This window comes from Novosphingobium sp. Fuku2-ISO-50 (genome assembly GCF_001519055.1).
Lineage (GTDB): Bacteria > Pseudomonadota > Alphaproteobacteria > Sphingomonadales > Sphingomonadaceae > Novosphingobium.
Window position 1 is genome coordinate 55,588 of sequence record NZ_KQ954297.1, and the last position, 54,188, is coordinate 109,775.

Genomic DNA, 54,188 nt, shown 5'->3' on the forward strand with positions numbered 1-54,188 from the left:
CTTGCGATCGGGCTTGTCATCGGCATCCTGCTGTCGGCAATCGCGGTGACCGTGCGGCACCAACTGGATGACGCGATCCATATCCCTGAAGACATCAACGGAAAGCTGGGTATCCCGCTGCTCGGTGTCATCCCGTCGCTTCCGCAGGAAGATCTGGTCGAGGCGCTCAAGGATCCCAAGTCGCATGTCAGCGAAGGGTACAGCTCGCTGCGCAGTTCGCTGCTGTTCTCGTCGCAGCACGGATTGCCCAAATCAATTGCGGTTACCAGTTCGCAGCCGGCCGAAGGCAAATCGACGACCGCATTGGCACTCGCCCAGAGCATCACACGCCTTGGACGGAGCGTGGTGCTGGTCGACGTTGATCTCCGGCGGCCGTCGCAACACGCGATGCTGAACGCGGACAACAAGCTTGGCTTGTCCACTGTCTTGACCCAGCAGGCCGGGCTCGATGATGTCATCGGCCATGATCCGGTAACGAACCTGAGCTACATCACATCGGGCCCGGTTCCGCCCAGCCCCAGCGATCTGATCAGTTCGGATCGCATGGTCCGATTGATCCGCGAACTTGAACAACGCTTCGACGTGGTCGTGCTCGACTGCCCGCCGGTCATGGGCTTTGCCGACGCGCCGCAATTGGCCAACATGGTCCAGGGTACGGTATTTGTCATTCAGGCCGATCGCGGTCGTCGCGGCTCCCTGCGGTCGAGCATGAACCGCTTGCGCGGGGTCCGTGCCAACATCTTGGGCGGCGTGCTGACAATGTTCGATCCGACCAAGGCGGCCAACCGCTACACCGATTACTACGGCTATGATTATTACAGGTATTCCTACTACACTGACGATAAGTGATACAGGGGCGAACGTGGGCAATGTCGTCCTCAGATTGGCAGCCACTCTTGCGCTAGGGGCGTATGCCGGAGTGGCATTGTTCAGCGGGCTGGACCGGCTTGCGGGCGATGTCCCGTCGGTTCCTGCGCCCCAAAACTGGCCCTATGCGCGCAATGCCACCTACAACGCCGCGCAACAGGCCGCCGACCGGCGGCAATGGGGCACTGCCGAATCGCTGATGGCCCGCACTCTGCTGACCGATCCGGTCAACGAACGGGTCATCGGCGGTCTGGGCCGGATTCGCCTTTCTGCGGGCGATCCGGCAGGGGCAGAAGCCGCGTTTAAAGTCAGCGCGCAGCGTGGCTGGCGCGATCCCGCCACTCACGTCTACTGGATGGCCAAGAGCATCGAGCTTGGCGATCTTGGCGCAGCAGCCATCCAGGCCGACGCGTTGCTGCGTGGACCGGTCGAAAACAGTGGCCGCGACAGGATTATCGACCCCTTGCTCGAATATGACGAGGGCCGTGACGCGCTCGCCGAGCGACTGCGCCAATCCCCCCCGTGGGCCGATGTCTTCGCCTATGGCCTCGATCGCGAATCGATCGACGAACTCGCGGCGAGAGCCGATGTGATCGGTCGCGCCGGACGGGGCATCTGGTCATGCCTGGGGACAAGTGGGCTGATCGACCGCCTTCTCGGTGGCGGACAGGTGGACGCAGCACAGCGCGTGCACGATGCGAGTTGCTCGCAAAGCCATGGGCCCGAAAGCCTGGTCAACGATGGCCATTTCATCCGATATATCGCCGACGGCAAAGCCAGTGCGCTGGATTGGGTCGCACCGGAAAGCGGCGATGTCGCAATCAACCCGGACAAGGATCAGGCGGGCCACCCGTTCCTGCGCCTGCGCGTGACCATGCCGGCCACGACGCTCGTCCTGGCCCAACGCGTGATCACAAAGCCGGGCACCTATCGCGTGTCCTGGCGCATGCCCGATACCGATCCGCACGATGCACACGCATTGTCGGTAACGCTGGATTGCGACGCCGATCTTGCCAAGAGCGTGACCGGTGCGCCGCTATCCGGGCGCATCGCAACTTATGCAGCCGACATTCGGTTTGCGGGTGATTGCCCGACCGCCGTGGTCGGATTTTGGGCGGCGCCATCCACGAACGTGACGATCGCCGACGTCGCCCTGTTACGGTTGAAAGAATGACCCCAATGCGCCAGTCACTTTCGTCGCCCACGCCAAGGTCGCCTTCATCAAGGCAGGCCCGGCACCTACCGCGCCATGCGGCGATCTACGTGCTGTGCATTGGTGTCATATCCTTGTTCCAGATCGCGCTCGGCGCCAATCTGCTGGTCTTGCTCGCAATCGACGCGGTCTGCATGGCCGCTGTGTGGCCGATGACGCGTACAAATTTCGATCCGACCGACCTGCTCTATCTGTCACTATGCCTGTATTACGGCACATTTTCTTTAATTCTCAAGACACTGGTTCTCCAACCGGTGCAGATGAACCTTGCCGTTCCCTATCTGACTTCGGCCTATTTGGTGGGCGGGTTCGGCATGATCACCCTGGCCTACCGGACCGTTGGGCGGGTGATGACGCGGCATTATCCGGGCACCCGCCTGCGGACCTGGACATGGCTGGAGCGGTCTTATGCCGATCCGGCATTCCTGGCCCAGTATACCATGCCCATGTCCGTGATCGGGCTGGTATTCACGATTGTGGTATCTCTGACATCTCATACGCCGCAGGAAATCGCCAACGGCTTGGCGGAATCCAATGGTCTTGCATCACTGGGCGCTTTCTCGCCATTGATTCAGCTTGCTCTCGCCATGCAGTTGGCATTGCTGAAACAACGCAACAGCTTTTCGGACCGGGTGCTCATAATTGTCACTCTGACCATCACGCTCGTTCTGACTGTGCTGAACAATCAGAAGGCACTAGCGTTTCTTATGTCGATGACCGGCGTGGTCTTTATCATCGCCTATCGAATCCGGATACAACCACGCTTTATTGTGATGGCAATTACCGCGGCTGCAATCGCATTTCTGTATGTGATCCCGCTGGTCCACATTGTTCGCGGTCTGAATGTCGATAAATCCGAACGCCTGGCCGAAACGGTAAAGATTCTTGACGAGGCCAATTTCAATCCGATCGAGTTGCAGGAAATCGAGGGTAAATTGCCCGGTGCGGATGCCAGTAGCTCTTTGGCCAAACAGATGGACTACCTGTACCCCTATCTTCTCGGCACCGACCGCTTTACCCAGTTGATGCCGATCGACCAGACGGCACGGGCAGACGGTCGTGCTCCGCTGGGCGTGAACGAATACCTGGCAAATACGGCCGAGAACATTCTGCCGAAAAACATTGTCGGTGAACATAAACTTTTCGCGCTCGACGATGAAATCGCTTGGCGCTACTCCATTCGCGAAGACAATACCGTCTCTCGTCCGGCGCTCGGAATGCTGGGCACGGGATATGGCGTGGCGGGACAGTGGGGTCTGCTCCTGCTGGCACCATTTGTCACATTCATTTCTTTTGCGCTTGTCAAATTGGTCTGCAACGGCAGCATTTGGCAAAATCCTTGGGCAATATTTATCGCCTCGTATATCTTTTTCGACGGCGAAGCCGACGTGACCTTGATTACCAGCCTTGCGCGGGGATTCATTCCGCTCGCGATCATTGCCTGGGGCTTTGCCATGCTTCACAAGGTCATGCGAAAGAGCGGCAGTGTTTCGCAAAAGGCCAGACTGGCGCCATGAATACTTTGCCGATCTTAAAGAGCTGTAATTTCGGGCGATTGCACTACCTGCTTACGCCCTGGCAGTCCATTTTGAGGAAAGAACGTGGTTCGCAGATCGCTTGAACTCGATGGCCTCAGGATTGTTGCGGCCTTTCTCGTCCTGCTGTCACATCTCGCTGAAGGACCGGAAAACGGCATTCCGCATTACGTGGGCGTGTTCTTTGACGGCGATATCGCGGTCCTGATCTTTTTCGTGCTCAGCGGCTATGTGATCACCAATCTTTTGGCGCGCGAATTGGACCGCACCGGGACGATCGCGATGGGCCAGTTCTATTTGCGTCGGGCCCTGCGCATATGGCCCGCGTCTTATGCCTATATCGTCGTGGCAACGATTTGCGTCGCCCTGCATTTTGCCACCGCGCAACCCGCACAGATCGTTGTGGCAGCGACCCACTTGTGGAACTATTGCATGACGATCCTGCACGAGGATCAGTCAAGCCAGGGGCATACCATATTCGGCCATTTCTGGTCACTGGCCCTTGAAGAACAGTTCTACTGGACCTGGCCTTTGGCACTCACCCTGCTGCGCGGACGGGCCAGCCGGGTGCTGATATTCATTATCTTGGCCATGCCGTTGATACGCATGACATCCTACGTTCTGTTTCCTGTTTCGCGGGGCCAACTTAACGCCATGTTCCACACCGCGATCGACCCGATCGCGCTCGGCGCCTGGCTTTCCCTCAACGAAGAGCGGGTCAAAGGCTGGCTAGTAAAATTGTCGCCTCGGGCGTTCTACGGAAACATCGTTTTCCTGGTAGTGGCCTGCCCGTTGCTTGCACTGGAATTCCGCGGGCTTTGGGGAATCACCTATGGACGCACGCTAGAAGCTGCGTCGGCTGGCTTTCTGATCATGGCGCTGGCGCATGGTCCTGAGACCGCGCTGGCGCGGTTCCTGCGGACACGGCCCATGCAGTTTGGCGGCCGAATTTCCTACAGCCTGTACGTTTGGCAACAATTGTACAGCTTGCCGGGTTCGATCTTTCCCCAGAATGGCGCCGCCGCGATTGCGCTGTCCCTGGTCACGGCAACAGCCAGCTATGCGTTGATCGAGCGACCATTCCTGATCCTGAAGGACCGCGTGGCGCTGCGCACACGCTCCCAAAAGGTGCTAGGCTGATCATCTCTCCAAACGCCGAATTCGTATCTAAGTTCTTAGCTTCACGATAATATTCACTGGACGCGTCAGGATGATATATGGATGAGGCTCGGACGAAGCTAAGCCCGCGCATCAGTGCCGGTCTCGATGTGGCGCGCGCACTCGCCGCCTCGTACGTTGTGCTACATCATGTCGCCAATGCCAGAGGCTGGTCACATGGCTTGGGCTTGCTCTTTCGTTTTGGGCAAGAAGCTGTTCTGGTTTTTTTCCTCCTTAGCGGCTTTGTTATCTTTGCCAATGAACGAAGCCGCGCGCTAAGCCCGAAAGGTTATTATATCCGCCGTATTCGGCGCATTTATCCTGGCGTCATTATTGTGATAATAATTTCTACAGCCATTGCGATAGACAATGGAGACTTCCTCAAACGTTTCAACTGGTGGGATCTTTTCGCAACACTGGCTTCGCTGCAGGATATCAGTTCTCTCAAGCCAGGCGTGATCGCGGATCCATTCCTTGGCAACGATCCACTCTGGTCGTTGTCATATGAAATGGCGTTCTATCTGGCCTTCCCATTCGTGTTGCGGGCATGGTCACAAAACCCGGGCCAAACCGGGATGATCGTAGGTGTAGTGTGCTGCACCGCTTATGCATTGTTTGTCGCATGGCCCAATCACGCCTGCCTTGTCGTTGCCTATTTTCTCGTCTGGTGGTCCGGGGCGATGGCGGCGGATGCCTATCTTCGAGGCGCTCGGGACTTCCGGGCATTTCTGCCGACGCTGGGTTGGTTGGCGCTGCAGTGCGCAATTTCTGCGGTAGTCGTCAAACTGGTCGGTTACAAAGGGCTGGGATTCTATCCGTTCCTGCCGTTCCGGCACTTCGCGGCAGGACTTGCGATGTTGATCGTGTTTTCGTCCCCTGTGGGGAAAGTGGCCGCGAACTGGTGCCTGCCGATCGCTCGGCCAGCCGCATACTGCGCATCGATCTCGTATGGCCTGTACGTTTTACACTATCCGATCCTGGTGGATTGGGACCGCGCAAAATCGCCAGCTGGCCTTGCGATGGCCGCAGTCCTGCTGATCGTCAGCGCCTATCTCGCCGATCGACAACTCAATATCTATCTTCCGCGCGCGCCGCGCAATTGAAATGCCACAAGACACATCCTCCACTCTGCCCTCAAAGCGACGTCGGCGAATGCGCGCGGCGATGGCGATCATGGCCATCACGGCTGCGCTGCTTGGCGCCGCGGAATGGCTCGCGCGATGCGAGGGCTTTGGCAACCCGCCGCTCTATCGCGCTGCCGCTTCCGGCTATGAGCTTGTTCCGGGCCAACATCTGGTGCGACTGGGGCATCCCGTGGCGATCAATTCGCTTGGCATGCGGGGGTCAGAAGTCTCACCAAACCCGCAGCCCGGCCTATGGCGGGTCATGGTACTCGGCGACTCGGTCGCCAACGGCGGGGTCCAGCTTGACGACGTCCAAACCTTTCCGGCCGTCACGTCGCGCCTGTTGACCAACGAAGGCTGCCGGAACGAAATGCTCAATGCATCGGCTGGCGGCTGGTCGCTGTTCGACGAAATCGCATGGATTCATCAGCACGGCCTGTTCGGCGCCCGGACGCTGGTCTGGGTGATCAACTTCATGGACCTTGATCAGCCCCCCAGTCCATCCACCATTCTTGACCATAACGCTTCGTTTCCCACCCATCCGCCAGACACCGCGCTGGGCGAAATCCTGTTTCGTTATGCCCTGCCCAGACTTGGCCTGCGCCCCAGTGCCGCCGATAACGGGTCAATCATGGGCACTCAATTCAGCCGGAAAGACTTTGACTCGGCGCGCGCGCTCGTGACCGCGACGAAGCGGGAAATGGATCGACGCGGCGTGCGCATGATAGTCCTCTATCACAACGGCAGTGCGCCGATGCCTGAAACCCGCAAACAGGCCGAAGCACTATTTCTGGCGCAGCTTCATGCCGAGGGAATACCCGTCGCAAAGACTGAACTGAGCCAAAGCCCGAATGCCGCGTCTCTCTATCTCGACGGCATACACCCCAATGCGCGCGGCGCCGCATTGATCGGCACGCAGTTGGCGAGCACTCTTTTCAGGGAATGTCCGCAACGACCGTCAGGCCATGGATCCTGAACCGCATGATACCTGCCCATCATTCTTCAGACGACTCCGGCATATAGCTTCAGATACTTTGCCGCCGCATCATCCCAGGTAAACTCCGCTGCGCGCTGGCGCCCCAACACCACGCATTGCGCCCTCGCCCCCTCGTCATCGATCAGGCGCATCATGGCGGCGGCCCAATCCTGCGGATCATCCGCATCGCAATACAGTGCCGCTGCGCCGCCAATTTCGGGCAGGCATGTCAACGGACTCGACACCACCGGACAACCATGCAGCATGGCCTCCAACAGCGGCATGCCGAACCCTTCGAAGCGTGAGGGGTAGAGCAGCGCGACAGCGGATTCGTAAAGCCCGGCAAGTTCATCGTCATTCGCACGCCGCTGGACGATCGCCCCCGCCAGATTGGCGCCGGCGATCAAGGCCTGTTCGGCCTCGTTGAAGGCTCCGCCGCCAACGCAGACCAGTTTGACATCGCCAAAGCGATCGCACGCCCGGAATGCCTCGATCAGGATCGCAAAATTCTTCCGCTCTTCCCGCGCACCGACATAGAGAAAATAGGGATGATCATAAGGCGCGGGCACCGGGTAGGCGGATATGCTGCGCACACCGTGCTTGATGACAACGGCTTTGCCCGCCAGTTTTGGCCAGTGTTCGCGCAGATCGTTAAACGTATTGTCCGAAACGCAGACGATCGCATCGCTGCCTTCCATCGCGCGACGCTTGAACCCACTCCGAAACGCTCCAAGCGCACGCACATCAGGACGCTCTGTCCACATGTCATGTAACGTCACGACTTTGGGAAAGCCTGAAGGAATCATGTCGATGACCGGATATTGGGTGCGATGGACCACCGCACGCCCACGCGACCGCAGATACTGGCGAAATTTCCATTCGTTCTCGCTTGCGCTGACCAGGCGCCCCGGCAGTTTCCCTTCGAAATCCCCGATCACACGCTCTTCCGCGCCGAGTTCCGCCGCGATTTGCGGCAATTGCTCACAGCCATGACGCCCGGCCCAAACCGTCCAATCCGCGCCGCAGCCATGAAGTGCGCGAACCAGTTCTATCATGACCCGAGCCACCCCCCCGTAATTCTGGATCGAGAAAAGCTCGGGTGAAAATACAACAGGGGCAACGGTCACAAGCATACTCGCATACAGTTTAACGGAACACGCCGGATTTGCTGCCATGGCCCAAACCGATCCGCGCCATTGCCTACCAAAATTTGGGTAAATTGCATAGCCTGTCGATGAATTACGCGCGCGGATGCCATCATCGCTCGCCATGCCGACACAAATCGGATACCATCGTATCAGCTTTCTTGTGCGCGGCACCATGACTTGAAATTCAGGCGTGCGGCACCCTCCTCCTGATCTATCAGGGGGCAAACGCGGCGATGGCGCGCTTCCCATCGCACCGGAAAGTCGCTATAAAGACGCACAGACAATCAGGATGAGTTTGTAAAGATGGCTGAACAGCGCATTGATAGCCGAACCCTTCTGATCAACGCCTTGCGCAAAAGCCCCACCATCCTCAATCTAATTTGGCGCACCAGAGTCAATTACCACAAGACTCGGCGACAGATATTATTGCGAAAGCCAGTAATTGAGTCATCCGATTCATTGCGTAAGGCGATAGAGGAAGGCTTGCCATTTGCCGCAGGCAAGATGGGTTCTGTCGAATGCCGGGCGGGCGCGACATTCCTGAAGCGGCGTAGCGCGAAGCTGGCGGGCAAGGCTCCCCCCCCCTACCCCCAGCACCAGGCGACAAGCCTGCACCTCAATGCCGGTGTCTTCCCGCAGAACGACGCAACTTTTGACGCTTTTTTCGAGATCTATCTCGATGCCGTCGAAAATTGCAGCATGTTGATTTCCTGGAATGTCGAAGGCGAGCTCGAAATCCTGCGCAGTCTCAAAAGCGTTCCGACGCTTGTTACCATGCCGACGCTGGATCCGTTTGAAAGCGACACGCCGTGGACGGCATCGCTTGCCGGAAAGCGCGTGCTGGTCGTGACGCCCTTTACCGATTCCGTTGAACGGCAATATGCCAAGCGCACGCTGATCTGGAAAAACCCGGACATGCTCCCTGAATTCACTTTGACGACGGTCCGGGCTCCCTTGAGCGCGGGCCTGGGCGTTGCGCGCGATCCGGACTGGTTCAGCGCCGTTTCACGCCTGAAGGCAGAAATGGACGCCAAACCTTATGACGTTGCACTGATCGGCGCGGGCGCCTTTTCGCTGCCACTGGGCGCGCACGCCAAAAAGCAGGGCAAGGTCGGGGTTCATCTGGGCGGCAGTACGCAAGTGATGTTTGGCGTGTACGGCGACCGCTGGGTCAAACAGGACAGCTTTCGCAACCGGATCAACGAACATTGGTGCCGCCCGGGCGAATCGGAAACGCCCGGTAACGCAACCGCAATCGAGGGCGGATGCTATTGGTGACCCGGCCAATGTGACGGGATGTGCTGAACGGATCGCCGATGGGGCACGTCAGGGCAGAGCCCGCGGCAGACCGATGGCTTCGCGGATACCTTCGTGTGTTTCGCGCAGGCCCCACCGGGCAATCCGGTCGCGGCTGGCCTGCGCCATGCTTCGCCGCAAGTCCGGCTTCGCGATCAATTCGCGCATGACGTCGGTCAATCCGTCAAGATCACCATCGCCGACCAGATACCCGTTGACGCCCGGCTCCACCAGTTCGGGCGCACAACCGCACTTTTCGCCCACCACCACCGGCAGTCCGGCGGCCATCGCCTCGTTGACGATCAATCCCCATGGCTCACCCGTGGACGGAAACAGGAAAACATCCGAACCGCCGAGCAGCGCGGGCATTTCCGCCTGGTTGACGAAACCGGTGAAATGCACGGCCAGTTCGGGATGAGCCGCGGCGAGCTGCCGCAATTCGGCATCCATCTCGCCCGAACCCGCCATGACGAGATGCAATTTGCGCCCTTCGCCGGCCAGCCGCGCAGCAGCCATGATCGTCAGGTGCGGTTGTTTGCGCTCCATGAATTTCGACGCATAGACGAATACCGGGCACGCATCATCGGTGCATCCCCATGTGCTGCGCAGCGCCCGGCGCGCCTCCGGCGTCAGGTGGCTATCATCGCGAAAGCGCTCGTTGTCGACGGTAAACGGGGTATCGACCAGCTTGCGATCGGGCACGCCCCACTTTTTGTAGAACGCGCCGTTGCGTTGCCCGGATACCAACATCCGATCGCAGGCCGCAAAGAACGTCTTGACGTAGATGCGCTTGGCCAGACTGTCCCGTTTGGCGTGCATCAGTTCGACATTCGAATCCGAACGGGTCAGAACCCGCGCGCCGGTCAGCTTTGCGGCTGCGACCGCCAGCACATTGCCCGCCAAGGCATACCCGTTGACGATGACGGCATCGAAGCGTCCGCGCAAAATCTTCCAGAATATTTCCGGTACAAACGTCGCCTTATAGCGCGAAGGTTCGATCGTACCGAAATTCTTCCCGACGAATTCGGATTTATAACCCGATAACAAGTCGATGTTCCACCGCACGCTCGTTCCGAATCCGGGATCAAAGGCCGCACGGATGGATTGATCGCTGAAGTAATACACTTGCAGATCGATATCCGGATCGGTGGCCAGATGCCGGTAAAGCGGAACGAAATATTGTATCGGATGGCTGATCACAATCGCAACCCGGCGCTGTTTGCGAATCTCAGTCATGGTTGTCCATTTCCTTTGGGAATGCCGTCAGCGCGTGTTGAGAGAGATCAAGGACGGACATGGGGCGATGTCTGGCGCATACGGATCAACCGCGCCGGATTTCCGCCCTGCACCGTCCACGCATCGACATCGCGCACCGCGACAGCCCGCGCGCCCAGAACGGCGCCATCGTTGATCGAGACGCCCGGCCCGACAAAGGCATCGGCCGCCACCCACACATGATCACCGATCACGATCGGCTTCAGGATCAATCGGAAATCGGGGTCATCATAATCATGGCTGCTGGCGCATAAATGGGCGCCCTGGCTGATCACCGAATTGGCCCCGATCGTGATCGCTCCCTGATTGTACACCCTGACGCGGGGGCCGATGACCGACCCGGACCCAAGGGTCAGGTTTGCGGGATGCCACACGATCGCGGATCCGTAAATTTTCGCACCGGGCGCGATTTTTGCGCCGAAACCACGCAGCAGCAAGGCCCGCCAGCGGTGCAGCGGCGGCGGGGTCCATGCGCCCAGGCATTGCCACACGACCATCCAGAGCGTGCGTTCGACGCGGTTACGCAACGAAAAACTGGGCCCGCTCAGGCGGACGCCGGAGCGCGCCGAATTGAGCGGACCGTTACCGTCGGTCATCGCCAAACTCCTCCAATCCGGAAAATCCGCGTCTCACAACCCATCAGCCCCATCAGCGACGTTTGGAAATCAAACGCAACAGCGGCTTTTCCACCGCCACATGGAACGCGATTCCCGCGATCACCCCCGCCGCCACGATCGCCAGCCACCAGACAACGCCCGGCAACGGCACATGCCGGGCAATCACCACAGCGACTTTGGTCAGTGCAGAAACCACCACCAAATGGACGAGGTATATCGAATAGGATGCGTCGCCCAAGGCCGTCAACGCAGGCGGCACGACCAGTGCGCCACGGCGCTCGAGCGAGATCAACCCGAGCGAAAGTGCTGATGCACCAAGACCATAGCACCACAGCGCGAGAGGCAATGCATGGTCGGCCGGGTAAATGTCGGACCAGGTCCAAGCGAGTGCAAACAGTCCGGCGCCCGTTGCCACGAAGATCCGGTCACCGCGAATTTCGGAGGTACGCTGAACTTGCCAGGCGACAACCATACCCATGGCGAACAACAGGTGGACCGGATCGAACACGAACGATGCAGGATAGGGCATGGCAACCAATGCGGCTGCTACACACAGCACCAGCCAACCCGCAATGACCGCCATACCAAAGCGCCAGCGCCACAGCATCACCGCAAACAACACATAGAACAGCATTTCACGCCGCAGCGTCCATTCAACCGAAAGCAGGGGCTCCTTTATGGTCGGATCGACCGGGCCAGCGGCAAAGGCGTTGATCGTCTCGACCGCGCTTGGGCGCACCCCGGCCGCAAGGTTCGGGAAAGCCGCCAGGATAACCAGAACGATACACAGCATGGCCCACAGCGGCGGATAAATCCGGCGAAACCGCTTCCACGCGAACGAACGCACCGCCCCATCTCGTCCCAGGTCGCCACGATGGGCCAGCACCATGACCAGGCCGCTGAGCACAAAAAAGAATTCGACCCCGCTGCCACCGGCACGAAAGAATATCGCGGGCTCATGTCCGAAATATTTTGGCAATGCGCAAACCATGTTGGCATGAAACGCGACAACTGACAAAGCCGCCAAGCCCCGGCCCGCCTGAAGAACGCGATAGTTGTGACGAACCTCGCCCATACATTGCCCCCTGCTGGCATTTTGCCGCCGTCCGATTATCAGCCAATGCCATCTTCGGCCACCGATCGATGGATGTCGCCGGGCGGGGCATACACGCTTCCCATGCTGCGGCGCAAGATAGACCTGAAACGGCATGATGCCGGGCGTGGTCAATTGAATCGCTTGGATTGCGGCAATTTTCACGGTTATAGCCGTACCCGGCACGTCGATCCATGTTTTCGAACTCATGGCTCTTCTCGCAAGAGCGTAAATCGCAGCAAACGGCACGTTTGAACAAGAGGGGCTTTCCGGGGTGACCAACACTGCGCAGCAATTCATACGGCGTCCGCTACCGGCGTTGACCGGAGTGCGCTTCTTTGCTGCGGCGGCGGTTCTGCTGTTCCATTATGGCGCGGGCTTTTCCGACCGGATTCACGCTCCATCGCCCATTCGCCATGTGCTGCATAATGGTTACCTTGGGGTCAGCCTGTTTTTCGTCCTGTCGGGATTCATCATCGCCTATTCGCATTTCACCGAATCAATGTCCGCGCCGGTCGTCGGTCGATTTTTGTGGGCACGCATCGCGCGAATTTATCCGGTCTATCTGCTCGCACTGATCCTTGCCCTGCCCGTACTTGAAAAGCCGCTGACGCCCGGTGACGCGCTGTCGGTGCTGACCATGACGCAGGCCTGGACCGTCCCATCCAGCGGCCATGGCTTTGCCTGGGTGATGCAGGCATGGACCTTGTCGATCGAGGCGGCATTCTATTTGTTGTTCCCACTGTTCTGGCCGCTTGTCCGGCGACTGGGCCGGAACGGCACCATCGCTCTGGCGATTGCCGCAGCCGCCCTGATCATCGCATTCGGCACCCCCTCGATCAGTCCGGGCGTGCATGTCGTGCCGTTTCTGGGGACCGACACGCAAATACCCATGCCACTGTTCCGAATGGCTGAATTTGCCTATGGCATGGCGCTGTGCCAGATGTTCGTGCGTTGGCCGCCAACGCTGTCACCGCGCACGGCCGGCATCGCGGAACTGGGATTGGTCGCTGCAATGCTGATCACGCTCGCCTCGGCCGAAGCGATGCAGACAAAGGCCATCTTTACAGTATTGGCCGGAATATTCATCCTGATCAGCGCACAAGGTGTAGGAGCAGTTACATGCATACTATCAACCCGTGCATTGCTGTTACTGGGCGGCGCCAGCTATGCCATCTACATCCTGCAACAGCCATTGCATTCACTATGTTCGTTGCTGGTCCGCAGTCCGTTTGATCAGGTGATCAGTCCGATCGTGACGATCGTCGGCGCAATCCTTGCATTTCAATGGATTGAACAGCCCGCGCGGCGATTTTTGATCAATCTGGTGCGCAAATCCGGTTAACGCCTCTTGAAATTGCAAAAAGTTAATGTTCATTATGGACCACCTCTACAAACAATGATAGGAAACCTAGAAGCTAATGGTCCCGCTCTTGCCAAGGCGGTGAACCATAAGCATTTTCGAAGAGTAACCGGATTGAATTTTTCGGAAAAAATAGTTCGGGTACTGAGGGACGTCTACGTGTCGAGCGTCCCCGAACCCATTGTCGGGCGGATTCGGGGCGCGCGTAAAAACGGCGTGTTTCGGCAGGCCGGCGTGGTGTTCGTGCATGTTCCACGCTCAGCCGGGACCAGCTTTTGCCAGGCACTCTATGGCGGGTTCCTGGGGCATTTGACCATCAACAACGTTCTAAAAAGCGCCTCGCCCGATGTGCTGGCGCTGCCGCGCTTTGCCATCGTGCGCAATCCGTGGGACCGGGCGGTTTCGGCCTATCACTATGCGCTGGGCGGCGGCGGCATCGAAGGCATCGTCCGGATCCGGCATCCCGCCACATACCGAAAGCCGGAATTCGAGAGCTTTGAAAGGTTCGTCACCGACTGGCTTGCACACAAGAATCTGGTGAAACTTGACGTGGTATTCCAGCCGCAAAGTTTTTATGTCCGCGCCGCCGATGGCTCCATGCCGTTCGATCACATCGGTCGGTTTGAAGACATCAACCAGACCGTAACCTGGCTGCAGGGCGCGTTGCCGGGCTTTTCCGGGGTGCAGCATACAAACAGCAGCCGGCGTTCAGAATATGCCGGCTACTACACCCCGAAAACGCGGGATCTGATCGCCAGGCTCTATGCCGAAGACATCAAACTGTTCGGATATACGTTCGAAGAGTGAAACCTGTGGCGAAGAGTGAAACCTGTGGCGAAGAGTGAAACCTGTGGCGAAGAGTGAAACCTGTGGCGAAGAGTGAAACCTGTGGCGAAGAGTGAAACCTGTGGCGAAGAGTGAAACCTGTGGCGAAGGGTGAAACGTGTGGCACGGCGGGAAATCCCGCCGCGCCAGTTCGCCATGTACGTTACCTGTCACCACGAATGATTGGTGCATCGACGTTGTTGCCGGAAATGTTCACGCCAGCCGACCGTTCAACGACGACGGCGTTGCCATCGACCACCGGCATTCCAAACGCATGCTTCCCCACATTGGTCACCTGATTGTCGGCGACGACGACATCTTGTGCCTGAGAGACGAGAATGCCCGCGCCGGGCACCGAATCGATCGCATTGTTGGTGATCATCACATGCCGCGCGAACACATTCCCGTCGGCTGCTTCGGAATAGCTGGCGAATCCGGAACGTGACGCCAGATAGACCGCAATCGCCGCCGGGGCAGCGACCGAACGATACGTCGAATCAAACCATTCGTCGTTGACATCGTGGATCGTGTTCCCGGCGATCAACAGATTTTCGATGGGCGGACCTTCGGCATTGCCGGTCTGGTTATCGTATAGCGCCTGAACCGCGCTTTCTGCGGTTCGGTCGAATCGGTTCTGGATCACGGCGATATCGCTGCCGTGCGCGATGACACCGCGTTCGCTGCTGTCATGGAACCAGTTGTTGCGCACAAGAATGCGTGTGCTGTCAAAATCCCGGACCCGCAGCTGATACGAGGCCCCTGCCACAAGCGGTGCCGAGCCCGACGGCAAAGTGACGGTGACCTGCTGTCCGGGTGCAGGCGGCGTAACGACCGCCGCGATCGGGACACCTTTTGCCAAAAGGTTACCGCCCTTGTCATCATAGACATCAACCAATCCGCCGACGCGCCAATAATTAAGCAGGCCGATATTGGCGGTGCGCACGGTGTGCGGATCGATCGCTTGCGCCCGCCGCAGCGCCGCATTGACGTTCAGGCCATCGTCGCCCTGATTTGCGATTTCACTGTCCTCAAGCGCGATGTCGCCAGCGGTCGTCAGGAAATTGAGCCCATCGGCAACCGTCGACAGATAGCGCGGCTGTTCGCCAGGCGCCAGCAGCGCATCGGGTTTGCGCACGATGCGCAACTTCTTGATATGAATGGCCGGCCCGGTGCCAATCAGGGTAATCCCCGTTCCCGGCGAATTGTAGATCGTGACCCCCGAAATCGTGACGAACGACGAATAGCCGTCGCCCAGGATCGCCGCGAACAGGTTGTCGCGCACCGTGCCAAGGAACGTGTTGGCATGCGGCGGCACCGGATGAAAATGCTCGTTAGGACCGAACGCGTAAATCTGCCCCGAAACATGGCGAAAGCACGTCGATGTCGCCGTAAGGCTGGACGAGCCGCAGCCATAGGGCAACGAACCGTGCGGACTGCGCTCTGCCTGCCACGCGGCCAGATCGGCCGGGGCCATGTCACGCGCCAGCAGAAAACGACGCTGCGCGACGTTGAACGGAATGAACGAAGAGATCGGCATCGGCATGGCCGGGTTGATCGGAAACGCCGAATTGACCGTAAGGGACTGCGGCGATCCCGGCTGACCGGTCCCGCTGATGGCAACCGGTACCGCCAGCGCTTCATCCCAATCCATCGTCAGATTCGTCAGCGCGATATGATCGCTGCGGTTGATGTGGATTCCCGCGCGCGAATGGATCGCGGTCAGCGGGGCATCCGGCTTGCCCAGATATGCGAACAGCAGCGTCGAACCGTTGCCTTCGATCGTGACGTGCGACAGATTGACGAGGTTGATCAGCCCTTGGCCGTTGTTGAAACTAGCCGGCGGGTAGATGTGATACGTGCCGTGCGGGATGTCGAGTTTGTCGGCTTTCTTCTCGCGCACCGTGTTGATCGCCGAAATGAACCGGAAATAGTCGTAATACAGCCCGTCATGCCCGGCCCTGTCGGATGCGGCGCGGGCAGCAGCGACGACATCGGGATCGTTCAGGCTGACCACCGACTGAAACGTCGTGGGCGGGGTGTTTTCGTCCGACAGCGCCCGGTTGGCCGCGATCATCGCCGCTGCGCGCGCGGCAGCGACGCTGCTCAGCGGTCGTCCCATGGGCTGATCCGTGACGGGCTGGGCCAGGGCCGGCTGGACGATCATCGTCGCCGCCGCTGCCAGCAGCGCGCCGACCGCGCCCGCATGACGAAAGCTGACACCGCGATTGTCCGCAAAAAAGTTGGGTCCAGTCATAAGACAAAATCCCCGAAACAAGACATCGTGATCCCCAGGAAAGCTTATGGGGTAAGCGCGTTTGATTGCCAACGCGAAATGCGCCGGATGGACCATGAACCGGATGCCCGGCGTGATGCTCAGGCAGGCATATCGCTCAACACGGCGCGCATGGTCGCCACGGCGCTGTCATCGGGCGATCCCACAATCGTCCAGTCGATCGCCTTGACGCCCGCCACGAGGCGCTGCGGACTGGTCGTCGAGACCAGTAGAATGGCGGCGCGATGCGTGGCCAATGCCAGCGTCTGGGCCACACCGGCCCAACATTGCGGATCGGACGGCTCTCGCCCCAGCGCACGCAATCCGTCGATCTGGCTGGCGGAAAAACGATCGGGCTGCGGAAACTGGCGCAAGGCGCCGTGCAAAATCACATCGCCGGCGGGACAGTCCGTCACCTCGGGTTGCCACCGGTACTGGCTGATCGTGCCAAAGGGGACAAGACCATCGAGCCCCGCTCCGGTGCCACTGCCCAATGCCAGTGTCCGGCCAAGATCGCGCTGTTCGTGCATGGCCCGAGCGACATCCGGCGTCAGCGATTGCGCGTCGATTTCATGGAGCAGCGTCGCCGTAACGCATGAACGCCGCAACCGGGTCAGGCTATCCGCGAGCGAAGCCTCGGTAGCGCCTGGCGAATACGATGGCGCGCCGCCCGGGGCGGTCGCCTTGGCCAGCCTCGCCCGCAGCGCCGGAGCCCGCGTCAGCAAGGGGCGCAGTGCCTGACGCGCAAACGCCTTGAGCCCGGGGGCAGAGGGGCGCGCCTGCCCCACTTTGGTAACGACCGTCACATCGCCTTCGCCCTCCAGCACCGCCCCCAGCACATCTTCGGAACTGCCAAGACCATAGGAAGGTGCGGTGTCAAAGTGACGAATGCCAAGATTCAGCGCGGTTTCAACCAGTAGACGGCTCTGCTTCATGGCCGCGCCGCCCACCAGCCGGCCACAGCCAAAACCGATGCGCGAGGTGGAAACGCCCGCGAGGACCGTATCAAGCATAGTGGCCCCGCGCGAGTTTATCGGCCAGCCGCGCGGCCAGCGCCATCCCGGTAAACGTGGGATTGGCAAAACTGGAACTGGGGAACACCACCGCCCCGGCCACATACAGGTTGTCCGTTCCAAAGACTTTCAGATCGCGATCGACCACGCCTTCGTCACTGCTGGTCGCCATGCGCAGACCGCCGCAGTGATGGTTTGTATCAAGCGCAGCGGCAAGCGCGGCGGGATCGCGCGCAACGATACCGGGATCGATAGTGACATGCGCCAGGCCGCGCGCCTCCATTTCGACCGCGACCTTTTCACAGAATACCGCCAGCGTTTCGATTTCCGAACCGTCGACCCGCCAGTCGAGTTTTGTCCGGAACTGACCGAATGCGTCGCGATTTCCGAAATCGAGTGAAATGCGGCTGCTGTCGACTGGCTTCTGCTCACAATGGATGCGCAGGCTGATGCCTTTGTCGGCAGGGTTGAACATGCGATTGTCGCGGACATAGCGCCTGATCAGCGGCCACCAGATCCTTGCCAGTGCCGCAAAATGCGCCGGCAGCGCGCGCGCATTGGGCGGAATCACCCCCGAACGGAGCGAGCGCAAGAAGATTTTGACGTTGTTCAGATTTTCCGAAAGTGAGCTCTCGAACGTCATCACGGCTGCGATATTGGTAATGCCATGTTGTTCTTGCAGCCTGGAAGACAACGCTATTTTAGGATTGAATTTATAGCCCTTGAGAAAAATGTTGTCGAAAGCGTCATGGAATGCCTGTTGGTCGATGGGCTTGACCGATCCCGCGCGAAGGTCGAGATGGTCCTGAAAACCGACGCCGACCCAACGGTTATCGGCCCAGGGCAGCGCTGGATTGGTATTGGCCGCGGCCAGCATCAGCCGGCAGGCTTCGATCGTACCACAGGCCAGCACAACTTGCGGCGCACGGATCACCAACGATTGGCCGCCCGGGCTTTGCACATTGACTCCGGTGATTTTTGCACCGTCGTTTTCAAAGCCTACCACATTGGCGTGCAGAAAAACGCTCAGATTGGGATTTTTAGCCAGATCGTCACTGAAAAGCCGGGCGAGATTGGGCTCTTTTAGCCATTTCGTAACGATGACCGGCAGATCCGGACCCAGATCCGGTTTGACAATACCCAGCCGCGACCAGATGACGTCTTCGCTGTCTTCCTTGATCGGCAGGTTGAGCATCGTGCTGACCGCGACGAAATACGGCGCGACATCGGCCCGATCGATCGGCCAGCTTTGCAGATCAAGCCACGGCCGTTCCGCAAAATCGATCTCGCGAAAAGGTATCAACTGGCCACCCCACAGCGTCGAGGTGCCACCCAGGATGCGCGCGCGTCCCTCAGTTACACCACCATGGGGCCGCCCCACCACCGTTGCCGCATTCAGATCCTGGGCGCGCTGTTCGACCGTCCGGCCGCCGCATTCCAAAATCAGCACGCGCTTGCCGGCACGGGCCATTGCGACCGCCGCGACGATGCCAACCGGGCCGGAACCGATGACGATGATGTCCGGTTCGAATGCGCTCGCGCCTTTTTCGTCGATATCAACGATCACATCTGCTTCCTCGCTACGACTTTCCTGCTCAGCGCAAGGAAGTGTCCGCCTGCTTTGGGGGCTGCTGCCAGAATTTCATGTCGACGGGCGAGATGCGTCTCGGTCAACCGAAAGATCAGCATCAGCATCAAACCGTCAACGAAAGCCATCGACAAGGCAACGCCGCCGCCGCCGATCTGGCGCGCAACGGCATAGCTGATCGGCAGGGAAACAAGGGCCAATGCCGCGTAGATGCCGGTATAACTGCCCTGCTTGTCCGCAGCCAGGATCAGATTGGACAAGGGAAACCAGAAACCGCTGAACAGGATGCTCAGGCCGACGCCAAGAATCGTGATAAAACTCGGCAATATCAGATGGTTGCTCCAGACCCACACGGCCCAGCGACCGAATATGACAAACCCGAGCGCAAACGGTACGACCAATATGGCAGAAACCGCGATGGTGCTGAAAGTCATCATGGTAATGGCGCCTCGATCCCGACGGCCAATCGCGGCCGACACTTCGGGCATCAGCGCCGCGTTGACCGTCCAGCACAGTTGCTGCCCGATCCGCGACAAGGTTCGCGCTGCGGTAAATTGCGGCACGGCCGCCGCCCCGACCGCCGCGCCGAGTGCCAGCACCGACCCCTGCAGCATGCAGGCCTGCGCAATCGGCAACAGCATCACAGCCCCGGCCGGAGCCAGCAAGGACCGCATTTCTTTCCATTCGGCATGACGCAGCCCGATTGCCATCCACGGAACGCTCCTGCGCAAAAGCAGGTTCTGGCCAATGAGGCCCGTAAAGCGCCCGGCGAGCAGCGCCGCCGCCGCATGAGTCAACGACCCGCCCAGCACCACCACCGAAATCATCGTGACATTTTCGACCACGATGACCAGCGCCTGCCAGAATGATCCGAGCGCGAAGAGCCCTGCTGCCCGAAAGCCTGCAAAGAAGATCGATCCCTGCACGCCCAGAATACCATAGAGCAGCAGCAACAGCAGGGTCAGGCGCAATTCGGCTATCGACAAGCCGGGCTCTGCCCCCAGAAAGCTGTCGGGAAGCATGAACGCGGCGGCGAACGCGACGCTCGTGAACACCGCGGACGACATCAGGATCGCCCCCCATCCGCTTTGAAATATCCGTATGACCACGTCGCGTTCCCCGCGCGCCTCGGCAATGGTCATCTTTGTCCCCGCCGCCGTAGCAAAGCCCAGATCGCCCATCGCCAGGAACGTCGGCACCGTCGAAATCATCACCCAGACGCCATAGTGCCGAAGGCCCCACGCGTGGGCCAGCAGCGGCACAACGGTCAATTGCACGACGGCAATCACCAGCTTGTCAAAAATGTTGACCCCGACACCGGTAAAAACGCGTCTCAGCATTGATTTACCTTGTAAAATTCAATCAATCCGACATGTCCTGGCGGATCGCCACAGGCTGGACTGCGTCATCTGTCACGGCGACCGCCGAAAGGATTGGGTCGGTCCCGGTCACAACCCTTAAGCCGCGAGTTCGCGTTGAGGCAAGCGACAATGTCCTTTAACTGCCGCCTTATCTGGCGCCCCCGAATGGGCATTGCGCAGCATCAAAACAACAATCCTGCACCAGTTGCTACCATTGATGGCGAATTTCCCGGACGCGCCGCAAGAAACACCCGGCACACACATCGACCAAATCCAACCAATTCATTGCCGAATGGGTTAACCATTTCCTGCAACGCGCCGCCTTTTTACCACATGCCCTTATCCTGCGAAGCTTTACAGTTTAGCGACCGACCGCAAAATAGGACAGCCCCGCAGCCTCAACGATCGCGCGCGGATAGATGTTGCGCAGATCGATCAGGATTGGCCGACGCAGGATCTGCTTCATGCGGGCAAGGTCGAGCGCCCGGAACGCATCCCATTCGGTCACGATGGCCACCGCTTCGGCGCCCTCCATCGCTTCGTAGGGGTCGTCGTGACAGGTTATGTCGGGCAGGATCCTGCTCGCCTGCTCCATCCCGGCCGGATCATGAGCATGGACCCGGGCGCCTGCGTCCTGCAAGGCCTGAATGATGGCGATCGACGGGGCCTCGCGCATGTCGTCGGTATTGGGTTTGAAAGTCAGGCCCAGAATGGCGATCCGCCGGTCGCGCACATCGCCGCCCAGCGCGTCGATGATTTTTCGCCCCATGGCCCGCTTGCGCCGCTCGTTGCCCGATACAACCGCCTCGACGATACGCTGCGGCGTGTCGAAGTCCTCCGCAGTCTTGAGCAGCGCCAGCGTATCCTTCGGAAAACAGGATCCGCCGAAACCGGGGCCGGCGTGGAGAAATTTTGCCCCGATCCGGTTGTCCATCCCCATGGCATTGGCGACTTGGGAAACGTCGGCACCCACCTTTTCGCACAGATCGGCAATTTCGTTGATGAACGCGATCTTCGCGGCAAGGAAGGCGTTGCTTGCATACTTCGACAATTCGGCGCTGCGACGGCTCATCTCCACCACGTGGGACCGCCCCAGCACCAACGGGCGATATACCTCTCGCATCACCGCCAGCCCGCGTGGATTGTCGCCACCGATCACGACACGATCGGGCCGTTTGAAATCGTCGATCGCCGCGCCTTCGCGCAGGAATTCGGGATTGGATACCACTGCAAAGTCGGCATCGGGATTGGTGGCACGAATGATCCGCTCGACCTCGTCACCGGTTCCGACAGGCACGGTCGATTTGTTCACTACCACCGTAAAGCCGTCCAGCGCAGGCGCAATTTCTTCTGCCGCAGCATGGACATAGACCATGTCGGCATGACCATCGCCGCGCCGCGAAGGCGTGCCCACCGCGATGAACACCGCGTCCGCCCCGGCCACCGCATCCGCGCTTTCGGTGGTGAAGCGCAGGCGGGAATTGGCGAGGCCGTTCTTCACCAGATGTTCGAGCCCCGGCTCGTAGATCGGGATGATTCCGGCATTGAGCTGGCGGATCTTTTCCTGATCCTTGTCCACGCAGATCACTTCGTGTCCGAAATCGGCAAAGCAGGCGCCTGACACCAGACCGACGTAACCTGCACCGATCATCACCAGCTTCATATCGTCTCTTTCAACCCAATGCTTGCCATGGCCAGGCCAGACAGGTGCCGTCGCCTGCCGGGTAATCGCCCCGGCGCCTTAGCTGTCCGGAGGCGGGTTTTCCAGCGGTCATTGACATAGACCCGACCTTCCGAACACCCGGCGAGATTCAACCGGCCTCTGCACAGGCGCGCAGTTCGGTTTCAAAGCGGGCGAGAATTGCCCCGCGCGACCATCGCTCCTCGCCCCGCAGCCGGGCCGCCGCGCCATAGCGCGCGCGCTCGTCGGGATGATCGAGCAAGTGTTCGATCGCTGCGGCCATGGCACGGGCGTCGCCCGGTTCGGTCACCAGCCCGCAGCCGTCGCATTCGTGGGCGAGCCCCGTGCCCGCACTCGCGGTGGCGACCACCGCCCGCCCCGACGCCAGCATGTTGGTCAACTTCGACGGCAGAACCAGATCCGCCGCTCCGGCCAGTTGCGGCAACAGATGCACCGTGGCCAGGCCGAGCAATTCGCTCAGTCGATCGCGCAGCTGCAACGGTTCGAAACGCACATTGCCAAGCCCGTCGGCTGCGGCAACGAGTTGATCGCGCAACGCCCCCTCGCCCGCGATGACAATCGTCAGGTCGGTGCGGTGGGCGAGCAGGCGCGCAACGTCGATCAGGATCTCTATGCCCTGCTTGTTGCCGATGTTTCCGGAATAGAGCGCGACATGCTCGGTCGTTATGCCGAATTCCGCGCGATACGGCGATGGCGTCTGCATCGGGCGGATGGCATCGATTTCTGCCCAGTTGCGAAATTCGACCACACGTTCGGGCGCAACGCCGCCGGCCACCAGGCGGGCGCACATCTGGGGCGAGATCGAACTGATACGGGTCGCCTGCAAACACCAGGCCTCGAACGCGCGGGCCAGACGCGCGAGCAGGCCGCCATCTTTCAACAGACCCGTGGCAAACGCCGCCTCAACCTCGAAATCCTGGATATGCAGCCATAGCCGCGCATTGGCCCGGCGCGCGACGATCCGCGCCGTCACCATCGAAATCAGCGATGGCGCGACACAGATCACGACATCCGGGCGCACGGCGCGGCTGGCGCGAAGCGCGGGAAACAGCGCGCTTGCCATATAGCTGAGATGGTGGATGAGCCGCTTGGCTCCGGTTGGGCGGGGCGGCACATAAATCGGCACACGCAGCACCGTCACGCCATTTTCCACCGACCGCAGCACGCCCTTGCGGCGATGGTCGGGATGAAGTTCCCAACGCGGATAATAGGCCTTGCCGCTGACGACGCAGACCGTGTGGCCAGCGGCAACCAGCGATTCGGCCATGCCTGCGGTATAGGGGCCGATGCCCACCGGTTCCGGCGCATAGTTCAACCCGACAACAAGGACATTCATACGCGGGCGTACTCGTTTCTGTAATGCGGGGGGGGGTATGTCAGAAAGCGTCCTAGGCGGCGCGCAGCGCGGTCCGGTTATCCAGAAACCATTGATAGGTTTCGGCAATACCACGCTCCAGCCCGATCGAGGCGCGCCAGCCCATGTCGGCCAGCCGCGAAACATCCATCAGCTTGCGCATGGTGCCGTCGGGCTTTGACGGATCGGTTACGATACCCCCCGAAAATCCGGTCACATGGGCGATGATCTGCGCCAGTTCGAGAATCGAGACATCACTCCCTGACCCGACGTTGACGTGGCTCAGCATCGGCTGGGTATTGGCGCGATAAACATCCGACGGCAGATCGAATACAAACAGCGATGCCTCTGCCATGTCATCGACATGCAAAAATTCGCGTCGCGGATTGCCGCTGCCCCAGATCATCACCTCTTCCGCGCCGCACTGCGCCGCATCATGGAACCGCAGGATCAGCGCGGGCAGGACGTGGCTGTTTTCGGGGTGAAAATTGTCGCCGGGGCCATACAAATTGGTCGGCATGACACTGCGATAATCGGTGCCGTACTGACGGTTATAGCTCTCGCACAGCTTGATCCCGGCGATCTTGGCGATCGCATAGGGTTCATTGGTCGGCTCGAGCACACCGGTCAGCAGCGCGTCTTCGCGCATCGGTTGGGCCACGGCGCGCGGATAGATGCATGACGACCCCAGTTGCAGCAGGCGCCGCACGCCCGCCGCAAAGGCCTGATGGATCACATTGCATTCGATCATCAGGTTTTCATAAATGAAATCTGCGGGATACGTGTTGTTGGCATGAATGCCGCCCACTTTCGCCGCAGCCAGAATCACCGCATCGGGACGTGTCCCTGCAAAAAAGTCCCGCACAGCAGCCTGATCAGTCAGATCAAGCTCTGCCCGGGCCCGGGTGATCACGTCCGCACCGCGCTCGGCCAGCTTGCGCGAGATCGCACCGCCAACCATACCGCGATGTCCGGCAACAAAGACCCGCATCGGATCAACCCTCCAACGAAACCGGAACGTCAAAGCCGTGCCGCTTGAGCAAGGCATGACGTTTGGCGACAAGCAGATCTGCAGCCACCATTTCCGCGCACATTTCCTGCGCGGTGATCTGCGGCACCCAACCCAGCTTGTCCTTGGCCCGGGTCGGGTCGCCCAGCAAGGTTTCGACTTCGGCGGGTCGGAAATAGCGCGGGTCGATGCGCACGACGACATCGCCCACCTTGACCGACGGCGCATCGTCGCCGGCAATCGCTTCGACCACACCGACTTCATCAACGCCGGCGCCGGTGAACGTCAGCGTAATGCCGAGATGGGCCGCCGACCAGGTGATGAATTCACGCACGGAATACTGCTTGCCGGTCGCGATCACGAAATCCTCTGCCACGTCCTGTTGCAGCATCATCCACTGCATCCGGACGTAATCCTTGGCATGGCCCCAATCGCGCAGCGAATCGATATTGCCCATGTAAAGGCACGATTCGAGCCCCTGGGCGATATTGGCCAACCCGCGCGTGACCTTGCGCGTTACGAAAGTTTCGCCGCGGCGCGGGCTCTCGTGGTTGAACAGCACGCCGTTGCAGGCATACATCCCATAGGCTTCGCGGTAATTGACCGTAATCCAGTAGGCATAGAGCTTGGCCACGGCATAGGGCGAACGCGGATAGAACGGGGTCGTTTCGCGCTGCGGAATTTCTTGAACCAGGCCGTAAAGTTCGGAGGTCGAAGCTTGGTAAAAGCGGGTCTTCTGTTCAAGACCGAGCAGGCGGATCGCTTCAAGCAACCGCAGCGTGCCGATCGCATCGACATCGGCCGTATACTCCGGTGCCTCGAAGCTGACCGCGACATGGCTTTGCGCGCCGAGATTGTACACTTCGTCGGGCTGGATCTGCTGAATGATCCGGGTCAGGTTCGATGTGTCGGACAGATCGCCATAATGCAGCCGCAAATTCGGCCGCTCTTCATGCGGATCCTGGTAGATATGGTCGATCCGCTGCGTATTGAACAACGAGGCGCGGCGCTTGATACCATGGACCTCATAACCCTTTTCCAAAAGCAATTCGGCAAGGTAAGATCCGTCCTGGCCCGTTATACCTGTAATAAGGGCAATTTTACGCTCGGACACGCTGCACTCCATTGCAAATCGTCAAAGGGGTTCACCCTGAAACCGCCACTGCGATTACGGATTAAATAGCCCCCTTTAAATCAGAAGAAACATGACCTGATCAATATTTTTGCCCAGCCCGGAACTGGTCACAAAAACGGCCCGAAAACCCGTTTTGCACCGCAGCATTCAATCCCTCAAAGCAGACAGCATGTCAAGCGCACCCCGCCCCGCCAACGGCCTCGCGCCATGCACCGCTCTCTTGCCTGCGCCTGCCAACAAGGCCAGATAGGGACAATGCCTCCATCCGATCCCAGCCATAGCTCGTTGCCGCCGCCCAACTCGCCGACCTCATCGGATTTCACGAACGAATCCGGCGCGGAAAGCGGCGTGGGCGAATATGCTTTGCGACGCCAGCAAGTCCGCCTGCAATCCTCGATCGTCCTGTTGCTGATGGCTGGTCTGGTACTGGCCCTGCCGTACATCCTGACGACGGGCGCGGTCGTGGTGCTGCCGCCGATCACCGCGCTCGTCCTGTCGATCGTGCTGTCGCCGCTGGCCGACCGGCTGACGCGGATCGGCATCCCCAATATGCTGGCCTCGTTCATGGCGATCCTGGTAATGATCGGGATTATCATCGTCGCATTGGCGGTGATCCTGCAGCCGGCCTTCGAGATGGTAGACCAAGTCCCGGCGATGGCGCGCGAGACGGCCCGCCGCTTTGCCCAACTGCGCGAAAACTTTGCCTGGATCAGCGAATTCAACCGGCAGATCGCGCATATCGGCGGCCCATTGGTCGGCCAGCAGACACGGGTCGTCGCGCTGGCCGAGCCCTCGGTGATCGAACAACTCGCGCTGGCGACCCCGAGCGCTGCACTCGAAGTGCTGCTGACGATCCTGATGACCTTTTTCATGATCGAATCGCGCATTCGCATGCGACGGCGGCTGCTGGTCGAACGCGCCAACTTTTCGTCTTCAGTGCGCATCGCGCGGGTCATGCGCGACGTGCAGGATCGGGTGGCGAGCTACATCCTGACTGTGGCGCAGATCAATCTGGGCGTCGGGCTGATCGTCTATGCCGGCGCGCGCTATTTCGGCTTTTCTGCACCGGTGATGTGGGGCGGGCTCGCCTTCGTGCTCAATTTCGTGCCCTATATGGGCCCGCTGACAATGGCTGGTCTGCTTGCGCTGGTCGGACTCGGCACAACCAACACGGTGGCGCAAGGGCTGATTCCGGCGCTGTGTTTTCTTGTGCTGCACGCGACCGAGGCCAATCTGGTCACGCCGTCGATTCTGGGCGTGCGCTTTACGCTAAACCCGGTATCGATCCTGATCTCGTTCAGCTTTTTCACCTGGGTCTGGGGCGTGCTCGGCGCGCTGCTGTCGGTGCCGATCCTGTTGACCTTTTCGGCGCTGATCGATCATCTTGGCCGACCCAATCTGGTCGGGTTTCTGTTTGGCGAAACGTTGTTCGAACCCGGACGCCTGCACGATAGCGACGACGCCGAAACGGAGTGATGGCGCCGTCACCCGGGGGCGTTCCCCGGATGACGGCGCAAAGGCTTATGCCGAAGGATAAGCCCAAAGCGAGCCGCGCGCGAAATTCTCGGCGGCGAAGGCCCAGTTCAGGTGCCCGTCGACAACCTTCTTGAGGTAGTCGGGGCGAACGTTCTTGTGATCGAGGTAATAGGCGTGTTCCCACAGGTCGATGACCAGCAGGGGATTGCCCGACAATTCGGCATAGCTCGCCGCGTCATGGGTCTGTTCGACCGACAGCTTGCCGTCCTTGGCAACCAGCCAGACCCAGCCCGATGCAAAATGTCCGGTGCCCTGCGCGACCAGTTCGGCCTTGAGCGCATCGAGCGAGCCGAACGAGGCGTCGATCGCGGCGGCGAGCGCGCCTTCGGGGGTCTGCGCGGTGGTGCTCAGGCTGTACCAGTAGAAACCGTGGTTCCAGGTCTGTGCGCTGTTGTTGAACAGGCCCTTGTTGCCGGTCGCAATCGCGGCGGCAACGATGTCTTCCAGGCTTTTGCCCGCAAGGTCGGTGCCTTCGATCGCGGTGTTGGTGCGATCGACATAAGTGCGGTGATGCTTGCCATGGTGGGTCTGCAGCGTGGTCGCCGAAATGACCGGCGCCAGCGCGTCGTCGGCATAAGGCAGCGGGGAAAGGATGATGGCCATATTCGCTCCGTGGGATTTGCCCCCGATGGGAATCGAGGGCGGGTGATCGGTTGGCTTGTGAGCTGCCGTACCCGTTATGTGCGAGTTTTCCAGACGGAATTTTCAATGAGCGCGTGAGAGGAACACGATCACGACGGATCGCGGGCGAAACGGTCGACCGCAGCGGTCACTGCAACGTCGAACGTGACATTGCCCAGCGTACGCATCAGATCGGGCACGACTTCGACCGCGACCAGCAAGGCCAGCGGCGCGACCGGCACCCCCATCGCCAGCGCGATCGGCCCGACCGAGGCGATAAAGCTGATCGTGCCGGGCAGGCTGACCGAGCTGAGCGACACAAGTATGGCCATGACAAAGCCCGAAACCATTGCCCCCGCGCTCAGCGGAACCCCGTACCAGTGCGCGACATAGACCACGACGGCCAGATTCATCGCCGGGCTGGTCGCACGAAACAGCGCAACCGCCAGCGGCAGCACAAATTCGGCAGTCGAGGCGCGCAAGCCCAGCCGTTCGCAGGCGCCCAGCATCGCCGGCAACGAGGCAAGCGAGCTTTGCGTCGACAGCGCAAAGATCTGTACCGGCACGAGATCGCGGACAAACCGCCCCAGCGGCTGGCGCGCGATCAGCGCCGCGAACGGATAGGCCGCCAGCCAGACCACCGTCCCCGACGCGGTCACCACAACGATATAATGCGCCAGTGCACCAACCGCCGCCGGCCCGCTTTTCGCCGCGACCGTCAGGCTGAGCGCGAGAACGCCGATCGGCGCCAGCGCCAGCACCCAGCCGATCACCACCAGCATGGCGCCCGCCAGCCCGGCAAAGAACAACGCGATCAAGTCGCGCTGCACCGGCGCCAGTCGCGTGACCGCCAGCGCAAACACGCTCATGAACAGGATCAGCGGCAGCATGTGGTCGTTCGCTGCGGCATCGAGGACATTGCTCGGCACGATCGAGCGCAGATAATCGGCAACCCCCGGCAAGCTGCTCGGCACAGCGCCACCAAGGCTCGCCCGCAAGGCCGCCGCCGCGCTTTCGGGCACCGGGACCAGCGCCAGCAGGAACGTGGGCACGCTCAACGCCACCAGCGCGGCAAACGCCAGCACGGCAAGAAACCAGCCCAGGCTGCGCCGCGCCATACCGCCCGCACTGGCAGTCCGCACCGTCTGGAATACCCCGGTAAAGATCAGCGCGGCGACCAGCGGCACGATCGTCCCTTGCAGCGCGCGCAGCCACAGTTCCCCGACCGGCCCCGCCACCGCCAGAACCCCCGGCATCGCACGGGGCGCGACGAACGCCAGCGACAAGCCCCCGCCCAGCCCGATCGTCAGCGCTGCAAACGTCCAGCCCGCCGGCACTTGCGCGATCGATGGCAGGACCAGCCCGCCGGCATTCCCAAGGGCAGACCCGATGGGATCAGGGGCAGACACGATCGGGTCGGAGGCGAGAGGCGCGTTGCCTTGGGCGTCAGTCTGGTTCATGCGCTGGTTAACTTAGTCGTGTTAGGCGCGCTGGCAATCGTCACGGCGTGTTTTGCACCGGGCAGGACTTCAAGAGGGTTTGAGCATGGGGCGCAAGTTCTTCGGCACCGACGGTATTCGGGGCCGCACCAATGCAGGGGTGATGACCGCCGCAACAGCGATGAAAGTCGGGCAGGCCGCCGGAACCTATTTCCAGCGCGGCGAACATCGCCATCGCGTGGTGATCGGCAAGGACACCCGGCTGTCGGGCTATATGTTGGAAAACGCGATGACCGCGGGTTTCACCAGCGTCGGCATGGATGTCGTGCTGCTGGGGCCGATGCCGACGCCGGCCATCGCGCTGCTGACCCGCGAAATGCGTGCCGATGTCGGCGTGATGATTTCGGCCAGCCACAACCCGTTTGAAGACAACGGGATCAAGCTGTTCGGTCCCGACGGTTTCAAGCTGTCGGATGAAGACGAACTGGCGATCGAAGCGATGCTCGAAGAGGAACTGCCCCTAGCCGCAGCCGAGGAAGTCGGTCGCGCGCGGCGCATCGATGATGCCCGCGGACGCTATATTCACGCGGTCAAGGCCAGCCTGCCGCACGATGTCCGGCTCGACGGCCTGCGCATCGTGCTCGATTGCGCCAATGGGGCGGCCTATCAGGTGGCGCCCTCGGTCCTGTGGGAACTGGGTGCCGAAGTGATTGCGATCGGGGTCGAACCCAATGGCAAGAACATCAACCTGGGGGTTGGATCGACTCATCTCGACGCGATCAAGGCGAAAGTGCGCGAAGTGCGCGCCGATATCGGCATCGCGCTTGATGGCGATGCCGATCGGCTGATCGTCGTCGATGAAAAGAGTCACACGGTCGACGGTGACCAGATCATGGCCCTGATCGGCAGTCGGCTGGCTGAGCAAGGGCAATTGCGCGGCGGCGGCGTGGTCGCCACGGTCATGTCCAACCTCGGGCTCGAACGCTTTCTGCAATCGCGCGGAATCGAGCTTGTGCGCACGGCCGTCGGCGACCGCCATGTGCTCGAAAAAATGCGCAGCGGCGGCTACAACGTCGGCGGGGAACAGTCCGGCCACATGATCCTGGCCGACTACAGCACCACGGGCGACGGGACGATCGCGGCGCTCCAGGTGCTGGCGGCGCTGGTCGCCAGCGGCAAACCGGCGAGCGAGACACTGCACCTGTTCGATCCGGTGCCGCAAATCCTGCGCAATGTCCGCTTCGCGGGCGGCAAGCCGCTTGAAGACGAGACGGTCAAGACGGTCATCGCCGACGCGGAAGCCGAACTTGCCGGCAAGGGTCGCCTCGTGATCCGTCCTTCCGGGACCGAACCGGTGATCCGGGTGATGGCCGAAGGTGACGACGCCGGGCAAGTTGCCGCCGTGGTCGAACGGATTTGCGCCGCCGTGCGCAAGGCGACATGATGGTTCACCAACTATGGCCGGTTACGCCGTTACGGCAGGCAAGGCACCGTTGACCGCGCGCCACTTGCCGCAACGACGCGCCCGGTCATACAAATGCCTTGCCACACCGCTAGGGCACACCGTATGATTGCCTCATTATTCGCGCTGTAGGGGCCAGCGCAGATCATTTGGCACACTTCAAGCTTTAAGTGGGTGGCGCGGGGAAGCAATTACATGATGGCGTTGCACCAACGACTTCTACCGGGTGATCGCACTAAAAGTCGCAATCCGGGTATTACTCCTATCCGGAAATGGAGCATCATCCCGACGGTGCAGGACAGGTTCTGTGAGCGGCAATCCGGCCCCGCGTGGTGTGTAGCGCGAATTCTGCCAGGATTGTACGGTCTCCGCGCAATTCAGGCTGGAGACAGGATCAATCTTGGAATCTGATACTCCCGAACACCTGCCCCGCCAGGTCGACCAACCGAATTTTAGCGATACACCTATGACAACCCACAATTATTCGGTTCTTCTCGTGGGGAATTACGCGTCCGATAACCAACAATCGATGCTGCGCTTCACCGCCACATTGGCCGAAAATCTGCAACGACTCGGCGTCAAGGTCGTCGTCACGCGCCCGCCGATGGTGTTCGGCAGGATCGCCCGCGACAAGCCGCGCTTGAAAAAGCTGGCCGGCTATTTCGACAAGTTTGTGCTGTTTCCGCTGATGCTGCTGAAATCGGCCCGCGCGCACCGTGTGGTACACATAGCCGATCAATCCAATGCGCTCTATCTGCCGGTCATCGGCGCGCACAAGACCATCCTCACCTGTCACGATCTGTTCGCTGTCCGCATGGCGCTCGGCGAATATTCGCAAAACCGCGGCACGATGCGGGGCGGGATTCTGCAACGGCTCAACTTGCGTGGATTGCGTCGTTTGCGGCATGTCACAACTGTTTCCGCTGCGACTTCGGATGATTTTTTCAGGATCGCCGGAAAAGACGCAACGCTGACTCTGATCCCCAACGCGCTTGATCCCAGATTCCAGGGGGCACCATCCCCGCTCGCCCGGCAATCGCCCCCGGCAGCCCCCTATTTCCTGCATCTGGGCAACAACAATTTTTACAAGAACCGCCCCGGGGTTGTCCGGCTGTTCGGTGAACTTGCCCGGTTCAACATGTTTTCGGAGCACCGCCTGGTCCTGGCCGGCAAAATGCCCGATGGCGATCTGCAGGACGAAATCGACCGCAGCCCGGTGCGCGATCGTATCGATGTGCGCGTCAATCTGACCGACGAGGACGTGCATTCGCTTTACGCCGGAGCCGAGGCTTTGCTGTTCATTTCGCTGGCCGAAGGCTTTGGCTGGCCGATCATCGAAGCGCAGGCCAGCGGCTGCCTTGTCGTCACCAGCGATCGCGAACCGATGCGCAGCGTGGCCGGCGACGGTGCAATACTGGTCGATCCGGAAAATCCGGCTCAGGCTGCCGCCGCCATCGCGGCGGCACACGAGGACTTTGTCCGGATCCGCGAACAAGGCTCCGCCAATGCCGAAACCTATTCGTCCGACATGATTTTCCCCCGCTATCTCGATGTGTACCGGGAAGTCGTTTCCGGCTAGACAGGGCTTCAGAACAAGCGGCACCGGCCCCCCGCCTACAACGACGCCAGCCCTACAACGACGAGTCCCTTCCATGCTCGAAATGCGCCCCGATTGCGAACGTTGCGGAACAGATCTTCCCGCCGAAGCCCCCGGCGCTTTCATCTGCTCGTTCGAATGCACGTTCTGCACCGAGTGCGCCGACGTGCTTGACGATCGGTGCCCCAATTGCGGCGGCGAGTTGACGGACCGACCGACCCGCACCATCGCACTGCAGGCGCAGCACCCGCCCTCGGCGCGGCGACACCGGTCATGATCACGGCGCAACCGCCGAGAATTCTGTCAATTGCAGGCTCCGATTCCAGCGGTGGCGCGGGAATTCAGGCCGACATCAAGACGATCACCGTACTTGGCGGCTACGCCATGACCGCCCTGACCGCCCTGACCGCGCAGAACACGTGCGGTGTCGCCATGGTCGATGCCGTCAGTCCAGCGATGGTCGCAGCGCAGATCAATGCCTGCATTGACGACATCGGCGTCGATGCGGTCAAGATCGGCATGCTGGGATCGCCCGCGATTGCCGAAGTAGTGGCGCAAGCACTGGAAACGCTGCGCGTCCCGATCGTGTTCGACCCGGTGATGATCGCCACCAGCGGCGCGACGCTGGCCGATGGCGCCACCATCGCTGCCTTTGAGCGGTTGATGGCGCTGGCAACGCTGACCACGCCGAATGTGGCCGAATTGGCCGCGCTGGGCGGGGATTCCGGGATGCGCGCGCGCGGGATCGCCTATCTGGCCAAAGGCGGCGACAGCGAAGGCGTCGACGTGATCGACCGACTGGTCCGGCCCGGTACTGACGATCTGGTGTGGACGGCGCCGCGCATCGTCACCCGCCATACCCATGGCACCGGCTGCACATTATCGAGCGCCATCGCCACCCGACTAGGCGCGGGCGCACCGATCGAACAGGCTGTGGCGGATGCGCGGGCGCTGGTGCGTGCAGCCCTGCTTGCCGCCCCCGGTCTCGGAAAAGGGCATGGGCCGCTCGGCCACGCGGCGCTTGCCCGGTCATGGCCCTGCGGATGACGCGCAACGCCGTGCGTCGCGCCATCGCCTGGATCGTGGCTCTCGCTGCGGCTCAGCTGCTGGTGAACGGCACCGCGATTGCGCAACCCGTCGACGATCTTGAACGTGACGACAGCCTGGTTCTGTCGATCGCATGGCGGTTGCAGACTGCAAACGCGGCCTATTGCGCCAGAACGACGACAGCCACAGGCATCCAGCTGCAAGACACCGCCGTTTTTGCAGATCCGGCGGCAGCGCGCGCCGCCTATGGCCTCTCCGGTGACATTTTCATCGGCGCCTTGGCCTTGACCGGCCCCGGCACGGCGGCGGGCCTGACTGTCAACACGACCGTTGCGGCGATCGACGGCAAACCGCTCGCCGCGATCCCCGCGCCGTCGCCGCGTACACCCTTCGCACGCCTCGCCCGCGTACAGGCCATGCTCGATGATGCCTCGGCGCGCGACGGCGCGGTCATTCTGACGACCGGCGATGGCCGCGTCATCCCGGTATCCGCCATACCGGCATGCCACGTCACGGTGGAAGTCGATGACGGCAGGAATTATGCCCGGTCAGTGCGCGATGAAATCTGGATCGGTCGGCGTCATATTGCCGAAACCGGCGGCGATCATGATCTGCTCGCCGCGATGATTGCGCACGAAATGGCGCATGCTGTGCTCGATCATCAGGCGATCCTGATCGCTGGCCACGGCTCCACCGCTGTCGCCCTTCACACAGAGCACGAAGCGGATCGCCTTTCGGTCTGGTTGCTGGCCAACGCCGGTTTTCCGCCCGAAGCCGCGATCAATTATCAGCGCACGGTCATGGCCCGTCACCAGGGCTTTCTGGCCATCGACCCCACCCATGGCAACTGGCGCGAGCGTGCGCGAATTATCGCAGACGAGCGCGCGGCTCTCATGGCGGCACCCGACGGAGACTGGGCGCACCATTTCCGGCGCGAGACCGAATGACGCCCAGCCGTCAGTCCCCGGTTTCCAATGCATAGAAATCGACGATCTTCGCCCAGCCTTCTTCGGCGGTTTCGACCCGGTGGAACAAGTCGAGATCGTCGAAGCCGATCAGCCCTTCCTCGGCGATCGCCTGAAAATTGATCACGCGATCCCAATAATCGCCGCCGTAAAGCAGGACCGGGATCGGCTGCAGCTTGCCGGTCTGAATCAGCGTCAGCAGCTCGAAGAATTCGTCGAATGTGCCAAACCCGCCGGGAAACACCGCAACGGCGCGCGCGCGCAGCAGAAAATGCATCTTGCGCAGCGCGAAATAGTGAAACTGAAACGACAAGTGCGGCGTGACGAAGCGGTTGGGCTTCTGTTCGTGGCGCAGCGTGATGTTGAGCCCGATGGTTTCCGCCCCGGCCTCCGCCGCGCCCCGGTTGGCCGCTTCCATGATCGACGGGCCCCCGCCCGAACAGACGACGAAGTGGCGATGCCCCCTGTCCCCATTGTTGGTGCCGACGATTCCGGCATTCGCGGCAAGCGAAGCGAGCCGCCGCGCTTCTTCGTAATAGCGTGATTTGGCCACCAGCCGCTCGGCAATGGCGCGCGCCTGGGGCGTGGTTGCCGCATCGAGCGTGGCCTGGGCATGGTCCGGCTCCGGGATACGCGCCGAGCCATAGATCACCAGGGTCGACGCGATCTCCGCTTCATCCAGCAGCATTTCGGGTTTGAGCAGTTCGAGCTGAAACCGCACCGGGCGCAGTTCCTGCCGCAACAGGAAATCGGTGTCGCGAAATGCAAGGCGATAGGCCGGATCCTGCTGCTGCGGCGAAACGCGGGGGTGGCTTTCGACAAAGCCTGCTTCCTGTTCGGCCTGATAGAAACGCTGATGCGCCAGCGCTGACGGCGTCTTGATGTTCTCGTTCATGCGGACCTTGTTGCCACGTGTTCCCCGCTTACCGCAACTGGCGCTTTTCCAGTTTGCGCGCGAGCGTGCGGCGATGCATCCCCAGCCTTCGCGCGGTCTCGGAAATGTTGAAATCGCATTCGACCAGCGTAGCGTGGATATATTCCCATTCGACCGTCTTGATCGAGCTCTTGCGCCCTTCGACCGGGACCGACGGATCGCCCGTATCGCGGCCAAAAGCTTCCTCGATGTCGTCGGTGTTGGCCGGTTTGGCAAGGTAATGCGCCGCGCCCAGCTTGATCGCCTCGACGGCGGTCGCGATGCTGGCAAACCCGGTCAGCACGACGATGCGGATGTCGGGATCGGCCTCGTGCAACATCTGTACGCAGGTCAGCCCGGACGACGTGCCGAGCTTCAGGTCGACTACGGCATAGTCAAACGCCTCGCTTGCGAGCAGCGCGGCGAGATCCTCGGGACTGACGACATGATGCACGCCATAGCCGCGCCGTTCGAAACTGCGGCGCAACGTCCGCGCAAAGGCCGGGTCGTCCTCGACGATCACCAGACGCGGCGTCTCGTTCATGCCTTGGCCTCGATCGCCTTCAACGGGATTGCCAGGCGCACTTGCGCCCCGCCGTCGGGATGGTTGCGCACATCGACTTCGCCGCCCAGCTTGCGCACCACGTTGAACACCAGGAACAGGCCGAGCCCGCCGCCGGGGCGCCCCTTGGTCGAAGCATAGGGTCGCCCGATGCGCACGAGCATTTCGTCGGAAAAGCCCGGCCCGCGGTCGCGAAAGGTCAGCACCAACATGGCCGCGTCGGTCTCGGCAATCACTTCGACATGATCGGGCGAGACTTCGAGTGCGTTATCGATGACATTGCTGATCACCTGACGCAGTGCCGGGTCCGACACGATCGGCGCATCGCGATCCATCCGGTTGATCAGGCGCACCGCACCGCCGCTGCGCGAGCTCCATTCGCGGGCAAAATCACGCACGAACGTGTTCACCGTGGTCACTTCGGGATTTTCGCCGCGCGCTTCGCCTGCAGACAGGAGAATGCCGCTGACGATCGATTTGCAGCGCAAAAGCTCGGTTTCCATCTCATGCAGTTCTTCGACGAGATCAGGCTCGGCAGCGAAAGCGGGATGCTTGAACCAGTCGCGTACCAGCACCGAGATCGTCGCCATCGGCGTGCCCAATTCGTGCGCGGCGCCCGATGCCAAAAGACCCATGCGCACGATATGATCCTCTTCGGCGGCGCGCTGGCGCAGCTGGGCCAGCGCGGCATCGCTCTGCCGCCGGTTGCGATCGATCTTGATGACAAAGAACACCAGCAGCGCCGCGATCAGGATAAAGCAGAGATAGCTGCCGGCCAGATACATGCGCAACGGATCGGCAAGCAATTCGGGCGGCAGGCCCATGGGCACATAGTAAAACGACAGCAGCGAGACCGACAGCACCGCAATCGCCGCAACGATCCAGCTCCAGTTCGGGGGCAGAAGAATCGCTCCGATCGCGATCTGCAGCAAAAACAGGAAGGTGAACGGATTGGTCGTGCCCCCGCTGAGATACAATTGCCAGGTCAGCGCGATGACATCGAGCATCAGCGCGCCGATCAGTTCGACATAGCTGTAGCCTTCGCGCTCTGTCCCCATGACCATCGTCGCGACATTGACGAGCGCGAGCAGCGCGGGGATCGCCACAAGCTGGGTCAGCGGCAACTGAATCCCGAGCACGTGGCTGACATACCAGATCGTCACCAATTGGCCGATCACCGCCATCCAGCGCAATTGGATCAGCAGCACCATGTTGCGCGCGCTGGCGGCGGGAAAGACCAGGCGGTCGCCGGAAATGGCCTGGGGGCCGGTCTGGGATGGGGGATCGGACGGCATTATCGCCGTCGCACTAACACGAATGCCCCCCCAATGGCCATGATCCCCATGGTGAACCAGGTCAGCGCATAACCAAGGTGGTTGTTGGGAAACGCGATCACGGTCAGACCCGGCACCGGCGCGTCCGCGCCCGGCGCGGAAGCCTCGGCCCAGCTGTCGATGAACAGGCGCGGATCGACCGCGACGCCTCGCCTTGCCGCGATCGCCGCGATGTCGCGCGAATACCAGCGGTCTTGCGCGGGCCGATTGGCGCGCAGCAACGCACCCTTGGGCTCGGTCGGGCGCAACAGCCCCTCGATCCGCACGGGCCCTGCCGGAACATCGCGCCGCGCGGCCTCGATCCGGCTGCCTTCGGGCAGGAACCCGCGATTGATCATGATCGTGCGGCCATCATCGCCCGCCAGCGGCACGAGTTCCCAATAGCCGGTGCCAATCGTCGACGTTCCGGTAACCAGCGTCGTGCCTGCGCTCAGAAAGTGCCCGGTCATGGCCAGCCGATGATAGGTCAGCGGCGTCAGATCGCCCGTGGGCAGCGCGGCAGGATCGATCGGCGCGGCATGGACCGCCGCTTGCGTGTCGGCAATCAGCCGGGTTTTCCAGCCGAGGCGGTGAAGCTGCCATACGCCCAGGGCAGTAAAGACGAGGGCCAGCACCAGCAAGGCCAGTGCCGGCCCTACTGCCCGTGTGCCGCCTGCCCGCGTGCCCGCAGTGCCAGGCGACGCAGGCGCCTGCATCAGGGCAGCTCGTTCATGTTGTGCGGCATCGGCATCATGTTGTGGTTGAGGTGGTACATCACCCACAGCGACCCCGAGAGCACGATTCCCACGAGAATCAGCGTGAAGACCAGCGCGAGGAAATTCCAGCCGCCTTGCGATTTCGTGTTCATGTGGAGGAAGTAGATCATGTGAACCACGACCTGGACCACGGCAAAGCCCGCAATGACCAGCGCGGTCAGGGTCTTGTCACCCAGCGCGCCCGACATCACCAGCCAGAACGGGATCGCGGTCAGCACGACCGACAGCGCGAATCCGGTGCCGTAATCCTTCAGCGAGAAATGCGGCGCGTCATCATGCGCGTCCGTGTGCGAAGAGCTCATCGCAGGGTTCCCATCAGATAGACAAATGTGAAGACGCCGACCCAGACGACGTCAAGGAAGTGCCAGAACATCGACAGGCACAGGAGCCGACGCTTGTTCGCCTCGGTCAGCCCGCTTTGCCCCAGTTGCACGAGCAAGGTGCCCAGCCAGATCAGCCCGAACGTGACGTGCAGCCCGTGCGTCCCGACCAGCGTGAAAAACGCCGACAGGAACGCGCTGCGCTGCGGGGTCGCCCCGTCGGCGATCAGGTGCGAGAATTCATAAAGCTCGATCGACAGGAAGGCAGCGCCAAACAGCGCCGTCACCAGCAACCAGCCCTGAACCCCGGCGACGCGGCCGCGCTGCATCGCGATCATGGCAAAGCCATAAGTGATCGACGAAAACAGCAGCATCGCGGTGTTGATCGCGACCAGCGGCAGTTCGAACAGATCCTTTGGCCCCGGCCCCGCCGCATAATTGCCGCCCAGCACGCCATACGCGGCGAACAGCATGGCAAAGATGAGGCAGTCGCTCATCAGGTAGATCCAGAAGCCGAGCAGCGTGCTGCCGCCTTCGGGATGATCGTGTTCGTCGAGATCGAAATACTGCGCGGTCAGGCCGCCCGCCTGCGGGGCGGCAAATTGATGCTTGCTCATGGCGTCAGGCTCCTTCGACCGTGGCCAGTTGCCGGGTACGTTCGGCCTCGGTCTTCGCCACCATGTCGGCAGAAATGTGATATGACCGGTTGGTGTTGAAAGTATGGGCAATCGCGGTCAGCAACAGCGTCGCAAAGCCCGCAATCGCCATCCACCAGATGTGCCAGATCATGGCAAAACCGAAGACCGTGCTGATCCCCGCCAGGATGATCCCGGCGCCCGTGTTGCGGGGCATGTGGATCGGGCGAAATCCTTCGAGCGGCCGGGTCACGCCGTTGCGCTTCATGTCTTCCCAGGCGTCGATGTCGTGGATCACCGGGGTAAAGGCAAAGTTGTAGGCCGGCGGCGGCGAGCTGGTCGACCATTCGAGCGTGCGGCCGCCCCAGGGATCGCCGGTTTCATCGCGCAACTGTTCACGGCGCATGATCGACACGCCATATTGCACGAGCATGGCACCGATGCCGCAGGCGATCAGGCCCGCGCCGAGCGCGGCGACGATGAAATAGGGCTGCAGACTGGCGTCGTCGAACACCCGCATGCGGCGCGTCACGCCCATCAGGCCCATGATGTAAAGCGGGGTAAACGCCAGCCAGAAGCCGGGCACCCAGCACCAGAAGCTGACTTTGCCCCAGAACGGATCGAGCTTGAAGCCGAACGCCTTGGGCCACCAGTAGTTGATCGCCGCAAACGTCCCGAACACCACGCCGCCGATAATCACGTTATGAAAGTGCGCGATCAGGAACAGCGAATTGTGCAGCACGAAGTCGGCGGGCGGCACCGCAAGCATGACCCCGGTCATCCCGCCGATCACGAACGTCAGCATGAACGCGACGGTCCACATCATCGGCAGCTCAAAGCGGATACGCCCGCGATACATCGTGAACAGCCAGTTGAACATCTTCGCACCCGTCGGGATCGAGATGACCATCGTGGTGATGCCGAAGAAGCTGTTGACGCTGGCGCCGGAGCCCATCGTGAAGAAGTGGTGCAGCCACACGATATAGGACAGCACGGTAATGACGACCGAGGCATAGACCATCGAGGTATAGCCGAACAGGCGCTTGCTGCAGAACGTCGAGGTCACTTCCGAAAACACGCCAAAGATCGGCAGGATCAGGATGTAGACTTCGGGATGGCCCCAGATCCAGATGAGGTTGACGTACATCATCGGGCTTCCACCAAAATCATTGGTGAAAAAGTTGGTCCCGACATAGCGATCGAGGCTGAGCAGCGCGAGCACGGCGGTCAGCACCGGAAACGAGGCCACGATCAGCACGTTGGTGCACAGCGCGGTCCAGGTGAACACCGGCATGCGCATCATCGTCATGCCCGGCGCGCGCATCTTGACGATCGTGGCGATCAGATTGATCCCCGAAAGCGTGGTGCCTACGCCCGCGATCTGCAGCGCCCAGATGTAATAGTCGACCCCGACGCCGGGGCTGTAGGCCAGACCCGACAGCGGCGGATAGGACAGCCAGCCGGTCTGCGCGAATTCGCCGACGAACAGCGAAGCCATGACCAGCGCCGCACCCGAGGCCGTCATCCAGAAGCTGAAATTGTTGAGAAACGGAAAACTGACGTCCCGCGCGCCGATCTGCAGCGGCACGACAAAGTTCATCAGCCCGGTTACGAACGGCATGGCCACGAAAAAGATCATGATCACGCCATGGGCGGTAAACACCTGATCATAGTGGTGCGCCGGGAAAAACCCCTCGTTGCCGTTGAACGCCACCGCCTGCTGCACACGCATCATCAGCGCATCGGCAAAGCCACGCAGGAACATCACGAGGCCGAGCACCATGTACATGATGCCGATCTTCTTGTGATCGACGCTGGTGAACCATTCCTTCCAGAGATAGCCCCAGAGGCGGAAATACGTCAGCGCGGCAAGCAGCGCGATGCCGCCCAGCGCCACGGCGGCAAAAGTGGCGACAAGGATCGGTTCGTGCAGCGGCAGCGCGTCGAGCGACAGGCGACCGAGCAACGGAGACCAGGTCTGGTCATGATTTGGCATGGATCGGTGTCCCGATTGTCAGGAAAGGGGGTGGGCGGGGGCGGGCTGCCTTGCGGCATCCGGCCGGGCCAGGCTCAGCGTGTCGCGGGCCACCGCCGCGCGCAGCGGGCGGTTATCGGCGCACCAGTCGCGCACAAAGCGGTGCAGGTTTGCATCGGCAAACCCCGGCGCAGCGCTGGAAACCTGTTCGCGCCCCTGCTTGTCATACGTCAGCGCCGCGACGTTGAGCAGGCCAGCCTTGCCGGTGCCGCCGTGGGCGTCGATCGCCGCCATTTCGCCGGTGCACAGCTTGCCCGGACGCACGCACATGTTGACGACCGCGTCAAACAGGTCGGGCGAGACGGAGGCATAGTGGATCACCGGGACTTTCTCGCTCGGCTTGTCGAGTTCGAGATAGGTCGCGCGGTCGAGATCAGAACCGGTCTTTTTGACGCCCGCAACCCAGGCGTTGAACGCATCGCCCGTCACGCTGCGCGTGGCAAAGCGCATGTGGCTAAAACCCGCGCCGCTGAAATTGGCGGAAAAGCCGGTAAACGTGCCGGGCTTGTTGAACACCGCGTGAAGCTTGGTTTCCATCCCCGGCATGGCATAGATCTGACCGGCCAGCGCGGGGACGTAGAACGAGTTCATCACTGTCGACGAGGTGATGCGAAACCGCACCGGGCGGCCTTCGGGCAGAACCAGTTCGTTGACCGTGGCGATCTTCTGTTCGGGATAGATGAACAGCCATTTCCAGTCGAGCGCGACGACTTCGACATCCATCGGCTTCGTGCCCGGCGCAATCGCGTGGCTATCGTCGATCCGGCTGAGCGGACGATAGGGATCGAGCAAGTGCGTGGCGAGCCAGGTGATCGAGCCCAGCGCGATGATGATCGCCAGCGGCGCCGTCCAGATCACCAGTTCGAGCTTGGTCGAATGATGCCATTCGGGATCATAGGCCGCCTCGGTGTTGGCCGAGCGATAGCGCCAGGCAAACAGCACGGTCAGCGCCATGACCGGCACGATGATCAGCAGCATCAGCGCGGTCGAAACCATCACCAGGTTCGCCTGCTGGCGCGCGATGTCGCCCGAAGGATTGAGCACGACCCAGTCGCAACCCGAAACAAGGGCGGCGAGCGGAAGAGCGAGAGCGCCGCGCAGAGCCCGGCGGAGATGGTCCGACCGGGTGCGCAGACGACGGGGGGGTGTTTCTGCACGCATGGGGCGGGCCGTAAGCGCGACGAACCGTGCATGCGATAGGACATTTTGTCCCAGATCTTGACGGGCATCAATGACTCTGGGAGTTTGTTTCAAAAGCGGGAAAAGCGGGCACCCCGGCCCCTCCTGCGACGCACAATTTCAGGGGGAGAGAACATTGGCCATGACGTCTCAAGGGTATGACATCCTCGCCCGCCTGCAATCGGGTACGCCGGGCCCTTCGAATGGCCGCCACGCACACCCTGTCACCCCGGGCGACATCGCCATCGGGGTCATCATCGGCCGCACCTCGGAATTCTTCGACTTCTTTGTCTATGCCATCGCCTCGGTGCTGGTGTTTCCCAAACTCGTGTTCCCCTGGCTGCCGCCGCTGCAGGCGACGCTGGCCTCGTTTGCAGTGTTTGCCCTGGCGTTTGTCGCGCGACCGGCAGGCTCGATCTGGTTCACCGGGCTCGACCGCGCCTATGGTCGGGGGTTCAAGCTGACCGTGGCGCTGGTGCTGCTGGGCGGATCGACGGCGGCGATCGCGTTTCTGCCCGGCCACGAATCGATCGGGCTGGCCTCGGCGGGCTTGCTTGCGCTGCTCCGGCTGGGACAGGGCTTTGCCCAAGGGGGAACCTGGGACGGCCTGCCCTCGCTGCTCGCGCTCCAGGCCCCCGAAGGCCGCCGCGGCTGGTACGCGATGATCCCGCAATTGGGCGCGCCGCTCGGGCTGATCGTCGCCAGCTTGCTGTTCGCGTTCTTTACCGCCTCGCTCGATTCGGACGATTTCCTCGACTGGGGCTGGCGCTATCCCTTCTTCGTGGCCTTTGCGATCAATGTCGTCGCGCTGTTTGCGCGGCTGCGCATCGTCGAATCGGCCTCGTTCGAACAGCTTTACGAAGATCGCGATCTGATGGCCGAACGCCCTTTGCGCACGCTGGCGCAGCAATGGCGCACAGTCGTGATCGGCGCCTTTGCCCCACTCGCCAGCTTTGCGCTGTTTCACATGGTCACCGTGTTTCCCTTGTCATGGGTCCACTTGTTCACCCCCGAATCATCGACTCGCTTTCTCGTGCTCGAAGCGGGTGCGGCGACCACCGGGCTGGTGGCGATGGTCGCTTCGGGACAATTGGCCGATCAGTTTGGACGGCGGCGCCTGCTTGCGGCCTCTGCTGCGGCGATCGCGGTGTTCAGCGGCTTTGCCCCGCAGTTGCTGGCCTTGGGCGAGACCGGCCAATTCGCCTTCATGATCATCGGCTTTTTGCTGCTCGGGCTGTGCTTTGGCCAATCGTCGGGGGTGCTCGCCAGCGAATTTCCGCTGCGCCATCGCTACACCGGCGCGGCCTTGACCAATGATCTGGCCTGGCTGGTCGGCGCCGGTTTTGCCCCCTTGGTCGCGCTGTGGGCCTCGGCGCATTTCGGACTGGTCGCCTCGGGCGCCTATCTCCTGTCGGGCGCACTGGCGACCCTGATCGCGCTATGGGTCAATCGCGGCCTCGCACGCGGGGCCTGATCGGGAAACTGTCCTGCCCGGCACGAACGCCGGGCAGGAAACAGGGTCAGGGCCCGCCAAGATCAGGGCTTGGACAATTCCGCCCGCGCCGCCGCAATGTCGGGGGCAAGGCGCGGATCGGCCAGCAGTGCCTTTGCCGCCAAAACACCGAGCAGATGGCCCGCCTCGACATCGCTGGCGAAATGGACCGCGCAGATCTCGCGGCTATAGCCATAGTCTGCCGCGCGAGCGAAAATCGCGGCGCGCCGCTCGGGGATCAGATCGGACAAGACCCAGGCCATGCTCCAGCCAAAGGTGGCGTGGCCGCTCGGATAAGACCGGTCGCCGCCTTTGCCCCCCGCGCTGCCGCTGCCGCAATGGGCCAGCGCGGGATCGACCGTATAAGGCCGGGCCCGGCGAAAATGGCGCTTGGCCACGTCGGCCACGACTTCGATCTCGTCCTCGATTTCGTCGAGCAGATGCGCCGTCGCGGGCAGCTTCGTCAGGTCGCGCCCGACCACGGCGTTGAACGCGCGCGGGGTTTCGTCTTCGCCATCGGCCGCAGCCGCAGCGTGCCGCTCTGGCGCCACGATCTTGGCAAAAGCCAGGACTTCGTCCATTTCGGCGCGTTCCTCGATCGAACCGATCACGGGCGGTTCGGGCAGCACACGCTCGGGCGCAAAAGCCTGCGGATCAAGCCAGCGCAGCGTCTTGGCCGGCTTGGTCGCGGCCATGTCGTGCGCCGGATCGGCAAAGGCCGTTCCGCCCGCGATCAACGCGCCAAAGGCGCCAAGCAGCAAGGCGGCGCGCAGCATCCCCCTGGGACCGGAATGGGCGGGCATCGAATTCCCCTGTCAAGCAAAGCGGACAACCCGGCCCGCGCGGTAGGGTCCGGCTATGGCGACGGCGTGACAGTCCGGTGACACAAAGGCCCCGCAAAGGGCCTTCGACCGTCACATTGCAAATATAGAATTTCAGATCCCGCCCAATTTCAAATCCGGGGCAGGGCAACCGCGGGAAAGGCAATCCGCACTTCAAGCCCCGGCCCGCTGTCCGCCAGTTCCAGCCGCCCCTGATGAAACCGCACGATCGCCTGCGCGATCGACAGGCCAAGCCCGCTGCCACGCCGGTCTGCCGCCGCCGTGCCTCGCTCCAGCGGGCGCAACACCCGCGCGCAGTCCCCGCGCGGCAAGCCGGGGCCATTGTCCTGCAAGACGAGCTCGACATGATCGCCCGCGCGATGGACCGACAGCCGGGCGCTCGTCCCCGCCGGGGTATGCGTCGCGACGTTCTGCAGCAGATTGACCAGCAATTGCGTGATCAGCCCCGGATCGCCGTGAATTGCGGCCGGCTCCAACGGCCCGGTGACCAAAGTGCCGCCGGCATCGGCAATCACCGGCTCCATCGTTTCGGCAATATCCTCGACCAATCGGTCGAGCGAGAGCGCGACCATTGCCCCGCCGTGACGCCCGCCCTCGATCTCGGCCAACCGCAACAGCGCATCGAAAATCGCGATGATCCCGGCGCATTCGCGCTCCGCCGCCTCGATCGCCCGGCGCAGCCGCGCTTCGTCACCGGCAAGATCACACGTCAAAAGCGTGCTCAGCCGGGTCAGCGGCGTGCGCAAGTCATGCGCCAGCGCGCTGGCGAAATGGCGTTGCGTCTCGACCAGGCTTTCCATGCGGTCGAGCATCCGGTTGAGACTTTCCGCCTGGCGCGCAAACATGCCGTCGAGCCCGTCCATCGGCACCCGCCGCGCCAGATCCCCGGCGGCGGCGATCGCATCGGCGGTCGCCCCGGTCGCCGCCAGCCGCCGCGCCGTCAGATGGGCAAAAAACCACGTCGCCCCCAGCCCCGCCGTCAGCGCCGCAACGAACGCGCCCATGACGAGATGCGGCAACAGCGCGCGCAGCCCCGCCGCCGCCTCGCTGTGCTGGACAATCACGAACAGCGACCCGTCGGGCAAGCGCTCGGCCAGCGCCCGCCCGCGCTGCCACGTCCGCCCGCCGCCCAGAAACAGGACATCGGACAATCCCGGACGCGGCCGCACCGCCAGCCGCCCCGCCACTTGCCGCCCGTCGGGGGCAAACAGGCTATAGGTGCGCTCGCTGGTGATCTTGCGCGCCTGCCAGTCGCGGATGCGCGCGGCGACTTCCTCGCTGGTCGCCGCCCGGCCCGACGGCACGCGCAGAAACTTCGCCTTGTGATGGATCAGATCGCTGTCGATGCGCAGCGCGACCGTGCGCTCGGCCACGACGAACACCAGCGCGCCCATCAGCAGCATGGCCAGCGCAAACACGCCGCCGATCATGAAAAAGATCCGCCCTGCCCCCGGCCAGCGGGCGCGAATATCGGCCGTTCTGGTGCGTGCCAAGATCAGAAAATCGCCATTACCGGCAAGCGCCCGCCAAAAGCACATAGCCTTCGCCGCGCCGGGTCAGGATCGGATCGATGCCCAGTTCCTGCAACCGCGTGCGCAGGCGGCTCATGTTGCTTTCGACGATATTGGTGCCGGGGCTGAAGCTGTAGCCCCAGACGTGTTCGAGCAGCATGTCGCGCGTCACCAGCCGGTCGGCATGGAGCATCAGGTGCGCCAGCAGCGAATAGAGCTTGCGATTGAGCTCGACCGAAGCCGGGCCAAAGCAGGCGGCATGACGGCTGGGATCGAGCCGCAGCCGCCCGACGCTGCGCGCCGCCTGTTCGGATGATCCCCGCTGCGGCGTGCGACGCGAAATGGCGTGAACGCGCGCCACCAGTTCGGCCATGTGAAACGGCTTGGCCAGGTAATCGTCGGCCCCCGATTCGAGGCCCTCGATGCGATCCTTGACCGAGCCCAGCGCGCTCAGCATCAGCACCGGCGGCACTGTGCCATGGCGACGCCAGGCGCGAATGATGTCGATGCCGTTGCCGTCGGGCAGCAAGCGGTCGAGCACGACACTGTCGAATTCGCCCGTGCGGCTGCGTTCCAGCGCCTGCGCGGCGTTGACGGCGAGAGTCGTGTCGATCCCCGCCGCGCCCAGTCCGCTGACGATATGTCCGCCGATGACCGGATCGTCTTCTATCACCAGGCAATGCACGGATCGTTCTCCACCGGTCAGCAAGGCCGGTCGATTACGACAGATTCAAGACGGTGATGTTACAATCCGCCCCGGCGCCACGTCCTCATCGGCATCGTGGTGCCCGCTGATCGCGTCGCCATCGCCCCGCCGCAGCCCCGCAAAGACTGCCGCCGACGCGATCGTGACCGCGCCCAGAATGACGAACGCATGGTGCACGCTGGTCAGCATCTCGGTGCGTTCGGTCGCCCGCGAGGTGACAAATCCGGCCGTGACCAGACCGGCGCTTGCCACGCCAAAGCTCATCGACAATTGCTGAAACGTGCTGGCAAAGGCGCTGGCGCGGCTGGTGCGCGGCTGCGGCACATCGGCATAGGCGAGCGTGTTGATCGCGGTGAATTGCGCCGACATCAACATGCCATAGATCATCGCCTGAAAGCAGATCATCCATACCGGCGTCGCCGGACCGACCGTGCCAAACAGCATCAGCATCAGGCCGAGCGCCACGGTGTTGCCGATCAGCATCGAGCGATAGCCGAAAAATGCCAGTTCATAGCGCACGAAGATCTTGCTGCTCATCGCGCCCAAAGCCTGAGGCATGAACAGCAGCCCGGAATGGAGCGGCGCAAAGCCAAGCCCGGTCTGATAGAGCAAAGGCAACAGGAATGGCGCGCCGCCCACGCCCAGCCGGGTCACGAATCCCCCCGCGACCGACACGGCAAACGTGCGAAAACGCAAGAGATCGAGATCGAGCAGCGGATTGGCCAGCCGCCGCGCATGGCGCCAGTACAACGCCAGCAGCGCGATCGCGATTGTCCCGGCCACCGTGACCACCCGCCCGCCGGCATGGTGTTCGCCAAACACTTCGAGCGTCCACGACAAAAGCGCGATGCCGCTGCCAAACCAGACCAGCCCCATGCGATCGAGCGGCGGCACGTTGTCCCCGCGATAATCGGGCAGGCGCAGCCCCACCAGCACGAGCCCTGTCAGCCCGATCGGGATATTGAGGAAAAAGATGTCCTCCCACCGCGCCACGCTGATTATGAACCCGCCCAGCGCGGGCCCGATCAGCGGCCCGACCAGCATCGGGATTGCCACAAAGCTCATCGCGCGAACCAGTTCCGCCTTGGGAAACGTGCGCACCAGCGTCAGCCGCCCGACCGGCACCATCATCGCCCCGCCCATCCCCTGAATGATCCGGCAGGTCACCAGCAAGGGTATTGAATGGCTCAGCCCGCACAGCACCGAGCCCAGCGTGAACACCGCGATCGCGGCGGTGAACACCCGCCGCGTGCCGAACCGATCGGCCACCCACCCGCTTGCGGGGATAAACACCGCAAGGCTCAGCGCATAGCTCGCCAGCACCGCCTTCATGCTCAGTTCGGATTCATGCAGCGCCCGCGCCATCGTCGGCACAGCGGTATTGAGCACCGTGGTATCGAGCGATTCCATAAAAAACGCGATCGCCACCAGCCACGGCAAAAACCGCTTGGAAATCGGCTGTGCGTTCAGAAACTTCGGGAAAATGGACAATTCGGACAATGCTCCGGTCCGCCTCAGCTTTGCGTCCGGCGATGCGGACGCCACAGGAATCGCCCAAGCATTGCAGATACCTGCCCCGCGTCAAGCGGGCCGGTCGTGCGAATTGGTATCAGGAAAATGGAGGCCCGACCCGGAATCGAACCGGGGTAAACGGATTTGCAATCCGGTGCGTAACCACTCCGCCATCGGGCCTCATTCCCGCGCCCTGCGCAAGAGCGGCGCAGTTAGCCGAGCGCGAGGCTTTGGGCAATCGGATTCTTTCGCCCCGCGTTCGGTCGGTCGGTTGCGTCAGGGATCGACGAATTCGGGCGCGCGCTTTTCCATGCCGGCGCGCACCGATTCGATCTGGTTGGGCGAATACATCAGTTCGATCTGGCTCACGCTTTCGGCGAGCAGCGCGTCGGCGGGCGTCATCAGCGGCGTGCGATTCGACAAGTCCTTGGCGCCGCGCACGGCATGCGGGCTCTTGCCCGCGATCGCGCGCGCCAGCGCCATGGCACGCGCAAGAGGGTCGATATCGACATGGGTGGCAAAGCCCAGCGCTGCGGCCTCGACCCCGGTGAATTCACGATGGGTATACGTCAGTTCGCGCAACACGTCGTCGCGCACATTGCCGCGCCACAGCAGGTATCCGCCCATATCGGGGACCAGCCCCCATTTGACCTCCATCACCGCCATGCGCGTTTCGGGATGGGCAATGCGGATGTCGGCCCCGCTGGCGATCTGCAGGCCGCCGCCAAAGCACACGCCATGTACCGCCGCGATCACCGGAACCGGCACATCGCGCCAGACGGTGGCGGCATATTGCGCGCGGTTGGCAATGCCGTGCGTGCGGTCGGCGAGCGATCCGCCCTTCCAGCGATCGGCATTGCCAAGGCTGGACAGATCGAGCCCGGCGCAAAATGCGCGCCCCGCCCCCGACAGCACAACGGCACGCACGTCGCGGGCCCCGCGCAAGTGATCGCCCGCCGCGATGATCGCGCCAAACATCGCATCGTCGAGCGCGTTCATCTTGTCCGCGCGGTTAAGCACGACATGCGCGACATGTGCGGTAACGGTGACCGTGACGCGGTCGTCGAAATTCAGGCTCATGCATCCATCCCGAGCAATTTCATCGGGCGATGAATTGCCCGGGATGGATGCGAAGTCCAGTGGGTTTACGCACGGTGGGAGAGGCGGCACCGGCCCGCTCCCCCACCCGACCTCCCATAGAGTACTGCCGTCGGGAGGTCGGGTGGGGGAGCGGACCGCCGCCGCCTTCAAAAAACCACTCTTTCGCGGCCACTCTTTCGCGAATTGTGATCCGGTCACCCCGCGCTGGCGTTGACGCCCATGCTTTGCAGATAGCGGCGAACGTTGCGCGCGGCCTGGCGCAGGCGCTGTTCGTTTTCGACAAGCGCGATGCGGACATAACCTTCGCCGTCTTCGCCATAGCCGACGCCGGGGGCGACCGCGACTTCGGCCTGGGTCAGCAATTGCTTGGAAAATTCAAGGCTGCCCAGATGGCGCAGCGCAGGCGGCAACGGGGCCCAGGCAAACATCGATGCGGGCGGGCTGGGAATGTCCCATCCGGCGCGACCAAAGCTTTCGACCAGCACATCGCGGCGTTTTTGATAAAGCTCGCGATTCTTGTCGACGATGTCCTGCGGCCCGTTGAGCGCGGCGCACGTCGCTGCCTGAATCGGCGTGAACGCGCCGTAATCGAGGTAGGATTTGACCCGCGTCAGGGCGGCAATCAGCCTGGGATTGCCCACCGCGAAACCGACGCGCCAGCCGGCCATCGAAAACGTCTTGCTCATGCTGGTGAATTCGACCGCGACATCCTTGGCGCCGGGCACTTCCAGAATCGAGCGGGTCGGAGTGCCGTCGTAATAGAGCTCGGAATAGGCAAGGTCCGACAGGATCCACACCTTGTTTTCGCGCGCCCAGGCCACCAATCGCTCGTAAAACGCCAGATCGACCGTCTCGGCGGTCGGATTCGACGGATAGTTGACGATCAGCACCGAAGGACGCGGCACGGAATAGCGCATCGCCCGGTCAAGCGATTCCCAATAGCGTTCATCGGGCGTGGTCGGCACCGACCGAATCGTCGCCCCCGCAATGATGAAGCCGAATGTATGAATCGGATAGCTGGGGTTGGGCGCCAGCACGACATCGCCCGGCGCGGTGATCGCATTGGCGAGGCTCGCGAGCCCTTCCTTTGACCCGAGCGTCATCACCACTTCGGTCTCGGGATCGAGATCGACGCCAAACCGGCGTGCATAATAATTGGCCTGCGCCTTGCGCACGCCCGGAATCCCGCGCGACGCAGAATAGCCGTGGGCCGAAGGTTTTTGCGCCACTTCGCACAGCTTGTCGATGACATGCTGGGGCGGCGGCAGATCGGGATTGCCCATGCCGAGGTCGATGATGTCCCGCCCGGCGGCGCGTGCTGCGGCCCGCATGCCGTTGACTTCGGCGATGACGTAGGGCGGCAGGCGCTTCATGCGGTAGAATTCTTCGTCCACGGTAAAAGGTCTTTCTCCGACCGGGCGAAATTGCCCGGAGGCCAAGGCCCTTACGCCAAACCGCCGTTCATGAAAACCATGCTGCATCCAACCCGCAAAACAGCACGGTTCGCACCGAGCGCTGTGGATATGTGCCGCGCCCGGGTCTAAGCTCGACTTTGTACGTTTTGGGTCAGGTCCAGATCCAGAAGATGCTGTTGTTTGCGACGTGGTTGAGTGCCTGATCGAGGGGCAGGACGCATCCGCCCATGTCGTCGATGTCCTCCCATTTACGCCGGTGTGACCAGTAGGCGATCCTGACGTCGTCACCTGTGCCGGGCGGCTTGAGACGTTCGGTGGGTGCCTCGGTTGCCAGCAGGTACAGGTGGAAAGCGCCTTTGTCCTTGTACCAGCCAACGCCGCCGCCGTTGGCATCGTCAAATGCTTCGATGCGCAGTTCGATTTCATCATCACCCATGGCGCAGCCATAACCGTCTTCGACTCAGGGCGCATCTGTTTCACTTCATCCCATGGTGACAGTGGTGTTGTTTTGCGCAACGTGTGGCGTGACGTTGATGTCTCGCAGATCGGCAACGAATTGGGCTGCATCATAGGCCTTGTCGGCCCCGAGCGGGATCCTGTGTTGCGCGTCCAAGCGCTTGAGCATGGTCAGCGCAGCCTCGCGTTCGGCGGTGCCAGTAGCCTTGGTCAACAGCGCATCGACGATCAGGCCGTGGCGGTTTTCCATCAGAACATGGCCCATGTGGGATAGTCTCGCGGCCTGACCTTGCGCTTTTTTGTAAAGCCGTGCGTCGGGGTCGGTGGTCGAGGCGTGGGTTTCGTTGCTACGCTTCTCCTTGCGAAAATCGCGCTCGGCATTGCGGCCCTTGGTTTTGGCCGAGCCGTTGTCGCTGCCGCCTGCATCATCGCCGTCGTCTGAGCCGCCGTCCTTGGGTTTGAAGCTCTTCATGCTGGCCCAGGCATCGATCAGCGTGCCATCGACCGAGAAATGGTCGTTCGACAACAGCGCCTTGACCCGTGGCGGGTTCAGCACCGCAGCCATGAACTTGGCCGCAATATCACCCGCCATCAGCCGGTCGCGATTCTTGGTGAACACCGTCACATCCCAGATCGGCGCATCCATCGACAGGCCGACAAACCACCGAAACATCAGGTTGTAGTCGAGTTGCTCCATCAACTGGCGCCCTGAGCGGATCGAGAAAAATGCCTGAAGTAGCAAAGCCCGAAGCAGCTTCTCGGGCGCGATCGAAGGGCGACCTATCCGCGAATACAGCTGCTCGAAATCGGCGGACAAAACCTCCAGTGCCTCGTCCACAATCGCCCGGATCGCCCGCCATGGATGACCTTGCGGCACGCGCGCTTCGCAGCTCACGTATGAAAAAAGACCCTCGCTCCGATCATCCCCGCCGCGCATCCATGTTTCCCTTGCTTTCGCAACGAAAACATCGAATCATATCAACGCCGTCAGCGGAAGCCTTTTTCCGCAGCCTGTTAGGCGATCGGCTTCGCGGATCTCATCGTGGCCAGCGGTCAATGGCCGCATCTACAGGTCGGACATATGACTGCACCGTCCGAAGGAATTCATGCCGCAATCGCCTTGCTAACCGGGCCGTTCCACATATGAGTCAGACCCCCGTTTGGACGCCGATTGACAGTTCAGAAGGCGTAGCGGAAGTTGAGGCCGCACACGACGCCCTGCACAGTTGTCGTCGCGACTTCGAACAGGATGGCCGTGTTCGGATCGCGGCGGAGCAGTGTGCGGCTTGCTCTATAATGCAAAAGGGCAGATGCGGCCTTGATGCCGATGATTGTCCCCACCGACGGTCGTTTGCCGTAAAGTGGATTGCCTTCTTCGCAGTTGGGCTTGTGGACGCAACTGATCGTCTGGGCCGCGTCGAGCGCGTTAAGCAACTGGTAGCCGATTTCGAGATTGTTTACGAGGCGGCGCGTCCTGACGAGTTTTCGCTCGGTCTCGTCGAGCTCTTTTGAGGAAATATCTGCGGGTGGGGTGGCGCGTGTTGCTTTGTCTTCTGAAGAAGGAGGGCCGTATATTTGACCATCATGGCAAAAGGCTGATGTAGATGGTATAAAAATAAAATATAATGTTGCAAAAATAGATGTGAATTTTGGAACAGTTTTGTTTTTCATCTCTTAATATCCCAATGCGTTTTTATGCATGGGATTGAATATCAGGGAGAATGTGATTTTTGTTGAATAGATTGCTCTATAATGACTATTGATTTATAAATTTTATGCATCCCGTTTGGATATTTTTCCGACATAAACTGGAATTTGATAAAATTGCTTGTTAATTCCGTCAATTATGTGTGTGCCAAATTGGTCCATATTGACGGAATAGGTATATCTACTTAGTTATCATCCGCTTCAAAATGGATACAAAGCAAGCATACCTAGTAGGAGGCTTCCATGAAAATTGCTGCTTTTTCGACGATCCTTGCCGCTTCACTCCTTGCCAGCACGACTGCCTATGCTCAAGATGCGGCCATTGTGCCCGCGCAGGTGGCTCCTATAAGCCCGACATCCGCGATCGTGGCGCCGAGTTCGGTCGGCGACGCATCGGCTAACGCCACCAAAGCCAGCACGACCGCTCTCGCCAATCAGGCCAAGGGCGAGAAGAAGGGCGGGCGAGGCTCGGTGCTAGAAGCCATCGGGTTTGGCCTACTGTCGATCATGGTGATTACCGTATCGATCTGACAACGCTTGTGATGGGCGCCATGCCGCGCAGCGCATGATACCATGAAGCGGGAAACGCTTTTTCGTCAAAAATCACGTGAAAACAAGTTTCAGACTTTGATGCATCGGTAGGTCCAATGTCATCATTGTCTTGGGGCTTGTCAGGCGCCCGCATGGCGCTCGAGTTTTGGGCATAGGCGGCCTCAATCGGGCGGTTACTCTCGATCCGCGACGCCCTGACGTGATGGCGTGGACGACTCCTGCACCAGCGTAGCTGTGTCATAATGCGGTCGTTGTAGTTCCACGTCTGGGAGTCGGCAGATGAAGCAGGAGGTTGTTACCGTCGGATTGGATCTGGCGAAGAGCGTTTTCCAGGTTCACGCAATAGGTGGAGACGGCACCGTTCTGGTCCGGCGCAAACTTCGGCGGGCAGAGGTGGTCGGCTTCTTCACCGATCTTCCGGCCTGCCTCATCGGCATGGAGGCATGTGCGTCGGCGCACCATTGGGCTCGGGAGTTGATAGCGTTGGGGCACGAGGTCCGGCTGATGCCAGTCGGTGCGACCGCGGTCATGCGAATGACGCGCAAAAATGCTGATCGGCAGCCATGGATT

The 54,188-nt window shown here is 61.4% G+C and carries 47 protein-coding genes, 1 tRNA gene and 2 pseudogenes (1 of these 50 running past the window's edge); 18 read left to right on the forward strand and 32 right to left on the reverse strand.

The window, feature by feature from the left end:
- The 6 genes from AQZ50_RS15355 to AQZ50_RS15380 form a co-directional block, all read left to right on the forward strand.
- A protein-coding gene (locus AQZ50_RS15355) for a GumC family protein (RefSeq protein WP_067747574.1) crosses the window boundary here: on the forward strand, nucleotides 1–849 show its end. Its footprint begins 1,326 nt before the window's first position; only the last 849 of its 2,175 coding nucleotides appear in the window; its start codon lies beyond the left edge, outside the window; it ends in the stop codon at nucleotides 847–849.
- 70 nt (nucleotides 850–919) lie between these two features.
- The gene (locus tag AQZ50_RS15360) at nucleotides 920–2,041 is read left to right on the forward strand and encodes a hypothetical protein (protein ID WP_067747498.1); all 1,122 of its coding nucleotides are present in this window, start codon (nucleotides 920–922) and stop codon (nucleotides 2,039–2,041) included.
- 5 nt (nucleotides 2,042–2,046) lie between these two features.
- Complete coding sequence (locus AQZ50_RS15365; RefSeq protein WP_156427390.1) at nucleotides 2,047–3,597, forward strand: hypothetical protein; 1,551 nt, start codon at nucleotides 2,047–2,049, stop codon at nucleotides 3,595–3,597.
- A gap of 84 nt (nucleotides 3,598–3,681) precedes the next feature.
- On the forward strand, nucleotides 3,682–4,755 hold the full coding sequence (locus AQZ50_RS15370; RefSeq protein ID WP_067747502.1) for an acyltransferase family protein: 1,074 nt from the start codon (nucleotides 3,682–3,684) through the stop codon (nucleotides 4,753–4,755).
- 77 nt (nucleotides 4,756–4,832) lie between these two features.
- Complete coding sequence (locus AQZ50_RS15375; RefSeq protein ID WP_067747504.1) at nucleotides 4,833–5,876, forward strand: acyltransferase family protein; 1,044 nt, start codon at nucleotides 4,833–4,835, stop codon at nucleotides 5,874–5,876.
- Between the two features lie 49 nt (nucleotides 5,877–5,925).
- The gene (locus tag AQZ50_RS15380; RefSeq protein WP_231730332.1) at nucleotides 5,926–6,873 is read left to right on the forward strand and encodes a hypothetical protein; all 948 of its coding nucleotides are present in this window, start codon (nucleotides 5,926–5,928) and stop codon (nucleotides 6,871–6,873) included.
- 26 nt (nucleotides 6,874–6,899) lie between these two features.
- Here the strand turns inward: AQZ50_RS15380 and AQZ50_RS15385 are convergent, their stop codons facing one another.
- On the reverse strand, nucleotides 6,900–8,195 hold the full coding sequence (locus AQZ50_RS15385; protein WP_197412514.1) for a glycosyltransferase family 4 protein: 1,296 nt from the start codon (nucleotides 8,193–8,195) through the stop codon (nucleotides 6,900–6,902).
- Between the two features lie 129 nt (nucleotides 8,196–8,324).
- Here AQZ50_RS15385 and AQZ50_RS15390 point away from each other — a divergent pair, with 129 nt between their 5' ends.
- Nucleotides 8,325–9,299, forward strand: coding sequence for a hypothetical protein (locus tag AQZ50_RS15390; protein ID WP_156427391.1), 975 nt, complete (start codon nucleotides 8,325–8,327; stop codon nucleotides 9,297–9,299).
- Nucleotides 9,300–9,347: 48 nt separating this feature from the next.
- Here the strand turns inward: AQZ50_RS15390 and AQZ50_RS15395 are convergent, their stop codons facing one another.
- From AQZ50_RS15395 to AQZ50_RS15405, 3 genes are read right to left on the reverse strand one after another with little or no spacing between them, the layout of a single operon-like run.
- A complete protein-coding gene (locus tag AQZ50_RS15395) occupies nucleotides 9,348–10,553 on the reverse strand; it encodes a glycosyltransferase family 4 protein (RefSeq protein ID WP_067747512.1) in 1,206 nt (401 codons plus the stop codon).
- Between the two features lie 47 nt (nucleotides 10,554–10,600).
- Nucleotides 10,601–11,188, reverse strand: a complete 588-nt coding sequence (locus AQZ50_RS15400; protein ID WP_067747513.1) for an LbetaH domain-containing protein — start codon at nucleotides 11,186–11,188, stop codon at nucleotides 10,601–10,603.
- 52 nt (nucleotides 11,189–11,240) lie between these two features.
- On the reverse strand, nucleotides 11,241–12,512 hold the full coding sequence (locus AQZ50_RS15405) for an acyltransferase family protein (RefSeq protein WP_197412515.1): 1,272 nt from the start codon (nucleotides 12,510–12,512) through the stop codon (nucleotides 11,241–11,243).
- 64 nt (nucleotides 12,513–12,576) lie between these two features.
- On the opposite strand from AQZ50_RS15405, the gene AQZ50_RS15410 reads away from it, so the two are divergent.
- Entirely contained in the window at nucleotides 12,577–13,647 is a 1,071-nt protein-coding gene (locus AQZ50_RS15410; RefSeq protein ID WP_082703696.1) for an acyltransferase family protein, read from the forward strand.
- A gap of 132 nt (nucleotides 13,648–13,779) precedes the next feature.
- Entirely contained in the window at nucleotides 13,780–14,472 is a 693-nt protein-coding gene (locus tag AQZ50_RS15415; RefSeq protein WP_197412516.1) for a sulfotransferase family 2 domain-containing protein, read from the forward strand.
- 181 nt (nucleotides 14,473–14,653) lie between these two features.
- On the opposite strand, the gene AQZ50_RS15420 is transcribed toward AQZ50_RS15415, so the two are convergent.
- From AQZ50_RS15420 to gmd, 8 genes are all read right to left on the reverse strand, one after another.
- Nucleotides 14,654–16,744 (reverse strand): right-handed parallel beta-helix repeat-containing protein, encoded by a 2,091-nt coding sequence (locus AQZ50_RS15420; protein ID WP_197412517.1) that lies wholly within the window; start codon nucleotides 16,742–16,744, stop codon nucleotides 14,654–14,656.
- Nucleotides 16,745–16,863: 119 nt separating this feature from the next.
- On the reverse strand, nucleotides 16,864–17,775 hold the full coding sequence (locus AQZ50_RS15425; protein WP_067747519.1) for an aldo/keto reductase: 912 nt from the start codon (nucleotides 17,773–17,775) through the stop codon (nucleotides 16,864–16,866).
- Complete coding sequence (locus AQZ50_RS15430) at nucleotides 17,768–19,342, reverse strand: GMC oxidoreductase (protein ID WP_067747520.1); 1,575 nt, start codon at nucleotides 19,340–19,342, stop codon at nucleotides 17,768–17,770. The genes AQZ50_RS15425 and AQZ50_RS15430 overlap by 8 nt, the downstream gene beginning before the upstream one ends.
- On the reverse strand, nucleotides 19,339–20,703 hold the full coding sequence (locus tag AQZ50_RS15435) for a lipopolysaccharide biosynthesis protein (protein WP_067747521.1): 1,365 nt from the start codon (nucleotides 20,701–20,703) through the stop codon (nucleotides 19,339–19,341). Before AQZ50_RS15435 ends, AQZ50_RS15430 begins: the two co-directional genes overlap by 4 nt.
- A 382-nt stretch (nucleotides 20,704–21,085) precedes the next feature.
- Nucleotides 21,086–22,387, reverse strand: a complete 1,302-nt coding sequence (locus AQZ50_RS15440) for a UDP-glucose dehydrogenase family protein (RefSeq protein ID WP_067747522.1) — start codon at nucleotides 22,385–22,387, stop codon at nucleotides 21,086–21,088.
- Nucleotides 22,388–22,535: 148 nt separating this feature from the next.
- Nucleotides 22,536–23,762: a WcaI family glycosyltransferase gene (locus tag AQZ50_RS15445; RefSeq protein ID WP_067747523.1), complete on the reverse strand. Its 1,227-nt coding sequence runs from the start codon at nucleotides 23,760–23,762 to the stop codon at nucleotides 22,536–22,538.
- Between the two features lie 52 nt (nucleotides 23,763–23,814).
- The gene (locus tag AQZ50_RS15450; RefSeq protein ID WP_067747524.1) at nucleotides 23,815–24,771 is read right to left on the reverse strand and encodes a GDP-L-fucose synthase; all 957 of its coding nucleotides are present in this window, start codon (nucleotides 24,769–24,771) and stop codon (nucleotides 23,815–23,817) included.
- A 4-nt stretch (nucleotides 24,772–24,775) separates the two neighbouring features.
- Nucleotides 24,776–25,903: a GDP-mannose 4,6-dehydratase gene (gmd, locus tag AQZ50_RS15455; protein WP_082703706.1), complete on the reverse strand. Its 1,128-nt coding sequence runs from the start codon at nucleotides 25,901–25,903 to the stop codon at nucleotides 24,776–24,778.
- A 369-nt stretch (nucleotides 25,904–26,272) separates the two neighbouring features.
- Between gmd and AQZ50_RS15460 the strand changes: the two genes are divergently transcribed.
- The gene (locus AQZ50_RS15460) at nucleotides 26,273–27,400 is read left to right on the forward strand and encodes an AI-2E family transporter (RefSeq protein ID WP_231730333.1); all 1,128 of its coding nucleotides are present in this window, start codon (nucleotides 26,273–26,275) and stop codon (nucleotides 27,398–27,400) included.
- Between the two features lie 45 nt (nucleotides 27,401–27,445).
- Here AQZ50_RS15460 and AQZ50_RS15465 read toward each other — a convergent pair whose 3' ends face one another.
- The gene (locus AQZ50_RS15465; RefSeq protein ID WP_067747527.1) at nucleotides 27,446–28,063 is read right to left on the reverse strand and encodes a superoxide dismutase; all 618 of its coding nucleotides are present in this window, start codon (nucleotides 28,061–28,063) and stop codon (nucleotides 27,446–27,448) included.
- Between the two features lie 128 nt (nucleotides 28,064–28,191).
- Nucleotides 28,192–29,541, reverse strand: a complete 1,350-nt coding sequence (locus AQZ50_RS15470; protein WP_067747528.1) for a dicarboxylate/amino acid:cation symporter — start codon at nucleotides 29,539–29,541, stop codon at nucleotides 28,192–28,194.
- A gap of 85 nt (nucleotides 29,542–29,626) precedes the next feature.
- Here AQZ50_RS15470 and glmM point away from each other — a divergent pair, with 85 nt between their 5' ends.
- From glmM to AQZ50_RS15490, 5 genes are all read left to right on the forward strand, one after another.
- On the forward strand, nucleotides 29,627–30,964 hold the full coding sequence (gene glmM, locus AQZ50_RS15475; protein ID WP_067747530.1) for a phosphoglucosamine mutase: 1,338 nt from the start codon (nucleotides 29,627–29,629) through the stop codon (nucleotides 30,962–30,964).
- A gap of 547 nt (nucleotides 30,965–31,511) precedes the next feature.
- Complete coding sequence (locus AQZ50_RS15480) at nucleotides 31,512–32,561, forward strand: glycosyltransferase (RefSeq protein WP_231730334.1); 1,050 nt, start codon at nucleotides 31,512–31,514, stop codon at nucleotides 32,559–32,561.
- A gap of 73 nt (nucleotides 32,562–32,634) precedes the next feature.
- Nucleotides 32,635–32,856, forward strand: a complete 222-nt coding sequence (locus tag AQZ50_RS20150; protein WP_082703699.1) for a DUF1272 domain-containing protein — start codon at nucleotides 32,635–32,637, stop codon at nucleotides 32,854–32,856.
- A complete protein-coding gene (gene thiD / locus AQZ50_RS15485) occupies nucleotides 32,853–33,626 on the forward strand; it encodes a bifunctional hydroxymethylpyrimidine kinase/phosphomethylpyrimidine kinase (RefSeq protein WP_067747533.1) in 774 nt (257 codons plus the stop codon). Before AQZ50_RS20150 ends, thiD begins: the two co-directional genes overlap by 4 nt.
- The gene (locus AQZ50_RS15490) at nucleotides 33,623–34,573 is read left to right on the forward strand and encodes a M48 family metalloprotease (protein WP_082703707.1); all 951 of its coding nucleotides are present in this window, start codon (nucleotides 33,623–33,625) and stop codon (nucleotides 34,571–34,573) included. The genes thiD and AQZ50_RS15490 overlap by 4 nt, the downstream gene beginning before the upstream one ends.
- A gap of 10 nt (nucleotides 34,574–34,583) precedes the next feature.
- Here AQZ50_RS15490 and AQZ50_RS15495 read toward each other — a convergent pair whose 3' ends face one another.
- The 8 genes from AQZ50_RS15495 to cyoA are packed head-to-tail and all read right to left on the reverse strand — an operon-like array spanning nucleotide 34,584 to nucleotide 42,306.
- Nucleotides 34,584–35,486 (reverse strand): LOG family protein, encoded by a 903-nt coding sequence (locus AQZ50_RS15495; RefSeq protein WP_067747536.1) that lies wholly within the window; start codon nucleotides 35,484–35,486, stop codon nucleotides 34,584–34,586.
- 28 nt (nucleotides 35,487–35,514) lie between these two features.
- Nucleotides 35,515–36,048, reverse strand: a complete 534-nt coding sequence (locus tag AQZ50_RS15500; protein ID WP_067747538.1) for a response regulator transcription factor — start codon at nucleotides 36,046–36,048, stop codon at nucleotides 35,515–35,517.
- A complete protein-coding gene (locus AQZ50_RS15505) occupies nucleotides 36,045–37,361 on the reverse strand; it encodes an ATP-binding protein (protein WP_067747540.1) in 1,317 nt (438 codons plus the stop codon). Before AQZ50_RS15505 ends, AQZ50_RS15500 begins: the two co-directional genes overlap by 4 nt.
- The gene (locus AQZ50_RS15510; RefSeq protein ID WP_082703700.1) at nucleotides 37,361–38,095 is read right to left on the reverse strand and encodes an SURF1 family protein; all 735 of its coding nucleotides are present in this window, start codon (nucleotides 38,093–38,095) and stop codon (nucleotides 37,361–37,363) included. Before AQZ50_RS15510 ends, AQZ50_RS15505 begins: the two co-directional genes overlap by 1 nt.
- On the reverse strand, nucleotides 38,095–38,457 hold the full coding sequence (cyoD, locus tag AQZ50_RS15515) for a cytochrome o ubiquinol oxidase subunit IV (RefSeq protein ID WP_197412518.1): 363 nt from the start codon (nucleotides 38,455–38,457) through the stop codon (nucleotides 38,095–38,097). The genes AQZ50_RS15510 and cyoD overlap by 1 nt, the downstream gene beginning before the upstream one ends.
- Nucleotides 38,454–39,092 carry a cytochrome o ubiquinol oxidase subunit III gene (gene cyoC / locus AQZ50_RS15520; RefSeq protein ID WP_067747542.1) on the reverse strand — a complete coding sequence of 213 codons (639 nt, stop codon included), beginning with the start codon at nucleotides 39,090–39,092 and terminating at the stop codon, nucleotides 38,454–38,456. Before cyoC ends, cyoD begins: the two co-directional genes overlap by 4 nt.
- 4 nt (nucleotides 39,093–39,096) lie before the next feature.
- The gene (cyoB, locus tag AQZ50_RS15525) at nucleotides 39,097–41,106 is read right to left on the reverse strand and encodes a cytochrome o ubiquinol oxidase subunit I (RefSeq protein WP_067747544.1); all 2,010 of its coding nucleotides are present in this window, start codon (nucleotides 41,104–41,106) and stop codon (nucleotides 39,097–39,099) included.
- A gap of 18 nt (nucleotides 41,107–41,124) precedes the next feature.
- Nucleotides 41,125–42,306: a ubiquinol oxidase subunit II gene (gene cyoA / locus AQZ50_RS15530; RefSeq protein WP_067747546.1), complete on the reverse strand. Its 1,182-nt coding sequence runs from the start codon at nucleotides 42,304–42,306 to the stop codon at nucleotides 41,125–41,127.
- 160 nt (nucleotides 42,307–42,466) lie between these two features.
- Here cyoA and AQZ50_RS15535 point away from each other — a divergent pair, with 160 nt between their 5' ends.
- Entirely contained in the window at nucleotides 42,467–43,798 is a 1,332-nt protein-coding gene (locus AQZ50_RS15535) for an MFS transporter (RefSeq protein ID WP_082703701.1), read from the forward strand.
- 62 nt (nucleotides 43,799–43,860) lie between these two features.
- Here AQZ50_RS15535 and AQZ50_RS15540 read toward each other — a convergent pair whose 3' ends face one another.
- The 10 genes and pseudogenes from AQZ50_RS15540 to AQZ50_RS20550 all read right to left on the reverse strand — a co-directional run bounded on the left by AQZ50_RS15540 (nucleotide 43,861) and on the right by AQZ50_RS20550 (nucleotide 53,030).
- On the reverse strand, nucleotides 43,861–44,619 hold the full coding sequence (locus tag AQZ50_RS15540; protein ID WP_231730335.1) for a phosphatase PAP2 family protein: 759 nt from the start codon (nucleotides 44,617–44,619) through the stop codon (nucleotides 43,861–43,863).
- Nucleotides 44,620–44,768: 149 nt separating this feature from the next.
- The gene (locus AQZ50_RS15545; RefSeq protein ID WP_231730336.1) at nucleotides 44,769–46,151 is read right to left on the reverse strand and encodes a sensor histidine kinase; all 1,383 of its coding nucleotides are present in this window, start codon (nucleotides 46,149–46,151) and stop codon (nucleotides 44,769–44,771) included.
- 16 nt (nucleotides 46,152–46,167) lie between these two features.
- Nucleotides 46,168–46,854: a response regulator transcription factor gene (locus AQZ50_RS15550; protein WP_067747550.1), complete on the reverse strand. Its 687-nt coding sequence runs from the start codon at nucleotides 46,852–46,854 to the stop codon at nucleotides 46,168–46,170.
- A 45-nt stretch (nucleotides 46,855–46,899) separates the two neighbouring features.
- On the reverse strand, nucleotides 46,900–48,375 hold the full coding sequence (locus tag AQZ50_RS15555; RefSeq protein WP_231730337.1) for a DHA2 family efflux MFS transporter permease subunit: 1,476 nt from the start codon (nucleotides 48,373–48,375) through the stop codon (nucleotides 46,900–46,902).
- A 118-nt stretch (nucleotides 48,376–48,493) separates the two neighbouring features.
- Nucleotides 48,494–48,567 (reverse strand) — tRNA-Cys (locus tag AQZ50_RS15560).
- A gap of 96 nt (nucleotides 48,568–48,663) precedes the next feature.
- Nucleotides 48,664–49,467, reverse strand: coding sequence for a crotonase/enoyl-CoA hydratase family protein (locus AQZ50_RS15565; protein WP_067747552.1), 804 nt, complete (start codon nucleotides 49,465–49,467; stop codon nucleotides 48,664–48,666).
- Nucleotides 49,468–49,682: 215 nt separating this feature from the next.
- A complete protein-coding gene (locus AQZ50_RS15570) occupies nucleotides 49,683–50,882 on the reverse strand; it encodes an LL-diaminopimelate aminotransferase (RefSeq protein ID WP_067747553.1) in 1,200 nt (399 codons plus the stop codon).
- Between the two features lie 172 nt (nucleotides 50,883–51,054).
- Nucleotides 51,055–51,339, reverse strand: coding sequence for a hypothetical protein (locus AQZ50_RS15575; RefSeq protein WP_067747554.1), 285 nt, complete (start codon nucleotides 51,337–51,339; stop codon nucleotides 51,055–51,057).
- A gap of 69 nt (nucleotides 51,340–51,408) precedes the next feature.
- Nucleotides 51,409–52,296, reverse strand: a pseudogene (locus AQZ50_RS15580) (IS5 family transposase); the annotation flags it as partial.
- Nucleotides 52,297–52,538: 242 nt separating this feature from the next.
- Nucleotides 52,539–53,030: a hypothetical protein gene (locus tag AQZ50_RS20550; RefSeq protein WP_156427394.1), complete on the reverse strand. Its 492-nt coding sequence runs from the start codon at nucleotides 53,028–53,030 to the stop codon at nucleotides 52,539–52,541.
- A 279-nt stretch (nucleotides 53,031–53,309) separates the two neighbouring features.
- Between AQZ50_RS20550 and AQZ50_RS15590 the strand changes: the two genes are divergently transcribed.
- Together AQZ50_RS15590 and AQZ50_RS15595 are read left to right on the forward strand one after the other, a co-directional pair.
- On the forward strand, nucleotides 53,310–53,597 hold the full coding sequence (locus tag AQZ50_RS15590) for a hypothetical protein (RefSeq protein WP_067747558.1): 288 nt from the start codon (nucleotides 53,310–53,312) through the stop codon (nucleotides 53,595–53,597).
- Between the two features lie 300 nt (nucleotides 53,598–53,897).
- Nucleotides 53,898–54,188: pseudogene (locus tag AQZ50_RS15595) on the forward strand (IS110 family transposase); the annotation flags it as partial.

Coding starts and splice junctions, on each gene's coding strand:
- AQZ50_RS15365 (WP_156427390.1), top strand. CDS start 2,047: ATGCGCCAGTCACTTTCGTCGCCCACGCCAAGGTCGCCTTCATCAAGG.
- AQZ50_RS15375 (WP_067747504.1), top strand. CDS start 4,833: ATGGATGAGGCTCGGACGAAGCTAAGCCCGCGCATCAGTGCCGGTCTC.
- AQZ50_RS15380 (WP_231730332.1), top strand. CDS start 5,926: ATGCGCGCGGCGATGGCGATCATGGCCATCACGGCTGCGCTGCTTGGC.
- AQZ50_RS15385 (WP_197412514.1), bottom strand. CDS start 8,195: ATGGTGCCGCGCACAAGAAAGCTGATACGATGGTATCCGATTTGTGTC.
- AQZ50_RS15390 (WP_156427391.1), top strand. CDS start 8,325: ATGGCTGAACAGCGCATTGATAGCCGAACCCTTCTGATCAACGCCTTG.
- AQZ50_RS15395 (WP_067747512.1), bottom strand. CDS start 10,553: ATGACTGAGATTCGCAAACAGCGCCGGGTTGCGATTGTGATCAGCCAT.
- AQZ50_RS15400 (WP_067747513.1), bottom strand. CDS start 11,188: ATGACCGACGGTAACGGTCCGCTCAATTCGGCGCGCTCCGGCGTCCGC.
- AQZ50_RS15405 (WP_197412515.1), bottom strand. CDS start 12,512: ATGAGTTCGAAAACATGGATCGACGTGCCGGGTACGGCTATAACCGTG.
- AQZ50_RS15420 (WP_197412517.1), bottom strand. CDS start 16,744: ATGACTGGACCCAACTTTTTTGCGGACAATCGCGGTGTCAGCTTTCGT.
- AQZ50_RS15425 (WP_067747519.1), bottom strand. CDS start 17,775: ATGCTTGATACGGTCCTCGCGGGCGTTTCCACCTCGCGCATCGGTTTT.
- AQZ50_RS15435 (WP_067747521.1), bottom strand. CDS start 20,703: ATGCTGAGACGCGTTTTTACCGGTGTCGGGGTCAACATTTTTGACAAG.
- AQZ50_RS15440 (WP_067747522.1), bottom strand. CDS start 22,387: ATGAAGCTGGTGATGATCGGTGCAGGTTACGTCGGTCTGGTGTCAGGC.
- AQZ50_RS15445 (WP_067747523.1), bottom strand. CDS start 23,762: ATGAATGTCCTTGTTGTCGGGTTGAACTATGCGCCGGAACCGGTGGGC.
- AQZ50_RS15450 (WP_067747524.1), bottom strand. CDS start 24,771: ATGCGGGTCTTTGTTGCCGGACATCGCGGTATGGTTGGCGGTGCGATC.
- AQZ50_RS15465 (WP_067747527.1), bottom strand. CDS start 28,063: ATGGCCATCATCCTTTCCCCGCTGCCTTATGCCGACGACGCGCTGGCG.
- AQZ50_RS15470 (WP_067747528.1), bottom strand. CDS start 29,541: ATGAACCAGACTGACGCCCAAGGCAACGCGCCTCTCGCCTCCGACCCG.
- glmM (WP_067747530.1), top strand. CDS start 29,627: ATGGGGCGCAAGTTCTTCGGCACCGACGGTATTCGGGGCCGCACCAAT.
- AQZ50_RS15480 (WP_231730334.1), top strand. CDS start 31,512: ATGCTGCGCTTCACCGCCACATTGGCCGAAAATCTGCAACGACTCGGC.
- AQZ50_RS20150 (WP_082703699.1), top strand. CDS start 32,635: ATGCTCGAAATGCGCCCCGATTGCGAACGTTGCGGAACAGATCTTCCC.
- thiD (WP_067747533.1), top strand. CDS start 32,853: ATGATCACGGCGCAACCGCCGAGAATTCTGTCAATTGCAGGCTCCGAT.
- AQZ50_RS15490 (WP_082703707.1), top strand. CDS start 33,623: ATGACGCGCAACGCCGTGCGTCGCGCCATCGCCTGGATCGTGGCTCTC.
- AQZ50_RS15495 (WP_067747536.1), bottom strand. CDS start 35,486: ATGAACGAGAACATCAAGACGCCGTCAGCGCTGGCGCATCAGCGTTTC.
- AQZ50_RS15500 (WP_067747538.1), bottom strand. CDS start 36,048: ATGAACGAGACGCCGCGTCTGGTGATCGTCGAGGACGACCCGGCCTTT.
- AQZ50_RS15505 (WP_067747540.1), bottom strand. CDS start 37,361: ATGCCGTCCGATCCCCCATCCCAGACCGGCCCCCAGGCCATTTCCGGC.
- AQZ50_RS15510 (WP_082703700.1), bottom strand. CDS start 38,095: ATGCAGGCGCCTGCGTCGCCTGGCACTGCGGGCACGCGGGCAGGCGGC.
- cyoD (WP_197412518.1), bottom strand. CDS start 38,457: ATGAGCTCTTCGCACACGGACGCGCATGATGACGCGCCGCATTTCTCG.
- cyoC (WP_067747542.1), bottom strand. CDS start 39,092: ATGAGCAAGCATCAATTTGCCGCCCCGCAGGCGGGCGGCCTGACCGCG.
- cyoB (WP_067747544.1), bottom strand. CDS start 41,106: ATGCCAAATCATGACCAGACCTGGTCTCCGTTGCTCGGTCGCCTGTCG.
- cyoA (WP_067747546.1), bottom strand. CDS start 42,306: ATGCGTGCAGAAACACCCCCCCGTCGTCTGCGCACCCGGTCGGACCAT.
- AQZ50_RS15535 (WP_082703701.1), top strand. CDS start 42,467: ATGACGTCTCAAGGGTATGACATCCTCGCCCGCCTGCAATCGGGTACG.
- AQZ50_RS15540 (WP_231730335.1), bottom strand. CDS start 44,619: ATGCCCGCCCATTCCGGTCCCAGGGGGATGCTGCGCGCCGCCTTGCTG.
- AQZ50_RS15565 (WP_067747552.1), bottom strand. CDS start 49,467: ATGAGCCTGAATTTCGACGACCGCGTCACGGTCACCGTTACCGCACAT.
- AQZ50_RS15575 (WP_067747554.1), bottom strand. CDS start 51,339: ATGGGTGATGATGAAATCGAACTGCGCATCGAAGCATTTGACGATGCC.
- AQZ50_RS20550 (WP_156427394.1), bottom strand. CDS start 53,030: ATGAAAAACAAAACTGTTCCAAAATTCACATCTATTTTTGCAACATTA.
- AQZ50_RS15590 (WP_067747558.1), top strand. CDS start 53,310: ATGAAAATTGCTGCTTTTTCGACGATCCTTGCCGCTTCACTCCTTGCC.